The 42,679-nt window shown below is 63.7% G+C and carries 42 protein-coding genes and 1 pseudogene (1 of these 43 running past the window's edge); 32 read left to right on the top strand and 11 right to left on the bottom strand.

Annotated elements, in window-relative coordinates; genetic code table 11:
- Positions 1-313, top strand: partial view of a hypothetical protein gene (locus tag OXH60_00850; GenBank protein ID MDE0710667.1) — the 3' portion only. Its footprint begins 305 nt before the window's first position; the window shows 313 of its 618 coding nt (coding positions 306-618); its start codon lies off the left edge, out of view; the stop codon is at positions 311-313.
- 180 nt (positions 314-493) lie between these two features.
- Here the strand turns inward: OXH60_00850 and pdxH are convergent, their stop codons facing one another.
- Positions 494-1,105 carry a pyridoxamine 5'-phosphate oxidase gene (gene pdxH, locus OXH60_00855; GenBank protein MDE0710668.1) on the bottom strand — a complete coding sequence of 204 codons (612 nt, stop codon included), beginning with the start codon at positions 1,103-1,105 and terminating at the stop codon, positions 494-496.
- Between the two features lie 401 nt (positions 1,106-1,506).
- On the opposite strand from pdxH, the gene OXH60_00860 reads away from it, so the two are divergent.
- The 3 genes from OXH60_00860 to purB all read left to right on the top strand — a co-directional run bounded on the left by OXH60_00860 (position 1,507) and on the right by purB (position 6,465).
- Positions 1,507-3,219 carry an acetolactate synthase large subunit gene (locus OXH60_00860; protein ID MDE0710669.1) on the top strand — a complete coding sequence of 571 codons (1,713 nt, stop codon included), beginning with the start codon at positions 1,507-1,509 and terminating at the stop codon, positions 3,217-3,219.
- 161 nt (positions 3,220-3,380) lie between these two features.
- Positions 3,381-4,952: a gamma-glutamyltransferase gene (locus OXH60_00865; GenBank protein MDE0710670.1), complete on the top strand. Its 1,572-nt coding sequence runs from the start codon at positions 3,381-3,383 to the stop codon at positions 4,950-4,952.
- Positions 4,953-5,154: 202 nt separating this feature from the next.
- Positions 5,155-6,465, top strand: a complete 1,311-nt coding sequence (gene purB, locus OXH60_00870) for an adenylosuccinate lyase (protein ID MDE0710671.1) — start codon at positions 5,155-5,157, stop codon at positions 6,463-6,465.
- Here the strand turns inward: purB and OXH60_00875 are convergent.
- Both OXH60_00875 and OXH60_00880 read right to left on the bottom strand, forming a co-directional pair.
- Positions 6,452-6,772: a DUF1476 domain-containing protein gene (locus tag OXH60_00875; protein ID MDE0710672.1), complete on the bottom strand. Its 321-nt coding sequence runs from the start codon at positions 6,770-6,772 to the stop codon at positions 6,452-6,454. The two genes, purB and OXH60_00875, sit on opposite strands and share 14 nt — an antisense overlap.
- Positions 6,773-7,062: 290 nt before the next feature.
- Complete coding sequence (locus OXH60_00880) at positions 7,063-7,482, bottom strand: cupin domain-containing protein (protein MDE0710673.1); 420 nt, start codon at positions 7,480-7,482, stop codon at positions 7,063-7,065.
- Positions 7,483-7,675: 193 nt separating this feature from the next.
- Between OXH60_00880 and OXH60_00885 the strand changes: the two genes are divergently transcribed.
- Both OXH60_00885 and OXH60_00890 read left to right on the top strand, forming a co-directional pair.
- Positions 7,676-8,446 carry an NRDE family protein gene (locus OXH60_00885; protein MDE0710674.1) on the top strand — a complete coding sequence of 257 codons (771 nt, stop codon included), beginning with the start codon at positions 7,676-7,678 and terminating at the stop codon, positions 8,444-8,446.
- An 87-nt stretch (positions 8,447-8,533) separates the two neighbouring features.
- Entirely contained in the window at positions 8,534-9,145 is a 612-nt protein-coding gene (locus OXH60_00890) for a cytochrome c (protein MDE0710675.1), read from the top strand.
- Between the two features lie 57 nt (positions 9,146-9,202).
- On the opposite strand, the gene OXH60_00895 is transcribed toward OXH60_00890, so the two are convergent.
- The 4 genes from OXH60_00895 to OXH60_00910 form a co-directional block, all read right to left on the bottom strand.
- The gene (locus OXH60_00895) at positions 9,203-9,499 is read right to left on the bottom strand and encodes a hypothetical protein (GenBank protein MDE0710676.1); all 297 of its coding nucleotides are present in this window, start codon (positions 9,497-9,499) and stop codon (positions 9,203-9,205) included.
- Positions 9,500-9,584: 85 nt separating this feature from the next.
- On the bottom strand, positions 9,585-10,478 hold the full coding sequence (locus tag OXH60_00900; protein MDE0710677.1) for a haloalkane dehalogenase: 894 nt from the start codon (positions 10,476-10,478) through the stop codon (positions 9,585-9,587).
- 7 nt (positions 10,479-10,485) lie between these two features.
- Positions 10,486-11,283, bottom strand: a complete 798-nt coding sequence (locus OXH60_00905; protein ID MDE0710678.1) for an enoyl-CoA hydratase-related protein — start codon at positions 11,281-11,283, stop codon at positions 10,486-10,488.
- Between the two features lie 58 nt (positions 11,284-11,341).
- Positions 11,342-12,082 (bottom strand): SDR family NAD(P)-dependent oxidoreductase, encoded by a 741-nt coding sequence (locus OXH60_00910; protein ID MDE0710679.1) that lies wholly within the window; start codon positions 12,080-12,082, stop codon positions 11,342-11,344.
- A gap of 91 nt (positions 12,083-12,173) precedes the next feature.
- Between OXH60_00910 and OXH60_00915 the strand changes: the two genes are divergently transcribed.
- From OXH60_00915 to ccmE, 21 genes and pseudogenes are all read left to right on the top strand, one after another.
- Positions 12,174-12,581, top strand: a complete 408-nt coding sequence (locus tag OXH60_00915) for a hypothetical protein (protein ID MDE0710680.1) — start codon at positions 12,174-12,176, stop codon at positions 12,579-12,581.
- A 253-nt stretch (positions 12,582-12,834) separates the two neighbouring features.
- Positions 12,835-13,140: pseudogene (gene rplU / locus OXH60_00920) on the top strand (50S ribosomal protein L21).
- Between the two features lie 129 nt (positions 13,141-13,269).
- Positions 13,270-13,530: a 50S ribosomal protein L27 gene (rpmA, locus tag OXH60_00925; protein ID MDE0710681.1), complete on the top strand. Its 261-nt coding sequence runs from the start codon at positions 13,270-13,272 to the stop codon at positions 13,528-13,530.
- A gap of 267 nt (positions 13,531-13,797) precedes the next feature.
- On the top strand, positions 13,798-14,817 hold the full coding sequence (obgE, locus tag OXH60_00930) for a GTPase ObgE (protein ID MDE0710682.1): 1,020 nt from the start codon (positions 13,798-13,800) through the stop codon (positions 14,815-14,817).
- Positions 14,814-15,947 (top strand): glutamate 5-kinase, encoded by a 1,134-nt coding sequence (gene proB / locus OXH60_00935; protein ID MDE0710683.1) that lies wholly within the window; start codon positions 14,814-14,816, stop codon positions 15,945-15,947. Before obgE ends, proB begins: the two co-directional genes overlap by 4 nt.
- Positions 15,948-15,949: 2 nt before the next feature.
- On the top strand, positions 15,950-17,248 hold the full coding sequence (locus OXH60_00940; GenBank protein MDE0710684.1) for a glutamate-5-semialdehyde dehydrogenase: 1,299 nt from the start codon (positions 15,950-15,952) through the stop codon (positions 17,246-17,248).
- An 89-nt stretch (positions 17,249-17,337) separates the two neighbouring features.
- Positions 17,338-17,868, top strand: a complete 531-nt coding sequence (locus OXH60_00945) for a nicotinic acid mononucleotide adenylyltransferase (GenBank protein MDE0710685.1) — start codon at positions 17,338-17,340, stop codon at positions 17,866-17,868.
- The gene (rsfS, locus tag OXH60_00950) at positions 17,865-18,245 is read left to right on the top strand and encodes a ribosome silencing factor (protein ID MDE0710686.1); all 381 of its coding nucleotides are present in this window, start codon (positions 17,865-17,867) and stop codon (positions 18,243-18,245) included. The genes OXH60_00945 and rsfS overlap by 4 nt, the downstream gene beginning before the upstream one ends.
- 3 nt (positions 18,246-18,248) lie before the next feature.
- Entirely contained in the window at positions 18,249-19,802 is a 1,554-nt protein-coding gene (gpmI, locus tag OXH60_00955; protein MDE0710687.1) for a 2,3-bisphosphoglycerate-independent phosphoglycerate mutase, read from the top strand.
- A gap of 110 nt (positions 19,803-19,912) precedes the next feature.
- Positions 19,913-20,458, top strand: coding sequence for a c-type cytochrome (locus OXH60_00960; GenBank protein ID MDE0710688.1), 546 nt, complete (start codon positions 19,913-19,915; stop codon positions 20,456-20,458).
- Between the two features lie 12 nt (positions 20,459-20,470).
- Positions 20,471-22,303 carry an extracellular solute-binding protein gene (locus OXH60_00965; protein MDE0710689.1) on the top strand — a complete coding sequence of 611 codons (1,833 nt, stop codon included), beginning with the start codon at positions 20,471-20,473 and terminating at the stop codon, positions 22,301-22,303.
- Between the two features lie 6 nt (positions 22,304-22,309).
- Positions 22,310-23,407, top strand: a complete 1,098-nt coding sequence (locus OXH60_00970; GenBank protein ID MDE0710690.1) for a microcin C ABC transporter permease YejB — start codon at positions 22,310-22,312, stop codon at positions 23,405-23,407.
- Entirely contained in the window at positions 23,400-24,458 is a 1,059-nt protein-coding gene (locus OXH60_00975) for an ABC transporter permease (protein MDE0710691.1), read from the top strand. The genes OXH60_00970 and OXH60_00975 overlap by 8 nt, the downstream gene beginning before the upstream one ends.
- 19 nt (positions 24,459-24,477) lie before the next feature.
- Positions 24,478-26,091, top strand: a complete 1,614-nt coding sequence (locus tag OXH60_00980) for an ABC transporter ATP-binding protein (protein ID MDE0710692.1) — start codon at positions 24,478-24,480, stop codon at positions 26,089-26,091.
- The gene (locus OXH60_00985) at positions 26,088-27,035 is read left to right on the top strand and encodes a glyoxylate/hydroxypyruvate reductase A (GenBank protein MDE0710693.1); all 948 of its coding nucleotides are present in this window, start codon (positions 26,088-26,090) and stop codon (positions 27,033-27,035) included. The genes OXH60_00980 and OXH60_00985 overlap by 4 nt, the downstream gene beginning before the upstream one ends.
- 17 nt (positions 27,036-27,052) lie before the next feature.
- Positions 27,053-28,303 carry an AMP-binding protein gene (locus OXH60_00990; GenBank protein MDE0710694.1) on the top strand — a complete coding sequence of 417 codons (1,251 nt, stop codon included), beginning with the start codon at positions 27,053-27,055 and terminating at the stop codon, positions 28,301-28,303.
- On the top strand, positions 28,296-28,913 hold the full coding sequence (ccmA, locus tag OXH60_00995; protein ID MDE0710695.1) for a heme ABC exporter ATP-binding protein CcmA: 618 nt from the start codon (positions 28,296-28,298) through the stop codon (positions 28,911-28,913). Before OXH60_00990 ends, ccmA begins: the two co-directional genes overlap by 8 nt.
- Positions 28,910-29,575: a heme exporter protein CcmB gene (gene ccmB / locus OXH60_01000; protein ID MDE0710696.1), complete on the top strand. Its 666-nt coding sequence runs from the start codon at positions 28,910-28,912 to the stop codon at positions 29,573-29,575. The genes ccmA and ccmB overlap by 4 nt, the downstream gene beginning before the upstream one ends.
- Before the next feature lie 40 nt (positions 29,576-29,615).
- Entirely contained in the window at positions 29,616-30,365 is a 750-nt protein-coding gene (locus OXH60_01005; protein ID MDE0710697.1) for a heme ABC transporter permease, read from the top strand.
- Positions 30,358-30,537, top strand: a complete 180-nt coding sequence (gene ccmD, locus OXH60_01010; protein ID MDE0710698.1) for a heme exporter protein CcmD — start codon at positions 30,358-30,360, stop codon at positions 30,535-30,537. Before OXH60_01005 ends, ccmD begins: the two co-directional genes overlap by 8 nt.
- On the top strand, positions 30,534-30,989 hold the full coding sequence (gene ccmE, locus OXH60_01015; protein ID MDE0710699.1) for a cytochrome c maturation protein CcmE: 456 nt from the start codon (positions 30,534-30,536) through the stop codon (positions 30,987-30,989). Before ccmD ends, ccmE begins: the two co-directional genes overlap by 4 nt.
- Positions 30,990-31,534: 545 nt before the next feature.
- Here the strand turns inward: ccmE and OXH60_01020 are convergent.
- From OXH60_01020 to OXH60_01035, 4 genes are all read right to left on the bottom strand, one after another.
- Positions 31,535-32,449: an ornithine cyclodeaminase family protein gene (locus tag OXH60_01020; GenBank protein MDE0710700.1), complete on the bottom strand. Its 915-nt coding sequence runs from the start codon at positions 32,447-32,449 to the stop codon at positions 31,535-31,537.
- Positions 32,450-32,596: 147 nt separating this feature from the next.
- Entirely contained in the window at positions 32,597-33,052 is a 456-nt protein-coding gene (locus OXH60_01025; protein MDE0710701.1) for a glyoxalase/bleomycin resistance/dioxygenase family protein, read from the bottom strand.
- A 395-nt stretch (positions 33,053-33,447) separates the two neighbouring features.
- Positions 33,448-34,332, bottom strand: coding sequence for a hypothetical protein (locus OXH60_01030; protein MDE0710702.1), 885 nt, complete (start codon positions 34,330-34,332; stop codon positions 33,448-33,450).
- A gap of 196 nt (positions 34,333-34,528) precedes the next feature.
- Positions 34,529-35,548, bottom strand: a complete 1,020-nt coding sequence (locus tag OXH60_01035) for a class I SAM-dependent methyltransferase (protein MDE0710703.1) — start codon at positions 35,546-35,548, stop codon at positions 34,529-34,531.
- 491 nt (positions 35,549-36,039) lie between these two features.
- Here OXH60_01035 and OXH60_01040 point away from each other — a divergent pair, with 491 nt between their 5' ends.
- The 5 genes from OXH60_01040 (at position 36,040) to OXH60_01060 (ending at position 42,585) form a co-directional block, all read left to right on the top strand.
- Entirely contained in the window at positions 36,040-36,909 is an 870-nt protein-coding gene (locus tag OXH60_01040) for a TauD/TfdA family dioxygenase (protein MDE0710704.1), read from the top strand.
- A gap of 210 nt (positions 36,910-37,119) precedes the next feature.
- Positions 37,120-39,057, top strand: a complete 1,938-nt coding sequence (locus OXH60_01045) for a DNA topoisomerase IV subunit B (protein MDE0710705.1) — start codon at positions 37,120-37,122, stop codon at positions 39,055-39,057.
- Complete coding sequence (locus OXH60_01050; GenBank protein ID MDE0710706.1) at positions 39,054-40,649, top strand: DEAD/DEAH box helicase; 1,596 nt, start codon at positions 39,054-39,056, stop codon at positions 40,647-40,649. Before OXH60_01045 ends, OXH60_01050 begins: the two co-directional genes overlap by 4 nt.
- A gap of 6 nt (positions 40,650-40,655) precedes the next feature.
- Positions 40,656-41,990, top strand: a complete 1,335-nt coding sequence (locus tag OXH60_01055) for a dihydroorotase (protein ID MDE0710707.1) — start codon at positions 40,656-40,658, stop codon at positions 41,988-41,990.
- Positions 41,983-42,585, top strand: a complete 603-nt coding sequence (locus OXH60_01060) for a hypothetical protein (protein MDE0710708.1) — start codon at positions 41,983-41,985, stop codon at positions 42,583-42,585. The genes OXH60_01055 and OXH60_01060 overlap by 8 nt, the downstream gene beginning before the upstream one ends.
- Positions 42,586-42,679: the final 94 nt, after the last annotated feature.

Genomic DNA, 42,679 nt, shown 5'->3' on the forward strand with positions numbered 1-42,679 from the left:
ACGCTACCCTAGCGCTTCAAAGTTCTTCTTCCTGCACGAATATGGGCATATCGCTTTGCAGTCGGGCGACGAGCTTCTCGTGGACTGCTGGAGTGCCCATGAGCTCTCCCACACCGTCCGAGGCGAGGAAGTCCTGACCGCCGCACGTCGCTACATCGAGCAATTCAAGCTGTTCATCCCAAAGTACGGGGGAACCGGAGCCGATCGGTCCGAACTTCTCAAAGGCTGCTACGACGAGGGCCTGGCTTGGCTTGAGCGGGCCCGAGCCGAAGGCAGGCGGCCGCCACCACTTGCAGCCGGGAACCGCCAGTGAACGTGCACGCCCCAGTGCCCCACTCATGCTCTGACCGGATGTGCAACCTGCCTATGATCCAAGCGCCGTCCTGACACGACGGAACGGATCACCCGGCACACGTGCGCGGTGCCCCAAGCTCTTCCCGCCACTCGCGCACGTGAGCCCGTTCTTTACCCACCTGCATGCGGCTGTCCCTGCCTAAGGTGCCAACCGTTCGTACCGCCACCCCTTCTTGGCGCGTACGTACCGGAGGCGTTCGTGCAGGCGATCGTCGCGGTGACGCCAAAACTCAATCCGATTGACAGCGATTCGATAGCCCGTCCAATGGGAGGGACGGTCCACCGGCCTGCCTGAGAAGTGCTCCGCGGTTTCTTCGAACTGCCGGCTCAATTCTTCCAGTCCGCCTGCCAGCACGCTCGATTGCGCACTTGCCCACGCGCTGATCTGACTCCCGCGAGGTCGGGACGCAAAATAGCGATCAGCTTCTTCATCGCTCACAAGCACCGCCGCGCCTTCGACCCTTACCTGTCGGCCCAGCACCGGCCAGTGAATGACCAGCGCGGCGTTCGGGTTTCCCTTGAGCTCCTCGCCTTTCCGGCTTTCAGTGTTCGTGTAGAACACCAGGCCATCTGCGTCGATTGCCTTCACCAGCACCATTCGCGCTGCCGGAGCTCCGTTTTTTCCCACGGTGGCAAGGCATGCGGCCGACGGGTCCTGCGTCTCTTCTCTTTCGGCGTCGGCACGCCAGGTTTGCAGCAGCTCAATCGGGTCGTCGACCACTGGCAATGGTGCAATCGGTCTGTCTTCCATGTGTTCCCCGGTACGCCAGTGGGCGCGTAGGTAGCTGCGGCCCGAGAGAACTTCCCCAGGCGGATTTCAAAGTGCGGCCCTACGGTCGGTGGATCAAGCCGTCGATTCCACGGACCGAGGCTGTGAAGGCGCTGGCGGGCCGCCGGTTGCCGACACCGTAGGCGCTAGGGACGCCCCGGTCTGCTCGATCGCCTTCGTTGGCGAGCACACCGGCCCGCGTCGCCTGCCGGATGGCCGCAAGAAGTTCCCCGCGGTGATAACGGTGGCATCAGCCGCAAACAACGTGTCTGGTGTATTTCGCGACATGTGCCCGTCTCTCGCAACCGACGGCTGTTTCGGAAACTAGGCTCCCGCCCGTCTCACCGCTAGAACCATGTACCAACCGGTACAGGAGAATCATCATGGGCAAGGCATCGGATCTGCTGGTCAGCGCGTTGGAAGCCGAAGGTGTCAACACGATCTTCGGAATCCCGGGTGAAGAGAATCTGGACTTCCTGGACTCATTGACCCGATCCACCAAGATCAGACTGGTGCTGACACGCCATGAACAGGCGGCCGGCTTCATGGCGGCCACTTATGGCCGTTTTACCGGTAAGGCCGGGATCTGTCTCTCAACGCTGGGGCCGGGCGCAACGAATTTCACCACTGCCGCTGCGTACGCGACGCTCGGCGGCATGCCCATGATGATGATTACCGGCCAGAAACCGGTGAAGCGCTCGAAGCAAGGCCAGTTCCAGATTCTCGACGTGGTCGAGATGATGAGGCCCATCACGAAGTACGCACATCAAATCGTGTCGGCCGACAACATTCCCACCCGCGTCCGTGAAGCCCTGCGACAGGCGGAGGAGGAAAAGCCTGGCGCCGTCCATCTCGAGCTGCCCGAGGATGTCGCCGGCGAACCCACGCTGGAGCGTCCGGTCGCCGCCTCCTACGTGCGTCGCCCGATCGCGGAAGAGAAAGCGGTGCGGGCGGCCGTGGACCAGATTGCCAACGCTAAGTCTCCGATCATTGTGATCGGTGCCGGAGGGAACCGGAAGCTGACCAGCCGCATGTTGACCGAGATGGTCGAACGGTTTCGCATTCCTTTTGCCACAACGCAGCTCGGAAAGGGGGTCATCGACGAAGCTCATCCTTTGTTCATGGGATGTGCGGCGCTGTCGGCAGGCGACTTCGTGCACCGTGCGATCGAGAGCGCTGACGTGGTGATCAATGTCGGCCACGACGTGATCGAAAAACCTCCGTTCTTCATGCATCGCGGTGATGGGCCCGAGGAACGACCACACCAGTCGGATGTCGACCCGGTTCGCGTGGCCCGAGGCACCGCCGTCATCCATGTGAACTTCCGGTCTGCCGAGGTAGATCCTGTCTATTTCCCGCAAATCGAAGTGGTGGGTGACATCGCTAATTCCGTCTGGCGAATCAGCCGGCTGCTCGAACTTGAAGAGACATCTTGGGATTTCGATCGCATGGGTGCCATCAAGGCTCACCACGATGCCAGCATGGCTGAAGGCGAGGACGACAGCAGGTTCCCAATCTACCCGCAACGCCTGGTGCGAGACGTCCGAAGCGTCATGCCCGATGACGGGATCGTGTGTCTGGACAACGGGGTCTACAAGATCTGGTTCGCCCGCAACTACCGCGCCCGCGGCCCGAACACCGTGCTCCTCGACAATGCCCTAGCGACCATGGGTGCAGGATTACCGTCAGCCATGGCCGCCCACCTCGTCCATCCCGACCGCAAGGTGTTGGCCATCTGTGGTGATGGAGGGTTCATGATGAACTCGCAGGAAATTGAGACTGCGGTTCGCCTGAAAATGGATTTGACCTGTCTGATCCTCAATGACGGTGCCTACGGGATGATCCGTTGGAAACAAGCAAACATGGGCTTCTCGGACTGGGGCCTCGAGTACGGAAATCCTGATTTTCGCGCTTATGCGGAGAGTTACGGAGCCGCCGGACATCGCATCGCGAGCGTCGAGGAACTCGCCCCCCTGCTCGCGGCATGCTTGTCCAGCCAGGGAGTACATTTGATCGATTGCCCTGTCGATTACTCTGAGAATGACCAGATCCTGAACCACCACATTCAGGAGCAGAGTGCGGCCATCGGGACATGATCACCGGGGCGATCGCCGACTCTCCGGATATCCGGATTGCGGGCATTCGTGCCCGCGTCTTTCCGCGGTGAATCGGGGCCACAAAACATCCATCTCCGGATCTCGACGGTTTCGAAGCCCGGCCGGGCCGAGACCCAATTTCAGCTTGAGAGGAAGTTCCGATGAATGCCACGGCGCGGCCGCCAGTCCCGTTTGAGAACTGGACCATCACCAAACCCGCCAGGCGCGGCCGCAAGGGAGTCGTGGTCGCACAGGAAGCCGAAGCTGCGGGGATCGGCGCGGACATGTTCGAAAGCGGCGGAAACGCAGTCGATGCGGCCATCGCAACCGCGCTCGCGCTGTCCGTCACTGAGCCGTGGATGAGTGGGCTGGGTGGTGGCGGCTTCATGGTTGCCTACATCGCTTCAGAGCACGCCGTGAAGGTCATCGACTTCGGCATGGTCGCCCCCGGCCAGCTCGATCCGTCCGACTACCCGCTGACCGGTTCCCAGGGGGCCGAGATGTTCGGATGGCCGCAGGTAGAGGACGACGCCAACATTCACGGCCCCAAATCGATCGCAGTCCCGGGCGCTGTCGCGGGCTACGGGCTGGCGGCTGCGACTTTCGGGCGCAAGTCATGGTCTGATCTCGTTGACCCCGCCGTCGAACTCGCGGATCGGGGCCACCGCGTGACATGGTGGACCACCCTTCAGGTTGCTGCGGAGGCCAGTTTGCTGGCCCGGTATCCGGCTTCCGGAACCGTCTGGCTGCCCGGCGGATTTCCGCCGTCGATGCTCCCGGAGACGACGACGTCAGTTCTCTCGATGCAGGCCCTGGCGCAATCATTGCGGGTGCTGGCCGACGAGGGCCCGCGGAGCCTCTATGAAGGAACGCTCGCCCGGTCGGTGGCAGCCGACGTGAAAGCAGCGGGCGGGTACCTGTCAGAGGCAGACCTTGCGGCGTATGCCGCCCGACTCACGGAGCCGCTCCAGCTGGCACGCGGGGAAGCGGTCTATCATCTACCTCGAGGACTGACCGCCGGGCCGACGTTTGCGCAGGCCCTGTCGCAACTTCCGGCGTTCGATTCGCGCGAGCCGGACGCCGTTACCTACCGCGCCTACGCCAAAGCGCTGGTCGATGCCTATCGAGGCAGACTCGAAAGCCTGGGGCATGCCGGTGACGACGGTAGCCAGAGCTGCACAACCCATGTCTCCGCAGCCGACGCCGACGGCAACCTCGTCATGCTGACCACTACCCTGCTATCTCCCTTCGGATCGCGAATGGTGCTGCCGGGCAGCGGAATCCTGATGAACAACGGTATCAACTGGTTCGACCCGCGGCCGGGCAGGCCCAATTCGCTTGCTCCCGGCAAGCGTCCGCTTTCCAACATGTGCCCGATGGTGGCGACGCGAAATGGGGTGCCGTGGTTTGGATTTGGCGCTTCAGGCGGACGCAAGATCATGCCGGCAGTGTTTCAGCTCGCATCCTTCACGAACGATTTCGGCATGGACCTGGAAACCGCCCTTGCCCATCCAAGGCTCGACGCCAGCAACATCGACACGCTGGTTCATGATGAGCGCCTCGACACCGCCGTGGCCGCGGCGATCAATGCCGTCGCCCCATCGACTCCCTGGGGCCCAACCTCGTTTCCTTCCATGTACGCCAATCCTTCCGGCGTGGCGATCACGGTCGACGGGGAGTGTCTCGGCGCCGTGCATCCGTATTCACCGGTCAGCGGTGTGGCGGCGGCATAGGTTTCACGCACGCCGCCAACAAGAAACGTGCACCTCGACCCGCATTCACTCCATTCACCCGACCAGGTCCCGTTAGACTGGCGTTCGCGCGGGCCGCGCTTCCGGTAATCCGCGTGTATAAGTCCGGCCACACCCTCAGCGCCTGCGAGGCTGATCCCGCGCTCGTGAGTGCCGCAACCTTCATTCTTCGAGACGCCTTGCGATGATTCCCCGCTATGCCCGCGCCGAGATGACCCGCCTCTGGGAGCCGGAAACAAAGTTTTCGATCTGGCTCGAGATCGAGGCCCTAGCCTGCGAAAAGCAGGAACAGCTGGGCACCATCCCTCACGGTGTGGCCGAGAAGTTGCGACAGCGTGGACGCATCGATATCCCGCGCATCGACGCCATTGAGCAGGAGGTTCGCCATGACGTCGTTGCGTTCCTGACCAGCTTGGCCGAACAGGTTGGAGAAGAATCGCGCTTCGTGCATCACGGCATGACGTCGTCGGACGTTCTCGATACGTGCTTTGCCGTGCAGCTGACCCGAGCGGCCGATTTTCTGTTGAAGGATCTGGACGAACTCCTGATCGCCCTTCGCGCTCGAGCGCACGAGGCCAAGGACATGGTCTGCATCGGCCGCTCACACGGTATCCACGCCGAGCCGACCACCATGGGCCTCAAGTTCGCGCAGGCCTATGCGGAATTCGATCGGAACCGGGATCGGCTCCGATCGGCCCGGGAAGCTGTCGCGACATGCAAGATGTCTGGTGCCGTCGGTACTTATGCCTCGATCTCCCCGGAAGTCGAGGCACATGTCGCCAATCAGCTGGGGCTCGTACCCGAACCCGTTTCGACACAAGTCGTGCCGCGCGACCGACATGCCATGTACTTCGCAACGCTTGCCGTGATCGCGAGTTCGGTTGAGCGGGTTGCGACTGAGATCCGGCATTTGCAGCGGACCGAGGTGCGGGAAGTGGAGGAGGCGTTTTCCGAGAAGCAGAAAGGGAGCTCGGCAATGCCGCACAAACGAAACCCCGTGCTCTCAGAAAACCTGACCGGATTGGCCCGCCTCGTCCGCTCGATGGCGTTTCCCGCACTGGAGAACGTAGCCTTGTGGCACGAACGCGATATCTCGCATTCCTCGGTCGAGCGCATGATCGCCCCTGACGCCACGATCACGCTTGATTTCGCCCTGACCCGCTTAACAGATGTTATCAGGAACTTGGTGCTGTATCCGGAAAACATGCGAGCAAATCTCGGCCAGCTTGGCGGCCTGCATGCAAGCCAAGCGGTCCTGCTTGCGCTTGCCGAAGCAGGAGCCGCGCGAGAGGTCGCCTATCGCATTGTCCAGCGCAATGCGATGCGGGCATGGAGCAAGGAAGGAAGTTTCAGGGATCTGCTCAGCGGCGATCCCGAAGTGACCGCCTATCTCGCGCCAGAAGCATTGGCCGCAGCCTTTGACGATGCCCGACACGTGCGCAATGTCGACATCGTGTTCGAACGTGTATTCGGAGCCACCATCATTCCGACATGATCTCGGATTTCGCCTGATCCAGCAGGCGGTCCATCTCGGCGCGAATTTCACCCTCACTCTTGTGCATGCCAGCAGCTTCAAAATCGGCCTGCAGCTTCCGAACCACGTCAGCGTCGCCAGGCTCATCGAAATCGGCCTCTACCACTTCCTGCGCATAGCTCGCTCGCTCCGCTTCGGGGCGCCCCATGACCTCGGCAGCCCAAATTCCGAGCAGCTTGTTTCGCCGCGCGACCGCCCGAAACTGCAGCTGCTGGTCATGCGCGTACTTCTTCTCGGCCTCGTCCTTCCGATCATCGAACGTGGTCATGATTGCCCCCTCCCGCCAGGATTCTGAGGTGTAATCTCGGCATCCTTCGTTCCTGAAGTACTCGTAGCAATATTATGTAATACAAAACTAATTCCCTTCTCCCGCCACCGCAATGAACGTGCGACTGAGCTCATCAGCACGGCTGACTGTACGGCGCAATGGTCACGATGTCATCGCACCGCGGACGCCGCCCAAGCACCGCGATGGTTACGCTGCAAAGCCGGCACCGCGCCTGAAACACTGTGCTCCTGAGATGGCCGCTCCCGGTTCGCTGCGGGAGGGCTGCAGTGCTACCGCCCGGGCGAAGACGCCGTCGATGGTGGATCGCAAGCAACCGTTTCCATCTTCGCCGGAAGCGACAGCTCCAAGATCTTCAGGTCATCCGATGTGCCGATCTCGTTGTGCCGCATCCCGCCTGGGATGAACAGTGATTCGCCTTCCTCGAGCCGGATCGTATCTCCCGTTTCAAACTCGAGCTCCACCCATCCCTTCAGCGAGTAGATGAACTGACCTTCGCAATCGTGGTAGTGCCAGCCGGTTGGCTCCGTCATGCCACGAATTGCTGTCATGGTCTGGGCCCGCAGCTTCCCGAGACTGGCTTCCGTCACCCCCAAGTCCTGGTAGGTGAAGAAATCGCGCCGGCCCTCCACGCTCGGAGCAGTTTCCGGGGTAGCGTGCGCCAGCTTCTGGACTTGTCGGACATTAGACATCGGCATCTCCTTCAAGATGTCCGAAGTGTAACGGCCGATCGCGCCGTTGCCCAGAAAGATGGACGCAGGTTTCCGGGTTTCGCAGTGAGTTTGTCCGCAACGGTTCCCCGATCCGGCATCGCCGGACCGGCCGCGTGATCCTCGCGACTGCATTGGATACGATTCCGGGGAATCCCGTCCAGGTTTGGCCACGATGTGCACGCTTGCCCTGCTCTTGCGCCCTAATCACCGCTGGCCCGTGATCATCGGGGCTAATCGCGATGAACTCGCCTCGCGGGCATGGAAGCCTCCGGGCCGCCATTGGCCGGCCCGGCCTGCCGTACTCGGCGGCGTCGATCTGGAGAGGAACGGGACCTGGCTCGCCGTGAACGACGCCAACGTCATGGCGATGCTCCTCAATCGCCCCGTCCCGGACCCGCTCACACCCGGGTTTCGAACGCGCGGCGACCTGCCCTTGCTGGCGCTCGATCATGATTCGGCGATCGATGCGGCGTCGGCCGTCATGCAGCTGGACGCAGGGCAATGGAAACCGTTCAACCTCGTTATCGCAGACCGGAATACCGCCATTTGGATCCGGGCCCAAGGCACCTTGACCCAACATCAGTTTCCAACCGGTCTCTCGCTGCTCGCCAACGGTGAACTGAACGCAATGTCGCACGCGCGAATCGGCACTTACCACCCGTTATTCGAGCGCACTGCGGCGCCGGATCCGGACAGGGATCGCTGGCATGAATGGGCCCAGCTGCTTGGACGGACTCCGGTTCCCGGTGGCGCGCCCGATGCGGGCATGGTGATCCCCGTTGATCACCGAGGGTTCGGGACGGTTTCCAGCACCATGCTCGCGATTCCGGCCGATCCCGGCGCCCGCCCCGCCTGGAAATTCGCGCCCGGACCGCCCGATCAAAGCGAGTTCACCTCTGTCGCGACCGGGGGCTCCGGCCCGGGGCGCCGGGCGCCGCGTTGACTCGACCTCCCGATCGGCACATCTTCCCAGCTTGAGTCCGGCCAGAAGCCGACGAGCTTGTGGCAAACCTGTTCAGGGAACCATTCGATGCGTTACCTATGTCTCTTTGCGCTCGCGCTGGTACTTGCCACAACGGTCCCGGAAACTGCGACGGCCCAAACCGCCGCGTCTGGAAGCGAAACCATCGATCTTCGCCGCGAGAGCATGGCGGCGATGTGGCAGCGCCTTGATCGGCTGTCCGCACTGATCACGGAATCTCGGGCCGATGTCAGTGCGACCGGGGAACAGATCATCGTTCAGCCGGAACAGATGTCGCCCACGGAAGTCTACGCATTGGTCCACGGGACTGAGCCTTCCACCGATGCTCGCGATATCTCAGACCTCCTGGATCATGTGCGGACTCTCTGGCCGTCCAGCACCAACCGCGGGTGGCACGGGGCAACCCGGGCGGAACCGGTCATCTGGGTACTACCCGGAGTCTTTCAGCGGTACTTCGACGACACGATCAACGCTTCCGTCTCGCTGGTCGAGGCCCTGTCCAGTGATGACGGTCCCGCCGCACAGCGCTCCGTTTGTGAGCTAAGCCGCACATGCGGCCGCTGCCACTCGATCTTCCGGCGGGTTACCCACGGCGATCTCAAGGTGGAAGGCAACGGATGGACCGGCAATTACGCCGCCTGCCGAGGGGTCACGTTCTGATTGACGCCGCCGGGCAGCGACGACCGCAGACGGCCGTCGCCGAGTCCAGACGGTCCCTTAGTGGGCGCCGGTAGCCAACGAGGTTCGACAGCCGGCGAGTGCATCGCGCAGGCGCGATTCGTCGCCGGCGGCGGCGTAAGCACGCGCCGCCCGCCTGCCCTTTTCGATCTCGGGATCCACGAGGCTCGCATCGAGCTGCAGTTCGCCGATCCGTGTGCGCAACGCGGACATCAGCGCCACCGCAGCCCCTGAGTCGCTGGCCTCCGATGCGACTTCGGACACGCCCGCACACCAGGCAAGGTGTGCCGCATGTGCAGCAGTTTCCACCGCAGTCGCCAAACCCGGGGCGGTCATGAGAACCGTCCCCAGCACGGCACCGGCCAAGTGACGATACCCGCCGTTTGGCCCGGCTCCGCGCGGCTGCCGAATTTCCGGCAGCCTACGGGAGCTTGTCAAACCAGTCCTGAAGCGCATGGCCGATCTCATGGGGAGAATCCTCCTGGATGAAATGGCTGCCCTTGACCGTCACTTCCGTCTGGTTCCTCCAGGTACGGCAGAACTCGCGTTGGGGTCCCACCAAGATGGCGCCGGGTTCTGCATTCACGAAGAGCTTCGGGAAATCCGTCTTCGGCAGCCAGTCTGCGTACTCCTCGACGATTGCGCAGACATCGGCGGGTGTGCCGCCGACCGGAATCTCGCGCGGCCAGGTGAGCGTCGGACGGCGTGACTCGCCTGGCTGGACGAAGGGACGGCGGTAAACCGCCATTTCCGCGTCGGACATCTTTCGCAGCACGGAACCGGGCAACACACGCTCGACAAACAGGTTGCGGTCCAGAATGAGCTCCTCCCCCTTCGGCGAGCGGAAGCCCTGAAAGATTCCCCGCGAAGCTTCGGGCCACTCGTCCCAGTCCACGGTACGGACGATCGCCTCCATGTAGGCGATACCGCGAACGGCCCCGGGATACCGGGCCGCCCAGTGGAAGCCGAGTGCCGAGCCCCAGTCATGCACCACGAGCGTGAGGCGACCACCGATACCCAACGCCTCGATGAAGCCGTCCACGTACTTACGGTGATCCCGAAATCGGTAGGTGCCCGGCCCGGTCTCTGGCAGCGGATCCGAATCCCCCATCCCGACTAGGTCCGGCGCCAGGCACCGTGCCCGATCTGACAGGTGCGGGACGATGTTTCTCCAAAGGTAGGCAGACGTGGGGTTCCCGTGCAGGAACAGGACCGGATCACCGCTTCCTTCGTCGACGTACGCCAGTTCCAGATCCGCAACCTTGATGCGCTTCTTGGGCAGTTCCTTGCTGGCAATCTCGTTCACAGCAGCCATGGATCCGTCAGCCTCCGACAAACGCGGGCGCTCGCTTTTCGGCAAACGCCGAAACGCCCTCAATGCCGTCAGGACTCTGGACCGCCCGGGAAATTTCGCGCGATTCCGCATCCATCTGACTTTCAAGTGTCCCGCCGGCCGAAGCCAGCAAGAGACGCTTGACTGCCCCGTACGCCTCGGTGGGACCGGTCGCCAGATGCTCGACCTCCCGAGCCACCTCTGCATCGAGCCGGGCGTCATCGCAGACACGGTCGATCATGTTCATCGCCAATGCCTCTTCAGCCGTAAAGCGACGATTCGTCAACATGAGCTCGCGCGCCCGTCGAAGCCCCACGAGCCGAGGCAGGAAGTACGTCGAGCTCCCGTCGGGAGACAATCCGGCAGCGGTATAGGCCAGGGAGAACTTCACTGAGCGGGCTGCGAACACCAGGTCGCAACTCATCGCCAGCGACAGTCCGCCGCCCGCGGCAGTTCCCTGAATCTTGCATACGACCGGTGCTGCCATGCGGTTGAAGTGGGAAATTGCGCCATGGAGATAGGTGGTCATTCGGAGAATTTCCGTTCCTAGCTCAGAGCGCTGCTCACGGAAACTGACGAAATGCTTGAGGTCACCGCCGGCGCAGAACATGGGCCCCCGAGCCTCCAGCAGCAGCACCCTGACCTGCGGATCGCCCGCCGCCGCCACGGCCGCGTCGTACAACTCCTTCGTGGTATCGAGATCCAGAGCGTTTGCCTCGTCAGGCCGGTTCAGCATGATGTGGCCAACCGCACCCTCTCTCTCGTACAAGACTTTACGGTCTCCCATATTCCTGATTCCTCTTGTGAATGAACATGAAGCGACAGCGGGGTGGATGCGCACCAACCTACCAAGGCTCGGCCCAGGGTCGCAGGTCGAACTCGAAACTCCACGCGCTCCGGGGCTGCTTATGCACTGACCAGTAAACCTCCGCAATGTCCTCCGGGTCCAGCACATTGGGCTTCAATGGACGGGTCTCGAGCAGGTCCTGGCGGTGCTCGCGAATGAATGCCGTGTCGATGGGCCCATCGATCACTGGATGCGCCACGTGGATTCCCTGCGGACCAAGTTCCCGCGCCATGGACTGCGCCAGCGCCCGCAATGCAAATTTGGCACCGGCAAATGCCGCAAAGCCGCTGCCGCCGCGTAGCGAAGCGGTCGCTCCAGTGAAGAAAATGCTTCCCGACCGGCGAGGCACCATGTGACGCGCGGCTTCGCGACCTGTCAGAAACCCTGCGTACGCGGCCAGTTCCCAGATCTTTCGGTAGACGCGGCCGGTTGTCTCGACGATCGGGTATTGGACATTGGGCCCAATATTGAACACCACCACCGAGAGCGGTCCGATGTCGCGCTCGACATCTGCGAACAACGTGACCACCTGATCCTCGATTCGAGGGTCGAGCGCGAACGGATGAACGGCCAGGTCCTCCGAGCGCATCCGCTCCACCAGACCAGTCAGCCGAACCAGCTTCCGCCGAGTCACGACGGCCGTGTAGCCGCCGCGTGCAAAGCGGGTTGCCACCGCGCCGCCGGTGGCGTCGCCGGCACCTACCACCAGAATCACTTCCCGAGCATCAGCTCGAATCATCAATCTGTCTCCAGGCCACAACGTGCAAAGCCGCCTGGCAAGGGTGCCCGTGAAACCCCCTCGTCCGCAACGGTTTATGCTCCTCGGGAAAATGGCCAATCTGATCCACCCGCGAACCCGCCGGCGGGGCATTGGCGGGCTCCTGGCGGTCATGTTCGCCGGCCTGACTCCTGAAGCCGGCACCGCGGAGACATGGCCGGTGGAACCGGTGGAGGTGACTCCGCCGCTTTGCAACCGATTTCAGCACAACGGCATGCTTGCATGCACCAACATCGTGGAAGTCGTGGTACGAATTCCCGATGCCGCCAGCGATCCCGGCTTGGTGAGTTGCGTGCTGTATTCGGAAGAACAGCAGGTGCTCGGCACCGGAGAAGCGATTCTGCGCCCGCCAGAAGGCAGGCTCTGGGTCGTGCTGCGTGCACGAGCCCGGTTCGGCGTTACCACACTGCATGCCCGGACAGTCTGTACAATCCGGCCTCCCTATTGGGTCCGCGAATGAAGCAGCCGATCTGGACAGGCTGATTCGGCGACACCTTCACCATTCGGAGGACCGCGAGCGAGGCCGGCCGTGAGTGAGGTCACGCCGAGCGTGGGTCGGCCTTCTGCCGACCGGTGCAGATGCCGCCCTCAGCGCTGGTTTGACGTCCAGAACAAATGGTGGATACTGCGATCCGTCCAGTGAATCGCCGGCTATGGCTCAGGCTGATTTCGCTGATTGCTCCGTTCAGTCTCGATGGTTTGGATTGCTGGCCATGCACGCGGTCATTCGTACAGGCGGAAAACAGTACAGAGTTGCCCCGGGGGACGTGGTCACCGTGGACCGCCTCGTGGACGATGCCGGTGCAACGGTCACGTTCGATGAAGTTCTGATGGTGTCAGACGGCGAACGCTCGATAGTTGGTACTCCGCTGCTGGAAAACGCCAGTGTTACCGGAACCGTGGCGGAGCAGATGCGCTCACCGCGGGTGATCGTGTTCAAAAAGAAGCGCCGCAAGCACCACCGCAAGCGCAATGGACATCGGCAGCGCTTGACGGTCGTCCGCATCACCGATATCAACGTGAACGTGCAAAAGCACGGGGAACCGGCCAAGCCGGAAGGCGATTCCGCCGCTGCAACCGCGTCCGAGGACGTCGCACCCGCGGCCGGCGATGCGTCCGTCGATAATTCAGAGTAGGGAGCGCGCAGCATGGCCCATAAGAAAGCAGGCGGATCCTCACGCAACGGCCGGGATTCTGCCGGACGCAGGCTCGGAGTGAAGAAGTACGGTGGCGAACGCGTCCGTGCAGGGAACATCATCGTTCGCCAGCGCGGAACTAGGTTCCACCCTGGTGCCGGTGTCGGCATCGGCAAGGACCACACGCTATTCGCCCTGTCCGACGGACAGGTCGTGTTTCGCACAAAGAGCGGCGGTCGATCGTACGTCTCGGTCGACGCCGGCACCGCCTGAGGCACACTCGCCCGACATTGCGGTCGGCGCTGCTGAGCCGCGTCGCACCATCTTCGATTCCGGTGTTGCAACGCGCGATTGCGCCCCCGACCTCCCCGTCAGTAATGCCAGGGCGCCCGGGTTTCGGGAGCCTGTCAGCTTGCACATCGACGCTCGCTGCCTGACACTTGCCCAAGTTTCCTTCGCCTACACCCTCCGAGCGGTACATCTGGAACATGTCCAGCATGGATCTGCCTGCCATCAACGGGATGGAGGGGTTCGACCGCCATGAGCCGTTTCCTTGATCAGGCGAAGATCTTTGTTCGTTCCGGCGACGGCGGCAACGGATGCGTGAGTTTTCGGCGCGAGAAGTACGTCGAGTACGGGGGTCCCGATGGCGGCGACGGCGGCCGTGGTGGCAGCATCGAAGCCGAGGCCGTCGGATCTGCCAACACGCTCATCGACTTCCGATATCGCCAGCACTACCGCGCCCAGCGAGGCATCGATGGCGCGGGTCGGAAGCGTACCGGCGCGAATGCCCCGAACCTCCTGCTCAAGGTGCCCGTCGGCACCGAGATTCTCACCGATACCGGCGAGCGCCTGGTCGACCTCACGCGAGCCGGAGAGCGGCACGTCCTGATCGAGGGAGGTGCCGGAGGGCGCGGGAACACTCGCTTCAGGACGTCGAGCAATCGAGCGCCCCGAATTGCCACCAAGGGCGGCCCGGGGCGCGAAATGTGGCTCCGTCTTCGTTTGAAACTGCTGGCCGATGCAGGGCTTGTCGGTCTCCCCAACGCCGGCAAGTCCACGTTTTTGGGCTCGGTGTCCCGCGCCCATCCACGCGTCGGCGCCCACCCTTTCACCACCCTGACTCCGACCCTGGGCGTGGTCCGCCATGATCTTGACCGCGAGTTCGTACTGGCGGACATCCCGGGCTTGATCGAGGGCGCACATCACGGAGCAGGACTCGGGGATCGATTTCTCGGGCATGTCGAACGCTGCGCGGTCCTGCTCCATTTGGTCGATGCGGCGGGGAATGATGCCGGGTCTGCGTATCGGACGATCCGTCATGAGCTAGACCAGTACGGCGCCGGGCTGGCCGAGAAACCCGAAGTCGTGGCCCTCAGCAAGACGGATGCTGTCGAGCAAGAGGACCTCGACCGACAGTGTGCGAGCCTGGCCGAGGCGGCTGGCCGCCCGGTGCTCAGGCTGTCTGCGCTGTCGCGGCAAGGCGTCGACGAAGCTGTGGCCGTGCTCGCCACGCACGTGAGCGACGTGCGCTCCGCACGGGCCGGAGGCAGCACGTGAGTGCCGTCTCGCCCCTGGAGGGGGCGCAGCGCGTCGTCATCAAGGTCGGCTCGGTTCTCGTAGCTGACACCGCGACAGGGGCGATCCAAGAGACCTGGCTCAACGCGCTGGCCCGCGATGCGGCGATCCTTCGCGAGCGGGGACGGCAGGTGCTGATCGTGTCGTCAGGGGCCGCCGCTGCAGGCCGGGCGTTTCTCCCGCCGGACGTGCACCTCCGACGCATCGATGAACGGCAGGCCGCCAGCGCGGTTGGTCAGATCGCCCTACTGAATGCCTGGCGCAACGCGTTCCAGTCCTGCGGCTTCACCGTGGCGCAGGTTCTCATCGGTCATGACGATCTGGAGGAACGCCGGAATTCCCTGAATGCTCGGGCGACACTCGAGATGTTGTTGCGGCTCGGCATCGTTCCCGTGATCAACGAAAACGATACCGTCGCAACCCGTGAACTCCGTTACGGCGACAACGATCGCCTGGGTGCCCGCATCGCCCAATTGGTGAGTGCGCACGCGCTGGTGATGCTGTCCAGTACAGACGGGCTGTACACTGCCGATCCAGAACTTGACCAAAACGCGAGACATATCCCCGAAGTTTCTGCGATTACATCCGAAATCGAATCGATGGCAGGCGAAAGTACGACGGACAGCGGCTCCGGTGGAATGGTCACTAAACTGCAGGCGGCCCGCATTGTCACGGCGGCCGGCTGCTCGATGGCTATTGCCGATGGCCGCGAGCCCGGGGCTCTCGGGGCGCTCCTGAACGGCGCCCGCGCCACCTGGTTCCTCGCCACCGGATCACCGCGCTCCGCCCGCAAGCGCTGGATTGCCAGTCAGTTGGATGCAGCCGGCATCGTGACGATCGACCCCGGTGCGGCGGCGGCGCTCAGAAGTGGCCGCAGTCTCCTGCCGGCAGGGGTGACTCAAGTGACCGGCCAGTTCGAGAAGGGGGAGCTGATCCTGATCAAGGATGCTGCCGGCAATCTTCTAGGCCGTGGCCTGGCATCGTACCCGGCGGCGGATGCGGCGCGGATCATCGGTCATCGGAGCGATGAGATCGAGCCGATTCTCGGTTATCGTTGGCGGGACGAACTCGTCCATCGAGACGACCTTGTATTGGGCCCGGAGGCCTCCTGAGCATGAATCGAGAGGTTGCACCGGTTCGCGCAGCGCCCGTCGGGGAGGACACCGTACGCACGATGATGGCCGAGCTGGCCGCAGCGGCCCGTGCTGCTGCCGGAGCCCTGGCCCGTACCTCGACCGAGGCCAAGAACGATGCCCTCAGGGCAGCCGCGGGTGCCATCCGCCAACGCCGGGAGCACATCCTGGCTGCAAACGCCCGGGATGTTGAAGAAGCGTCCGGGCTCACGGACGCCTTGGTCGACCGGCTCCGCCTCGACGACGACCGGGTCGAAGGGATCGCGGCCAGCTTGGAGCAGGTGGCGGCCCTGCCGGATCCGGTGGGGAGCGAGGCAGCTCGCTGGTTCAACGAAGCGAACGGACTGGATATCGCGCGCGTGCGCGTGCCGCTCGGCGTAATCGGCATCATCTATGAATCGCGTCCGAACGTGACCGCTGACGCGGGAGCACTCTGTCTGAAGTCGGGGAACGCCGTCATCCTGCGGGGCGGATCGGAGAGCTTCCATTCCAGCAGCGCGCTTGTGGAGGCGCTTGGCGTGGGTCTGCGAACCGGCGGGATCGACCCGGCCGCCGTCCAGATGGTGCCGACGACGGATCGGGCAGCTGCCGGCCTTCTCATTACCGAATCGCAATGGATCGACGTGGTGGTGCCGCGGGGCGGACCCTCGTTGATCGAGCGGGTGCAGCGCGAGAGCCGCGTGCCCGTCCTCGCCCACCTGGAAGGTCTGTGCCACACCTACATTGATCGCGCGGCAGATCCTGTGATGGCTGCGGAAATCGTTCACAACGGCAAGATGCGGCGCACATCGGTGTGCGGAGCGACCGAAACGGTGCTATGCCACCGTGACGCTTCCAGTGGGACGCTCGCTCAGGTTGTCGGCCGACTGTTGGACAGTGGCTGCGAAGTACGCGGGGACACGGAAGTCCAGCGGTTGGATTCCCGCGTTGTGCCGGCCGTCGCTACCGACTGGGATACCGAATACCTGGACGCCATCGTCTCGGTCCGCGTGGTCGACGATCTCGAGGCGGCGATCGAGCACATCCACCGCCACGGCTCCGACCATACCGACGCGATCGTCACCGCCGACCGGAGAGCGGCCGAGCGCTTCCTGCAGGAAGTGGACAGTGCAATTGTCCTTCACAACGCCTCGACTCAGTTCGCCGACGGTGGTGAGTTCGGCATGGGGGCCGAGATTGGCATTTCGACGGGCCGGCTCCATGCCCGTGGCCCGGTGGGATTGGAACAGCTCACCACCTTCAAGTACGTGGTCCGAGGGCAAGGCGGAGTGCGTCCCTGAACAGGAGCGTCTCACTCGCCCGGAGGCGTGGCCAACGCATTGGGCTCCTCGGCGGTTCCTTCAACCCGGCGCACGCCGGCCATCGCTGGATCAGCACGCAGGCCCTTGCCCGATTGGCGCTCGACGAGGTGTGGTGGCTGGTTTCCCCTCAGAACCCGCACAAGAAGTCTGAAGGCATGCAGCCCTTCACCGAACGCGTGAAGGCCGCCCGAGAAGTCGCCGACCACCCGCGGATTCTCGTCAGCGATCTCGAAGACAGGCTGGGTACCATCCGCACCCATGCCACGCTGGCCCGGTTGCGCAGGCGCCTTCCTGGCGCCCGCTTGGTATGGCTCATGGGAGGGGATCTTCCTGCTTCGATTCACCTTTGGGAGCACTGGCGCCGCATCTTTCGGACGACGGGCATTGCAGTGCTTGCGCGCCCGCCATATGCTCGTCCTGCTTTGACGAGCATGGCGTTCAGACGATATCGAATGGCTCGGGTGCGGTCCGCGTTGAGCGTCACGCTGGCCTCGCGACGCCCTCCCGCATGGACATACCTGGAGGGACGCAGACATCCCGCCTCCGGTACGGCGCTCCGGGCGCAACGCCGATCTTCCGTGCCGCCCGATCATCCATGAATCAACCGGCACCCTCACCTGCTTCGCAACCGGGAAGCATTGAGCTGCAAGATCTCATCACCGAGACGCTTCGGGACGGTTCGGCCGAAGACATCGTGAGCATCGATCTGACCGGCAAGTCGTCCATCGCCGATTGCATGATCATTGCAAGTGGTCGTTCCACCCGTCATGTTGGGGCCCTTGCCGAACGGCTGTCGCTGGCCCTGAAACACTCCGGGGCACCCCGCCTGGCAATCGAAGGCGAGCGCCAGGCTGACTGGGTACTGGTCGACGTGGGCGACGTGATCGTCCACCTTTTCCGCGAGGAAACGAGACTGTTTTACAACCTGGAGAAGATGTGGAGCGCGCTACCCGCCGACACCGGAACCGGCGCCTGATCCTTGTTTCCTGACGCTGGCCAGAGGCCGGCCCCGCTGGTTCTCTGCATTCTGGATGGGTGGGGGCATCGAACCGCTCTGGTGGGCAATGCCATCCGGCAGGCCCACACCCCCGTGCTCGACCACCTGACTGCGCAGGGGCGAAGCGGGTTGCTCCACGCTTCCGGACCGGCGGTCGGCCTCCCCCCGGGGCAGATGGGGAACTCGGAAGTCGGCCACATGTCGATCGGTGCTGGCCGGACGATCCCGCAGGATTTGCCAAGAATCGATGCGGCGCTCGCGGACGGGACGCTGGCCAGTCATCCACTGCTCACCAGTCTGATCGACGCGACCCTCCAGTCAGGAGGCGCATGCCATGTTCTGGGTCTGCTCTCCCCAGGCGGTGTGCACTCTCATCAGACCCATATCGCCGCCCTGTGCGGGATCATCGCGGGACGCGGCGTACCCGTCCATCTGCATGCATTTCTCGACGGCCGCGACGTGCCGCCCCACAGTGCCCCTGAACATCTCCGGAGATTCCGACAGTCGGTCCGGGGGGTCCCCGCGACCGCCATCGCCACTGTCGCCGGCCGTTACTGGGCGATGGACCGGGACCATCGCTGGGACCGGACAGAACGTGCCTGGCAGGCCATTGCCCGCGGGATCGGGCACTCCCATCCCGCAGCTGAGGCCGCGCTTGACGCGGCCGCCAAAGGACAGATCGGCGATGAATTCGTCGAGCCGGTGGTCATCGAGGGGTACGACGGCATTCGGAACGGCGATTCGCTGCTGCTGGCGAATTTCCGTGCCGACCGGGTCCGGCAACTCATGGCAGCCCTGATCGATCCCAAGTTTGACGCCTTCCCGGTTGAGCGTTTCCGGTACGCTTCGGGCGTTACCCTGACGCCGTGTTCCAGTCATCTGGAACGGCTTGCCCAACCGCTGTTTCCGGCCATGACCCCCGAAGACACGCTGGGCGAAACCGTCGCACGGGCTGGTCTGCGCCAGCTCCGCATTGCCGAGACGGAGAAGTACGCGCACGTCACGTATTTCCTCAACGGCGGACGGGAAGAGCCGTTCGAACGCGAGGCGCGGATCCTCATCGACTCGCCGAAGGTAGCCACCTACGACACGAAGCCCGAGATGTCTGCCGCTCAGGTCACGACGCAGCTCGTTCAAGCGATCGAAGACCGCCGCTTCGACATCGCCGTGGTGAACTACGCGAATGCCGACATGGTGGGACATACGGGCGACCTCGTGGCAGCCGTCGCCGCGGTCGAAGCGGTGGACGAGCAGCTTGGGCGCGTCGCGACGGCGCTAGCTGGTGCCGCCGGCAGACTCCTGCTGACAGCAGATCACGGGAATGCCGAGCAGATGGGCACGCCGTCGTCCCCGCAGACGTCCCACACCACCAATCCCGTGCCGGTGCTGCTGCACGGCGGCGCCGGTCCGGGCCCGAGGCTGGCGGATGGCACCCTGGCCGACCTCGCGCCCACCGCGCTACGTTTGCTCGGGATCGACATTCCGTCCTCGATGCGGGGCACTCCGCTGGTTGACCTGCGGGTCACCTCCGGCTAATTCCGGCACGCGGCTCTGCGCAGCCGTCGACCCGCGAGGCACGGCTATGGGTCCAGCCGATGACCTGAGGACCGCCTCTTCACCCCTATCTTCCGCTTCGGAGGGCCTTCGTGTCTCTATTTGAACTCAACAAGATTGCCGGGGCGCTGCTTGCTGCGTGTCTCACCGCCGGGGTCGCCGTCACCATCAGCAATCTTGTCTACCCGGAGCCACACGTACCCGAGGTTCTCCTTGCCGTGCCCGCGTCGGAAGATAGCCCGGCCCCATCCGCCGATGCGCCGGCGACACCGCAAGTTGTCCCAATCGCCGCCCGGCTGGCAGCCGCCGATCCCGCCAAGGGCGAACGCGAGGCCAGGAAGTGCTCAGCCTGTCACACCTTTGGCTCCGGGGAGCCCCACCGGGTCGGTCCCAACCTGTACGGCCTGGTCAACCGGCCGATGGCCGCAAGCGAGGACTTCTTGTACTCCTTGGGCATGGCCGCCCAGGAAGGCTCGTGGAGCTACGATGACCTCGACGCGTTCCTCGCGGGCCCCCAGGCGTACGTACCCGGCACCAGCATGGCCTTTGCCGGTGTCCGGGACCCCGACGCGCGCGCCGCTATCATCGCGTGGCTACGGCTCCAAGCCGACACGCCGGCCCCGCTCCCGACCCCTTGATGATCCCCGTCCATGCGCTCCACCCTGCCCCGCCTGTGCCTCGGCGCACTGACCTGCCTGCTTCTCGGGTCGTTCGCCGCCCGGGCCGACGACACCGTCACCACGCACGCGCTGTCCCTCTTCGGTGAACCCAAGTACGACGCCGCATTCACGCATTTCGAGTACGCCAACCCGGACGCCCCCAAGGGCGGAACCGTCCGACTGTCAGCAGATCGGACATTCGACACGCTCAATCCCTTCACCCTAAAGGGAATCACCGGCGCCGGCGCCGCGCTGATCTACGACAGCCTTACCTACGGAACCGAGGATGAGCCTTTCACCCAGTACGGCTTGCTGGCCGAAGCCATCACGGTCGGACCTGACAACGGCTGGGTCGAGTACACGCTGCGGGAAAAGGCCCGCTGGCACGACGGCGTGCCGATCACGCCGGCCGACGTGGTGTGGACGTTCAACACCCTGATGACCGACGGACATCCGTTCTACGCCAAGTACTACGAGGACGTGACCAACGTCGAAGCCACCGGCCCGCGAAAGGTAAGGTTCACGTTTTCTCCCGGGGTCAACCGGGAACTCGCCCTGATCGTCGGCGAATTTGATGTCCTCCCGAGACACTACTGGGAGGAACGCGACTTCGCCGCGACCACGCTCGACCCCCCGCTGGGCAGCGGGCCGTACCGGTTTGCCGCGGTCGATCCGGGGCGGTCGATCGAGTACGAGCGCGTACCGGATTATTGGGGGAAGGAATTGCCGGTGAACGTGGGCCGCCACAATTTCGATCGCATCCGGTACGACTACTATCGCGACGCCAACGTCATGATCGAGGCCCTGAAAGCGGGCGAGTACGATTTCCGGGCCGAGAACATCGCCAAGGAATGGGCGACCGCCTACGACACCGACGCGGTCAGGGAAGGCCTGCTGATCCGGCGTACCGTCGACCACGAGCTGCCGACCGGCATGCAGGGCTACGTGTTCAACGTTCGGCGAAAAGTGTTTCAGAATCCGGTGATTCGACGGGCCCTCGCCTTCGCTTTCGATTTCGAGTGGACGAACCAGACGCTCTTCTACGGACAGTACGACAGGACGGAAAGCTACTTCTCGAATTCCGAACTGGCGTCACGCGGCATGCCCTCCCCGGCCGAGACCGCCCTCCTCGAACCCCATCGCGCCGCGCTCCCGGCCGAGGTGTTCGGGCCTGCCTACCGCGCACCCTCGACGGACGGATCGGGCAACAACCGTGCGAACCTCCGAATCGCGCAGCAATTGCTGCGCGAAGCCGGATACCGGGTGGAAGGACAGACCCTCGTGGATCCCGACGGCGAGTCTGTCGAGTTCGAGATTCTCCTGGGCTCGCCGGCGTTCGAACGCATCACCTCGCCGTTCGTCAACAACCTCGAGCGCCTGGGCATCCGCGCTTCCATCCGAATCGTCGACCGGGCCCAGTACGAGAACCGGCTGCGGGAATTCGACTACGACATGATGGTGATGGCGAGGGGCCAGTCGTTCTCGCCCGGCAATGAGCAGCGGGACTTCTGGACGTCGGCCGCGGCCGACACGTCCGGGAGCGGCAACTACCCGGGCATCGCCGATCCGATCGTCGACCAGCTCGTGGAGGCCATCATCCGGGCGCCGGACCGTGACGCCCAGATTGCGGCGACCCGGGCCATGGACCGTGTCCTCCTGCACAACCACTACGTGGTCCCCCACTGGCACATCTCGAAATTCCGACTGGTGTACTGGGACCGCTTCGGGATCCCCGAAATCACGCCCCGCTACGGCCTGGGTTTTCCCTCCACCTGGTGGTACGACCCCGGCCGCGCGTCACGAGACGGCATGCCCGCTGACTAGCCGCCGATGATCACCTACCTCATTCGGCGTTTGGTGCTCATGGTCCCAACGCTGTTCGGGATTATGGTGGTCAACTTCGTGATCATTCAGTTCGCGCCGGGCGGCCCGGTCGAGAGCATGATCGCCCAGATTCAGGGCATCGGTGGGGACGCCACGGAACGGTTTGCCGGGGGCGGCCGTGAACAGCTGGATCCGACGGCGGCCAGCCGCGACACGGCGACCCCCTACCGCGGCGCGCAGGGACTCGACCCGGAACTGATCGCGCGAATCGAGCGCATGTACGGCTTTGACAAGCCGGCCCATGTGCGGTTCTTCGACATGATGGGCCGGTATCTCGTCTTCGACTTCGGCGAGAGCTTCTTCAGCGACCGCAGGGTTGTCGACCTGGTGCTCGACAAGCTGCCCGTATCGATTTCACTAGGTCTCTGGACCACGCTCCTTGTCTACCTCATCTCCATCCCGCTCGGCGTGGCCAAGGCAGTCCGCGACGGTTCCCCGTTCGATGTGTGGACCAGCGGGGTCGTGGTGGTCGGCAACGCGATTCCCGGTTTCCTGTTTGCCATTCTGCTGATCATCCTGTTCGCCGGCGGCCGGTACTTCGACTGGTTCCCGCTCCAGGGAATCACCTCTCCCGACTGGCGGGAACTGGGATGGGGGGCGCGGATCGCCGACTACCTGTGGCACATGGTCCTACCGGTTCTGTCGATGGTCATCGGCGGTTTCGCCGGCCTGGTCATGCTCACCAAGAATTCCTTCCTCGACCAGATCAACCAGCAGTACGTTCTTACCGCCCGCGCCAAGGGGCTCCACCAGCGACGCGTGCTCTACGGCCACGTCTTCCGGAACGCGATGCTGATTGTGATCGCCGGCTTTCCCGCCGCCTTCATCGGGATCCTGTTTACCGGAGCGCTGCTGACCGAGGTGATCTTCTCGCTGGATGGCCTTGGCCTGCTGGGATTCGAGGCGGCGATCAACCGCGACTACCCGGTGATGTTCGCCACCCTGTACTTCTTCACGCTGCTCGGCCTCATCATGAATATCATCGGCGACTTCACGATGACGGTGGTCGATCCGCGGATCGACTTCGAGCACCGCAATGTCTGAAACGGCCGTCATCGGTTCGGCGCCCGGTTCCGGGCGCGGGCTGGCCGGCCGCCGCTGGGCCAACTTCCGGCGGAATCGCCGCGGCTACGTCTCCATATGGATCATGGCCGTGCTGCTGCTGGCCACCCTCCCGGCCGAATTCATCGCCAACGACCGACCCCTGCTGGTGCACTTCCAGGACAACTACTACGTCCCGGTCCTGAAAGACTATCCGGAGACCGCGTTCGGCGGCGATTTCGCAACCACGGCGGACTACCGCGACCCGTACGTGCGCGATCTCATCCGCGCGGACGGCTGGACGATCTGGCCTCTCATCCCGTTCAGCTATCGGACCGTTGCTCTCGATCTCGGGCAGCCCGCCCCCTCGCCGCCATCGCCGGACAACTGGCTCGGCACCGACGATCAGGCCCGTGACGTCCTCGCACGCCTGATCTACGGCCTTCGCATTTCGATTCTGTTCGGCGTTGTCCTTACGGCGTTGTCCTCTTCCATCGGGATCGCCGCCGGTCTGGTGCAGGGGTATTTCGGCGGCCTGACCGACCTGCTTGGCCAGCGACTGATCGAGATCTGGAGCGGCCTCCCGGTGCTGTACCTCCTGATCATCCTGGCCAGCATCGTCACGCCCACCTTCTGGCTGCTCCTCTTCCTGCTGCTCCTTTTCAGCTGGATGGGATTGGTCGGCGTTGTCCGCGCGGAGGTCCTGCGCGCCCGCAACTTCGAGTACGTGAAGGCGGCAAGGGCACTCGGAATGAGCAATGCCCGCATCATGACTCGGCACGTACTGCCTAACGCGATGGTCTCCACGCTGACATTCCTGCCGTTCACGCTGGCGGGTTCTGTGACCATCCTGACGTCGCTGGACTTCCTCGGGTTCGGTCTGCCGCCGGGGTCGCCGTCGATCGGCGAACTCCTGAATCAGGGCAAGAACAATCTCCAGGCGCCATGGCTCGGTTTCACTGGATTTCTCGCGCTGGCGGTGCTCCTGTCGCTGCTGGTCTTCATCGGCGAGGCGGTCCGGGATGCCTTCGACCCGAGGAAGGTATTCCGGTGATGCCGGGAACGGCAGGCTGATGCTCCGTATCCAGGATCTTGCCGTCCGGTTCACGACCGAAGACGGACCGGTGGACGCGGTCCACGACGTGAGCCTGTCTCTGGCCCCGGGCGAAACGCTGGCGCTCGTCGGCGAATCCGGTTCCGGGAAGTCCGTCACGGCCCTGTCGGTGCTCGGGCTCCTGCCGTACCCGCGCGCCAGCCATCCGCGCGGATCGATCCGCCTGGAGGATGCGGAACTGCTGGGCGCTCCGGAAGAAACGCTGCGCCGCATCCGCGGCAACGACATCTCGATGATCTTCCAGGAACCGATGACCTCGCTCAATCCGCTCCACACGATCGTGCGGCAGGTGTCGGAACCTCTCATGCTGCACCAGCGGCTGTCGCGCGAAGCCGCCCGGGAGCAGGCTCGGAGGCTCCTCGAGCGAGTGGGCCTCGGGCAGGCCGACGCCCGACTGGACGCCTACCCGCACCAGCTTTCCGGTGGACAGCGCCAGCGCGTCATGATCGCGTGCGCCCTGGCCAACCGGCCGAAATTCCTGATCGCCGACGAACCGACGAGCGCCCTCGACGTGACGGTGCAGGAAGAGATTCTCGCTCTCATCGCGGAACTGCAGCGCGAGACCGGCATGGGCCTCCTGCTGATCACCCATGATCTCACGATCGTCCGCTCCGTCGCCCGCCGAACCGCCGTGATGCAGGCCGGGCGCATCGTTGAAACAGGGATAACCGACGATATCTTCCACCGGCCGCAGCACGCCTACACGCAAAGCCTGCTTGCCAACCAACCGGGTGTCCGGCCCACGCCGTCGGCGGATGGCGCCACTTCGGAGCCGCTGCTGGAAGTGCGCGAACTGCGGGTCCACTACCCCATCCGCAAGGGCATCCTGCGCCGCACCGTCGGGCACGTGAAAGCCGTCGACGGGATCGACCTGTCGCTGACGCCGGGCCGCACCCTGGGGGTGGTCGGTGAATCCGGTTGCGGCAAGACAACGCTCGGCCAGGCAGTCCTCCGACTGATTTCCAGCGAAGGCTCGATCCGATTCGATGGGAAGGCAATCGATGACCTTGGATGGGCTGAGCTACGGCCCCTTCGCTCGCGCATGCAGTTCGTGTTCCAGGACCCGTACGGCTCCCTCTCACCGCGCCTCTCCGTGTTCGGCATCGTGGCCGAGGGATTGTTCCTCAACCGAATCGTGGAGACGGCCGACGAGGCACGCCAACGGGTCGTCTCGGCGTTGGGCGAAGTCGGCCTGCCTGCCGACGTGATGGACCGGTATCCGCACGAATTCTCCGGCGGGCAACGCCAGCGCATCTCGATCGCGCGGGCGCTCGCCCTCACGCCACGGGTGCTGGTGCTGGACGAGCCCACCTCGGCGCTCGATCTTTCGGTTCAGGCCCAGATCGTAAGCCTCCTCAACGCGCTCCAAGCACGCCATCGCCTCGCGTATCTCTTCATCAGTCACGACCTGCGGGTGGTGCGCGCGATGGCGGACGAACTCCTCGTCATGCGCGCGGGAGTCGCGATTGAGCGGGGGCCTGCCGAACACGTGTTTCGCCATCCCGCCACGCAGTACACGCGACAGCTGCTGCGGGCGGCCCAGCTCGCGCCCGCCGAGGAAACCGCCACATGACCGAGCCGATCCGCGTCGCCTATTTCAGTATCGACGACCCGGTAGAACCCTGGCGGGACCTCTGCCGCACCCTCACCCCGCCCGTCCAGCTGCAGGCGTGGCCGGATGAGATCGTCGATCCTGCCGGCATCGAGGCCGCATTTGTGTGGCACGCGCCGGCCGGCATGTGGGCGGACCTGCCAAACCTTCGGTTTGTCCAAACGATTGGCACCGGGGTAGATCACCTGCTCGCGCATCCCCCGCCCCCCTCGGTCCTGCTGGCCCGCACCGTCGATCCGACGCTGACGGAACAAATGGTCGAGTACGCCCTGCTCGCCGTGCTTGCCTGCCACCGCAGCTTGCCCATCCACCTGCACCACCAGAGACAACGCGTCTGGGGTATTCCGCCCTACGCCGATACGACGACAACACCGGTGGGTGTCATGGGAACCGGTGAGATCGGCAGTGCCATCCTCAGACGGTTGACATCGCTGCAGTTCCCGCTCCGAGCCTGGTCACGCACCGGCCGGCTGGACATCGAGGGCGTGACCGCATTTGCCGGTCTCGACGGGCTCGCACCGTTTCTGGCGGACACCCGCATTCTGTTGTCGACCCTGCCGGCGACCGAAGAAACACGCGGATTGCTCAACGCTGACCGCTTGCGTCAACTTCCTGCAGGCGCTCACGTCATCAATCTCGGCCGCGGCAGCGCCGTGGTGGAACGTGATCTCCAAGCCTGCCTTGCTTCCGGACACCTGGGCTCCTGCTTTCTGGACGTGTTCGAGGAAGAACCCCTGCCCTCCGACAGCCCGCTCTGGCGGCATCCCGGCGTCATCGTCACGCCGCACGCGGCAGGGGTGAACTTCGCGACCCCCTACGCCGCCCGGCTGCTGGCCGATAATCTCCAGCGGGTCCGGGACGGACAGCCACCGTTGCACGGCATTTCGCCGGAGCGCGGCTACTAACCTCGGAAAGACGCAGCATGACGCCATCCACGACAAGCGACCCGTACTACGACAACCTTGAGACGCGTCCTCCCGACGTCCGTGAACGTGCGCAGTTTCAGGCCCTGCAGGCAGTCCTCCACAAGGCCATTGCCAGCGCCCCGGCTTGGTCCGAGCGTCTGGCGGGCATCGACCCTGACGGCGTGAACGATCGCGAGGCGCTCGCGTCCCTGCCCGTGCTGCGCAAGTCCGACCTGCCCCCGCTGCAGGAAGCGGCGGCGCCGTTCGGCGGCCTCGCCACCCGAGCGGCCGGCACCTTTCGACACGTCTTCGCCTCGCCCGGGCCGATCTACGAGCCCGGCCATACGGGGGATTTCTGGCGGATGGCCCGCGTAATGCACGCTGCCGGTTTCCGGCCGGGAGATCTCGTCTACAACACGTTCTCGTACCATTTCACGCCGGCTGGCTTCATGATGGAGCAAGGCGCGCACGCCATCGGCTGCGCCGTGTTCCCCGCGGGCATCGGCAACACCGACCTGCAGGTCGAGACCATCGCGTCGCTCCGGCCGAACCGGTACGCGGGAACACCGTCCTTCCTCGGCATTCTGCTGAAGGAGGGCGACAGCCGCGGCCTCGATCTCTCGTCGATCGAAAGTGGGATCGTTGGCGGCGAGGCGCTGACGGCCAGTCTTCGGGAACAATTCGATGCACGCGGTATCCGCGTGCTCCAGGGCTACGGCACCGCCGACGTCGGTCAGATCGCGTACGAAACGACACCCGGCGCCGGATTGGTGCTCGACGAAGACGTGATCGTTGAACTTGTCGAGCCCGGCGGCACCGAGCCGGTTCCCCACGGAGAAATCGGAGAGGTGGTAGTCACCTTGCTCAACCCCGACTACCCGATGATTCGTTTCGGGACGGGCGATCTCTCGAAGTTTCTCGACAGCCCCAGCCCGTGCGGCCGCACCGCGCCCCGCATTGCTGGCTGGCTGGGGCGCGCCGACCAGACGACCAAGGTCCGGGGCATGTTCGTGCATCCGGGGCAGGTGCAGGAAATCGCCAGGCGCCATCCCGAAGTCGGGCGCCTGCGTCTGATGATCGGCCGGGAGGACGATCGGGATACCGCTGTCCTTCAGGTTTCGCCACGCGCCGGGCAGTCGGCCCCGACGGACCAGATTTCGGAAACCGCGCGGGCCGTGCTTCGCGTCCGGGCCGACGTCAAGGTCGTGCCTGAGGACACCCTGCCGGACGATGGTCGACACATCGAAGACATCCGCGCGCATGACTGACCCAGCCGGGGTGTCACTCGACGCCCTAGCGGTCAGCGACCTGTCCTGCGTACGTGGCGAAAGAGAACTCTTCTCCGGCGTGTCGTTCGTGGTTCCAAGCGGGTGCGTCCTGCTCGTGACGGGCCCGAACGGCTCCGGCAAATCTTCGCTGCTCCGCATTCTGGCAGGCCTGCTGGACGCCGCGGACGGGAGTTACCGGCCGCCGGAACGCGGTGCCTTTACGCGTTCCGTGGGGTACCTGGGCCACGCCAACTCGGTGAAGATTCGGCTGACGGTGCGGGAGAATCTGTGGTTCTGGGCGCGACTGGCGCGCGCAGAGCCGACGGTAGAGCCGATTCTGCAGCGCGTCGGCCTCGGCCGTTTCATGGACATGCCGGCAGGCTGGCTCTCCGCCGGACAGCTGCGCCGTCTTGCCCTGTCACAGCTCATGATCGCGGACTCGCGTCTTTGGCTCCTTGACGAACCGGCCGCCAACCTGGACTCGGGTGGCGAAGCCGTGCTTCAGAAGGAACTCGCGCGCCACCGTTCCGCGGGCGGATGCGCCGTTGTGACATCTCCGACCGACATTGAGATGACGGACGTCCAACGATTTGAACTGGCCGGCCCATGACGTTCGTTCGTGCCGTCGTGGAACGAGACCTGAGGCTCTACATGCGCGGAGTCGTCGACCTCATCGGGGTATGGATGTTCTTTGGAATCGCCATCGCCATGCTGCCGCTCAGCATTGGCCCCGACCCTGACATTCTGAGCCGCATTGCCCCCGGCGCTGCCTGGGCCATCGCGCTGCTCGCTTCCATGTTGTCGCTGGAGCGCGTCTTTGCGCCGGATCAACTGGACGGCTCGCTGGACCTCCTGCTGCTACATGCCCCCAGCCCCCATGTATTGGTGCTCGCCAAAAGCTTCGCCCACTGGCTGGTCACCGGCCTGCCCTTCGTGGTCCTGGCGCCAGTGGCGGCCATCGCTCTCGGGATGGAAATGCGTGGCGTCCTGCCACTTGCCGGTGCCCTTCTAATCGGGACCCCGGCATTGTCGCTTATCGGAACATTGGGGGCAGCGCTGACCGCGCCGCTACGGCGTGGTGGAATCCTTGCTGCGCTGATCGTTCTGCCCCAAACCATTCCCGTGCTAATTTTCGGAACCGCTGCCGTGAGTGAAACCCTCATGGGACGTGACTCCGGGGCGTACTTCTCCGTGCTGGGAGCCTTTACGCTTGCCGCGCTGGCTCTTGCGCCGTATGCAGGCAACGCCGCCCTGCGGGCAGTACGCAACTAGAGCCCTCCCGCCGCCGCATGCCGTTATCTGGACCGACTTGATGGCCAAGGCCTTGCACCGATTGGCCAACCCGGCCCGCTTCCTCAGGATTGCCTCCCCGCTCCTGCCCTGGATCGCTGCCGGGGCGGCGGTATGCACGGCTGCCGGGCTCTGGTTTGGATTGGTCGATTCCCCGCCCGACTATCAACAGGGCGATGCCGCGCGGATCATGTACGTGCATGTGCCCGCCGCCTGGAACGCGCTCGCCGGATATACCGGGCTGGCCATTGCCAGCGCCGTTGCCCTGATCTGGCGGCACCCCCTTGCCCTGGTGGCGGCTCGCTGCATCGCACCGATCGGTGCCTGCTTCACGGTGATCGCCATCGCCACGGGTTCCATATGGGGCCATCCCATGTGGGGTACCTGGTGGGTTTGGGATGCGCGGTTGACCTCGGTTGTCGTTTTGTTGTTCCTGTACTTGGGCTATATCGCGCTGCTTCATGCGTTCGACGAACAGGAAACCGGGGAACGGGCGGCCACGGTGCTCGCGCTGATCGGTGCCGTTAACTTGCCGGTCATCAAGTTCTCCGTGGATTGGTGGAACACCCTTCATCAACCGGCCAGCATCCTGCGTTTCGGCGGACCTTCGATTGACCCGGCGATGCTGCTGCCGCTGATGCTGATGGCCGGAGGATTCACGCTGCTGTTCGCTTACCTGGTCATCATTCGGATGCAGACCGAGCTCGCCCGACGTCGTGTGATGGCGCTACGGCGGGCTGCGCTGGCCGTGTCCCAGCCTGGCGATGCCTGAGTTGAGCGCGTTCCTGGCGATGGGCGGCTACGGCGCCTACGTCTGGTCCGCGTACACGATTACCGGTCTGATCCTGGCACTCCTGGTTGCGGCGAGCCTGCGGGCGCGTCGATCGATGCGGGCGAGCCTCGACGAGGCCGAGCAGGCCTCGCCCCGGAGGCGCACGCGTTGACCCGCAAGCATCAGCGTCTCCTCGGCCTCCTCTCGGCTGGCGTGGTCCTGGGAGTCGCGGCAACCCTCGTATTCCAGGCGCTCGATGACACGCTCGTCTTCTTCTACAGCCCGACCCAGGCCGCCGAACGCCAGTTCCGTCCCGGAGAGGCCATCCGGCTCGGCGGCCTGGTCAAGGCCGAGAGCGTGCAGCATTCGGACGATAGCCTGAAGGTCTGGTTCGTAGTGACCGACGGCGCCAACGACGTCACGGTCGCGTACGACGGGATCCTGCCGGACCTGTTCCGTGACGAGCAGGGCGTCGTCGCCGAGGGCAGCTTTCTGCCGGACGGCACCTTTGCCGCGACCGAAGTGCTTGCCCGGCATGACGAAAACTACATGCCCAAGGAAGTCGCCGAGGCACTCCGGGAGCAGGGGATGTTCGTGGGCGAAGACGGCGAGAAGAGCTACTGAGCATCCGTCACGCGTCGGACCCGCGCCCCAACGTTCCTGCCGTCGCCGCGGTGTGCGTGTCAGCGGATCCATCCCTCTCCGCGACAGCCGAGTTTTGACAGCTGGCAGAAGCTCCGCAGAAGCGGTAGGCAACTAGCGGACAGGCCTGTGTTGCGGCTGACCACAGTTGCGGTCATGGATCGTTCCGTCATTCCGATATCGTCATCAGACGTAGGTGCGGCGAAGTCTCGTACGACAGCGCTCGTTTGACCGCACCTGATGAGCCGACAAAGCAGAGTCTGAGCCATCAAGGCCGGATTGCGGCCGGCATGGCCGGGTCCCCGCCACAGAATCACGCGACCAATCGCTGCGATCATTCCGTGCAGTCGAGTCCCCATGCATCTTCCACGGCCCGCGTGTGGCCGTTTCGGGCTGAACGACGGAGGATGCCGGACACTCGCGCCAGTTCCCGTCGTTGGAGGCGTGGGAGAACGCCTTTCCGGAAGCGAGGTCTTGAGAAGGGCCTGCGACCAGCGAGCCCCCACAACCGAAGAAACAGACCGCTTCTATCGCATCAGGTCGTATGCAAGCTTGGCGGCAGCAGCGTCCATGACCGCCACTCCGACCGAATCGTAGATGACGGTAGCGCCTGACGGCACCTGCTGCACGCCGAGATACACCTCTCCGACCTCGGCAAAGATCTCGCAGCCGGACCCTCGAACGTTGCCGGACTGATCCAACGCAGCTTCACGCGATTCCACAACAACGGTGTGCCGCATGGCCGCGTCGTCGAGTTCACGGCCGTCGCGGGTATTCCACCCGACAGCGGCTACGAAAGCGCCTGACTTCAGCCAGTCTCCCATCAAGATGGGCTCCTTGGCCGACGTGGTACAGGCCACGATGTCGGCTCCCCGCACCGCACGCTCAGCATCGTCCACGAAAACGGCCCCAACGGCGTTTGCGGCAGCCCGTCCGGAAGTTTCATTCCGCGCCCAGAGCCGAAGCTCTCCACAGGGGCGGACGTGGGTCAGCGCCCGGGCATGGGCACGGGCCTGAACGCCGCTCCCCATGATCGTCACCACTGCAGACGTCGGAACCGACAACGCACGGGCTGCTGCGGCTGATGCTGCTGCAGTCCGCATCTCGGTAATCAGCCGTCCATCAAGTGCCGCAACGGGTGCTCCGTTGTCCCCGTCGAACAGGAGGATGACCGCCTGATGGGTCGGAAATTCCGTGCCGGCATTGGCGTGGTAAAACGTCACGACCTTTACCGCGATCACACTCCCGGCGGCGGGCATTGTGCCGAGAAAGGCATCGTGTCCCGGAACCGGCACCATTTGGCGGAGCGGCTGCGCCACCTGCCCAGACGACAGCGCGCACATCGCCTTCTCGATCTCATCGATAAGGGGCTTCCATTCCAGCACGCGCGCGACCGCGGACTCATTGAAGAACGGTAATTCCTCCAGACCTCGATGGGTCATTTCGTTTTCCTTCGCGGTCGGCCATCGCTAGCGTGAGGGTGCACGGCGGGGCTATCCGAACGGCCCGGCAGGCCCATTTGCCTGAGATACGGCGCGCCGCTTATCGGAGCCCCTAACGCTGCCGCCAACGGCACATCGCGTGGCAACCTATTCCGCTTCGACAGAGGGTGTCACGTCGCAGCAACCGTCTTTCGTGTCATTCGAAGGAGCATGGAGCGGATTGGTATCGGCACCGTACCAAGCAATGTCGTCGTGCGTATGGAACACTTCCCACCGCACTCCCACGGGGTCCAACGACCAAGTCTTGTCTGACTTGTTGTAACAGCATTCTGCCGACGATTGCTCGATCAGCGGCGCCTCTGCCCGGGCCAATTGCTTCGTCACCCCTTCCAGTTCCGCTTCGTCACCGACCTGAATTCCGAGGTGGTCTACGCCTTCCTTGCATCCTCGCGAATCCAGGACGAAGTTCACGCGCGGGTCTTCGAGCATCCACTTCGCGTAACCGGGCTTCCTGACAGTCGGTTCCGCATCAAACAACTTCGTGTAGAACTCGACCGAATGCTCGAGGTTCGTAACCCCGACGGATACGTGAAGGCGTTTCATGGCTTAACCTTTCCAGTTCACGGACTCGCAAAGATTGCCCTTGTTGCTGAGCAACATCATGTGGTGCCCACAGCCGTTGCTGTCAATCGCCAAACTTGCGGTCGCCCCAAGCCCCTACCTGATCATGACTTAGCGGGATAGCGCCGCAGCGGTAGGTGGCCGACGGGGATAGACGACCATGCCCCGCGGATCATCATACCTGCGACTCCGGGCTACAAGCGCTCTGGCAATGGCCACAAACAAGCGTCAGGAGACGACCGCTCGACTCGTGGACGCCATTAACGGGAATAACGCGGTGCTCCCAGGAGTGCAGAGATGCTTGCCGGGAGTTTCCATCCTGATATGTCGAAAACCAACCGCCATTCATCGACCGCCAGGAAGAAATGACGCGTGGGTCACAGAGGGACTTTGAAACCGATTGAAATCGCCCAATAGCGCGGACCCGGCACAGATACGCCATAGGAGACAGGCGCGCCGCCCGGCTCGACCGTGGATTCGTGCCCGCGCAATGGTTGCCAAGCGTGGCCATCATCGAGGAAATCGTCCAGCGCCCGCCCGTAACGCAGTTTCCCGGTCACAATCCGGCCACTCTCCAGATCGTAATCCACCCCCAGGATCAACTGATATCCCACTAGCCAGTCCGACACGCTAGCGGCAGCACGGGACTCCTTGTTCGCTGCTTCGGGATGTCGAGGCGGATCCAGCGCCAGCAGGGCAGCTACACCGCGCCGAATCGAGATGGCCGAATAGTGGATCTCTACTCTCGACGTCCCCACTCCAACGCCAACAAACGGCCTCAACGCCATCTCGCCAAGACTTGAAAAATCGTAGTAAAGGTTGGCGAAGAGGCTATGGGTGTGGAACTCTCCTATTTCCTCTTCACGAACGGAGAACTCTTTCTGCTTGGGATCACCGGGAACCACCAAGTCTACCTTGTCCCCATCGCGACGATGATGGACGTACTCGACCTCGAAGCGGTATGGCCCGGAACTGGAATACCCGACCTGGATGCCAGCCAGTAGACCGCCACTCAGTTCGAATTCGTTCGCGTTTGACGGCAGTTCTCTCGGCTGACATTGATCGGCAGGTAACGGCAGCCGCAATCCATCGATGACCACGGGTTCGAACCATTGGTCGCAATTTGTCGGAATGCCATGATGGGTTCGTGTGGACCGTAGCGTGGTTGCCGCAGAGATACCGATGTCAATGCCAGCGTAAGACCCCGGGCGCCGATCATCACCCACCGCCGAAGGCACCATGGCAAAGGCTGACAACAGCACACCCAGTCCGAAAGGGAATATCGCAAGACCACCGTGTCGCAAAGCTCTGCATTGCCAAGGAGCCCTTCTGCCGATCGAAGTTCCTGCGATTTCCGTGACGGGCAAGATCACCAAGTCCTGCCTCCCTTCTCTTGTTGGCATCACTATACCGGCCGTATCGTCCCACTGATTACCCTTGGACCGTCCCGGTCGACCGCTACTTCGGCCGGCGGGCGTGGATCAGCCGGGTCATTCCCGGAACCATCTCCTCGTCATGGGGCATAGTGAATCCGATTTCGGCCATCCGACCCTTCAGCCAGCCAGGCGTGACCGAGCGCGCATCCGGCGTAAAGGCCATGTGCTGCAATTGCCATAGCGCCGCCATCGGCGGGCCGGTGCGATCATCCTCCACCATGAAGTCGTGGACGATGAAATGGCCGCCCGGAGCAAGGCAGTCGTAGGCCTGCTGCACCAGCCGGGGCAGTTCGCTCCCGGGGACGCCGCTGAACAGGTACGACATCAGGATGGCGTCCTGCTCCGTCGGCCACTCGGTCTTCAGCGCATTGGCGGGGATGTAGCGCACCCGGTCCACCATCCCGGCCTCGGAAATGAATCGCCAGCCGATCTCGGCGACATTCGGGAAGTCGATGATGGTCGAGACCAGATCGGGAAAAGTCTCCAGCAGTTGGATGGTCATGCTGCCCGTGCCACCACCGACATCCAGCAGATTGTGGCAGTCCGTAAGGTCAATCAGCCGGGCCAGCGTGCGGCCGGGCCCGAGTGAGCCGGCATGCTGCGCCTCACTGTAGAGGGTGGCCTGTTCCGGGTCCGACATCCAGTGCTGGTAGCTGTCCACCGCCTCTGGGTCGAGCGACCCATCGAGCACTTCGTTCAATTGCGTGAGAAACGGATACATCTGCCTGTCGATCTGGTAGCGCAGGTAATCGCCGAAATCGTGCCGAGCCCCACGCACTAGGAAGTCCGTCGCGCCCGGCGCGTTGAAATAGCTGTCGGCCTCGCGGTCCACGAGGCCGATCGCGGTCAGGGCCGTCATTAGCGTCGTGATCCGGTTCATTGGGACGCTTGTCCTCTTGGCGAGTGCCCGCGCCGTCTTCGGGCCGTCGGCGAGCTGGCTGAAGACATCGACATGCAGGGCCGCAAAGAGCGCCTTGGAAGCCATGAAGCCAAAAGCCAGCCGCGATACATCCTCGGCCGTTTCGGCCAATCGTTCCGCCATCAGAAAGAACCCCGCAAAGCCAGATAACTGCTAAGCTCAATAACTTGGCACGGGACAGGCCGGTTTTCAATCGCGGAAAATTTTTGATTTGGATTACACGGCCGATCTTCTCTTCATTTACACATTTATCTTTTGAGCGCCGCAGTTGCAAATCTCATATCGCCGCTATTGTTAAAGTAAGCGATCGTCATTCCAACACGTCGTATTCTAGGCGGCTTACGCAGTGGCAGCATGTATGCTCGAAATAAAGGTAAACAACCGTTCTATGACCGAATGCGGTTGTCCGGTAAAGACTGAGGAAATGCAGTGAACGCCGCTAAGTTGTTTCGTGGAAACACACGGGAGCCATCATCGGTTGTTTGCGGTCGACCTTTCCGGCTCGATCGCAGTCGCATCGAATCATTTCATTAAGGATTCTGGTATATCTATAGTCACGAAACACGTTTGCAGCGGCAAATTCACCGCCTTCCCGCGCTGCATCAAGAGGAATTATGAGCAACATCAGCGTGGAATCACTGCACCCTGAATTCGGTGCGCAGATTTCTGGAATGGACATGCATGTTCCATTGTCCAGAGACCGCATTGACGAAGTTCATGGCCTCGTTGACCGCTATTCGTTCCTTTGTTTTCCGGATCAGTCATTTGACGATGCCCGCCAGCTCGCGCTGACTTGCAGCCTGGGAGAGCCGGAAGAAAATCACGTCATATTTGGCCAGCAGGGAGTAATCAACTTCTTCGGGACGATCGGCAACGTCCAGGAAGACGGAAGTCAACTAGGTAACCGCCACAAGCGAGTTGTATTTTCCACCGGCAACAACATGTGGCACACGGATTCCTCGTTTCGCCGAGTTCCTTCCTACGTCTCCATCATGTGCGTGTACGAGGTCCCCGAGCAGGGAGGCCAGACCCAATTCGTAAGTTCCCGGGCTGCCTACGAACGACTTCCGGACGCTCTCAAGAGCGAGATCGACCCGCTCATCGTCATTCACGATTATGTGTTCTCCCGAAGCAAGGTCAGCCCAGACGCGGTGACTCCGTCCCACGCGAAATCCTTGCCACCAGTCAGGCAGAAGCTGGTGCGGACCAATCCGCGAACCGGCGCCAAGAACTACTACGTCGGCTCCCACGCCAAGGTCGTCGAAGGCTGGGGCCAGCAGGGCAGCCGTCGCTTGCTGGATGACCTGCTGGACCGTGCAGTCGGACAGGAACACGTGTACACCCACGATTGGCGACCCGGCCAGCTGGTTATCTGGGACAATCGAACGCTGCTGCACCGCGGAACCGGATACGACGCCGACCGCTATCGCCGGTACATGCGTCAAACGCGCGTGCGCGGCGTCTCGACGCTGGAAGAAGCATGAGCACCACTGCGGATCTACCCGTGACACCAGCGGGCGTTTCCGGCTAGTGAGACGCTTGAGTGCCGACTCTCGTTACACCTCAGCACCTTCGGCAGGCCTGACCCGCCGCGGATACGCAAGGCCGGTCCAGTTCACTCCCGGAAGACGCACGGACGCGCCAGCAGAGACGCTTTGCTCCGCCCACACGACGATGCAGCGGAACCCCGCTCAGTGAAGAATTCCGGCTACACCGCCTCCAACATCGAGATACTCAAGGGATTGGAGGCTGTCCGGAAGAATCCGGGGATGTACGTCGGCGGCACCGGCGAGACCGCCATGCATCATCTCGCCGCCGAGATCCTCGACAATGCAATCGACGAAGCGTTGGCAGGCCACGCAAGCCAGATCAGTGTTGCGCTTGAGACCGGCAACATCCTGACAATCAGCGACGACGGGCGGGGCATTCCGGTGGAACCCCACCCGGAAATGCCGGAGATGTCCGGGGTTGAAGTTGCAAGCACGCTCCTGCACGCCGGCGGCAAATTCGGTGAAACGGCGTACCGGACGTCCGGGGGCCTGCACGGGGTGGGACTCTCGGTTGTCAACGCCCTGTCCTCGGAACTGACCGTTGAGGTCGCCCGTGATAACGCTCGCTGGAGTCAGTCCTACCGCCGCGGGATTCCCATGGGGCCGCTGGAGCCAGTGGGGAAAGCGGGCCGCCGCACGGGCACCAAGGTCCGTTTCACTCCGGACGGGGAGATCTTTGAAGAAGGAACGGCGTTACGGCCCTCCCTGCTCTTCGCCATGGCCCGCGACAAGGCGAGACTGGTATCGACGATCACAATCATGTGGCGATGCGACCCGATTCTGATCGACACAGAAACTGACGTTCCGACGTCCACGATGCTCCACTTTCCTGGCGGGTTGCGCGACTTCGTCGAGGAGAGCATCCGGGACGTGCCGACCATCACCGTTGAATCCTTTGCCGGCAGCACGGAACTGCCGGGGGGCGGGCGCATCGAGTGGGCGGCCGTCTGGCCGGAGCACGGTGACGGGGCTTTGCAGAGCTGGTGCAACACGATTCCGACCCCCCTGGGCGGCACCCACGAAGCGGGGCTGCGCGCGGCGCTCACGCGCGGCGCGCGCTCTTACGGGGATCTGGTCAAGCACAAACGTGCCGGCGACATCACGGCTGAGGATGTCTGCGGTGCCGCCCGAATGGCTCTTTCCGTGTTCGTCAGTGCGCCCCAGTTTCAGGGGCAGACCAAGGAGAAACTGACCACCACTTCGACACGCCAGCACGTCGAAAGCGCCGTCAGGAATGCCTTCGAGCACTGGCTCGCGAATGACCCGAAGACCTCGAACGCGCTCCTGGAGCACTGTGTCCAGCGGCTGGAAGAGCGGTTGCGACGAAAGCTGGACAAGCAAACCCCGCGCGCGACCCCGGCACGACGCCTGCGTCTCCCCGGGAAGTTGGCCGATTGCACTCGCACGTCCGCCGAAGGCACCGAGATCTTCATCGTGGAGGGTGATTCGGCCGGCGGTTCCGCCAAGCAGGCGCGCTCGCGGGAGACGCAGGCGGTACTGGCGTTGCGAGGGAAGATCCTCAATGTCGCGAGCGCCAGCGCGGACAAACTCCGCAACAACCAGGAACTCAACAATCTCGTCCAGGCCCTGGGATGCGGAACAGGCGACACCTGCGAACTTGGACAACTCCGCTACGACCGCGTTATCATCATGACCGATGCGGACGTGGACGGCGCTCATATCGCGTCTCTTCTTCTCACGTTCTTTTTCTCCGAGATGCGCCCGCTTGTGGAAGACGGTCGCCTGTATCTGGCCCAGCCGCCGCTTTACCGAATCGCGCAGGCAGGCAATACGCGGTATGCACGTGACGATGACCACCGAGATGAATTGCTCAGGGATATTTTTGATGGGTCGAAGAAAGTCGACATCAGCAGATTCAAGGGCCTTGGTGAAATGCCCGCGGCCCAGTTGCGCAGCACCACCATGGATCCGGAAATGCGCACGCTGATACGAGTAGATCTTCCCAGGGACCAGCACGAAACCGCTGGCGTCCTGGTCAAAGAAGTCATGGGACGAAACCCGGAAAAGCGACTCGCCTTTATCCGCGCCCGGGCTCCGGAAGCCGTGGGCCTCGACCTTTGAGTAACCGTCCGAGCACGATCACCTCGTTCGGTCAATTCCGGCTATCGGAGCCGGTCCAGCGGGCGATTCGGGATGCCCGGTTTACGACGCCGACGCCGGTCCAGCAGGCGGCTATCCCGTTGGCAATCGAACGACGCGACATCCTGGCTACCGCGCAGACGGGGACGGGAAAAACTGCCGCGTTCACGCTCCCGATGATCGACCGGCTTGCCGGAGGGCGGGCCCGGGCGCGGATGCCCCGCGCGTTGATTCTCGAGCCCGTCAGAGAGCTTGCGCTCCAGGTTCAGGAACAGGTGAACCTGTTTTCCGCGCATGTGAATCTGTCGTCCGAGCTCTTCATCGGCGGCGTCAACATCGGCCCCCAGATCCGTCGGGCGGCGCAACCGGTCGACGTCATGATCGCCACACCGGGTCGCCTGCTCGACTTGTTCGACCGTGGCGCATTGCTGCTGATCGGCGTGGAGATCCTGGTAATCGACGAGGCGGATCGCATGCTCGACATGGGGTTCATTCCCGACATCGAGAGCATCGTCGCCAAGCTGCCGGTACGTCGGCAGACCATGATGCTGTCTGCGACCATGCCGCCGGAGATCGGACGGATCGCCAAGCGTTTCCTGCAGCGGCCGGCGCGGGTTTCCGTGGCCCCCCCGGCCGCGACCACGGAGTTGGTGGAGCAGTCCGTCATTCATTGCCGCGCCGGCGACAAGGACCGAATCCTGCGAACGTTATTGGGCAATCCAACCATCGAGTCGGCGCTCGTGTTCTGCAACCGCAAACGGACAGTCGACGAGTTGGTACGGACGCTGCGACGTGACCGGGTCCAGGTCGAACCCCTGCACGGAGACATGGCCCAGCCGGTCCGCCTTAAGACCATGGAGGCGTTTCGGGGCGGCGAGATCCGCGTTCTGGTCGCCACCGACGTGGCGGGACGCGGACTGGACGTGCGCGGGATCAGCCACGTGCTCAACTACGATGTGCCGACGCAGCCGGAGGACTACGTGCACCATATCGGTCGCACCGGGCGTGCCGGCACTCCTGGAACGTCCATCACCCTTGCAGCGTCCGCGGAACGCGAGCACCTCGAGGCCATCGAGAAGCTGATCAACCTGAAGATTCGTGTGCAACGGCCCGACGAGGGTGCCGCACCCGCCGTTTCGTCGCCTGCCGAGCACAAACCCGAGGCTAAACCCGACACGGCCAGGCGTACCAAGAGGAACACCTCACCGGATCACGCGCCTGGCTCAGACGGCTCCAGCCATCCACTTGCGCACATCCTCGCTCCCGCCGCCCCTCGCCACAGGACGCCGCCGGTCCGGCAGCACCGCAACGGCATCGCGGCGGCTCCGAAGCGCACACCCTCCTGGAGCGAAACCGTCGGGAAGGCACGGCGCCGGCATCAGGACGCCGACACGGAACCGGCCAAGCGAGGCCCGTCGAGGAAGAGCTATCGCCGGAGCCAATCCACACCGAACCCGAACGCGGGTACCGACAACCGCCCCGCCGCCGCACGAACTTCCCGGGGGTCGAAGTTCTTCAGGGACTCAGAGCACGTGCCGGCGTTCCTTCGATCCACCACGGCCCCGACCGACTAGCCGGGCATGCCGCGCGCTCCCGAGATGGTCCTGACCGGGGGGACGGTCGTCACCCGGGACGGCATCCACCGCGCTGACATCGCCATTCGCGACGGGACGATCGCCGGCATCGGACGAGAGGCTCGCGGCGGACAGAAGCTCGACATCACCGGCCTCACGGTGCTGCCGGGCGTCATCGATAGCCAAGTCCACTTCCGGGAGCCCGGGCACGAACAGAAGGAAAATCTCGAATCCGGCACCCGGGCAGCCCTGCTTGGTGGCGTCTGCAGCGTATTCGAGATGCCGAACACCGCGCCGCCGACGACCACCGCGGAAGCGCTCGACGACAAATTCCGGCGCGCTCGCGGACGGGCATGGGTCGATCATGCCTTTTTCATCGGAGCCAGTCCCGACAACATCGAGGAGCTTGCCGAACTCGAACGCCTGCCCGGGTGTACCGGCGTAAAGATCTTCATGGGCAGCTCGACCGGAACCCTGCTGGTGCCGGATGACAAGTCACTTGCCCGCGTCCTGGCATCGGGAACACGCCGATGTGCCATCCACGCCGAAGATGAAGATCGCCTGAATGAGCGCAAGGCGCTCATCACGGACGGTGCAAGCGTCGAGATACATCCGGAAGTCCGGGATCCGGTCTCCGCACTCAGGGCGACCCGCCGAATTCTGGAATTGGCGCGGGCCGCAGGCAGGCCCGTCCACGTCCTGCATATCTCGACAGCGGACGAACTCCCGCTGCTGGCCGCAGCCAAGGACATTGCGACGGCAGAAACCACGCCCAACCACCTGACCCTGACGGCTCCGCAGTGCTACCGGGAACTCGGCGCCCTGGCCCAGATGAATCCACCCGTCCGGGATCAGGCCCATCAAGATGCATTGTGGGAGCAAGGGATTCGCGGCGGCGTCATTGATGTGATCGGCTCCGACCACGCCCCGCACACGCTCGAGGAAAAGGCTCTGCCCTACCCCCAAAGCCCTTCCGGCATGCCGGGAACCCAGACGCTGCTGCCGGTCATGCTGGACCACGTGCATCGCGGGCGGCTGACCCTCGAGCGACTCGCCGAACTGGCTTCCTGGATGCCGGCCCGCATCTACGGGGCAAGCAGGAAAGGCGCGCTGGCCGTCGGCTACGACGCTGACCTCACCATCGTCGACCTCAACGCCACACGCACGATCCGTAACGACTGGATCGCCTCGCCGGCGGGCTGGACCCCGTTCGACGGAAAGACCGTCCACGGCTGGCCGATCATGACGATGATCCGGGGCCGCGTGGCGATGCGGGAGGATGAAGTGCTGGGATCGCCCATGGGCCAACCGGTGACCTTCGAGACCGACACGGATGACTAGCTTCCGCTGGTTTCTCGCGACCGCCGCGGTCGCGCTGATCCCGATTGGCGGCGCCGCCGACATGTCGAACCTTCCGAGCGACCTGGCCCAGCGATCGCTCATCCTGGACATGGACTCCGGAGAACTCGGCCTTTACCGAATCGAGCCTCGCAACCCGGGGCCGTTTCACGCGTTCACCCGCCTCGATGTGGCGATGCTCGAGAACTCGGTCTCTGATCCGCACCAATGGGTACTTGACCGCGTCTCCGCAGAGACCGGGGCGTTCGCCGAAGCAGCGCTTCTCCTGTTCGACCCCGACAACCCGTATGCGGGCGCCCGGATCAATGACATCGACCCCTCTCCCGAATCCGTGCACGCGACGCTGGAACTGGTTGCCGAGCGCCCCCAACACTTTTGCGAAGGCCCCACCGAGTCGTACAATGATTCAGGATTAACGATTGAGGTTGACTGCGCATTTTGGCTGGGCGGAACGAGCAGCCATCTGCTCGTGCGGCTGCAGCAAGCCGGTTCGACCTGGTACGTGGTCGTGGCCCGGGCACAAAATCCCCGTCGCTACCGCCAGCTCTTCGCGATCGCGGACTCGCTTCACTTCTAGGAGACCCTTGATCAATGACCGCCACCGCTACCGCCGCTTCGGTGACCGTTCCGTCCGCTCCCAAGCCCGCGTTCGATTGGGCTGATCCCCTGCT

It is taken from the genome of Rhodospirillales bacterium, from assembly GCA_028824295.1.
Classification (GTDB): domain Bacteria; phylum Pseudomonadota; class Alphaproteobacteria; order TMED109; family TMED109; genus VXPW01.

Excerpts from the sequence above, each read along its gene's own strand:
- rsfS (MDE0710686.1), top strand. The coding sequence starts at position 17,865 with ATGAATCAACCGGCACCCTCACCTGCTTCGCAACCGGGAAGCATTGAG.
- OXH60_01040 (MDE0710704.1), top strand. The coding sequence starts at position 36,040 with ATGAGCAACATCAGCGTGGAATCACTGCACCCTGAATTCGGTGCGCAG.
- pdxH (MDE0710668.1), bottom strand. The coding sequence starts at position 1,105 with ATGGAAGACAGACCGATTGCACCATTGCCAGTGGTCGACGACCCGATT.
- rpmA (MDE0710681.1), top strand. The coding sequence starts at position 13,270 with ATGGCCCATAAGAAAGCAGGCGGATCCTCACGCAACGGCCGGGATTCT.
- OXH60_00905 (MDE0710678.1), bottom strand. The coding sequence starts at position 11,283 with ATGGGAGACCGTAAAGTCTTGTACGAGAGAGAGGGTGCGGTTGGCCAC.
- OXH60_00985 (MDE0710693.1), top strand. The coding sequence starts at position 26,088 with ATGACCGAGCCGATCCGCGTCGCCTATTTCAGTATCGACGACCCGGTA.
- OXH60_00980 (MDE0710692.1), top strand. The coding sequence starts at position 24,478 with ATGCTCCGTATCCAGGATCTTGCCGTCCGGTTCACGACCGAAGACGGA.
- ccmB (MDE0710696.1), top strand. The coding sequence starts at position 28,910 with ATGACGTTCGTTCGTGCCGTCGTGGAACGAGACCTGAGGCTCTACATG.
- OXH60_00915 (MDE0710680.1), top strand. The coding sequence starts at position 12,174 with ATGGCCAATCTGATCCACCCGCGAACCCGCCGGCGGGGCATTGGCGGG.
- OXH60_00990 (MDE0710694.1), top strand. The coding sequence starts at position 27,053 with ATGACGCCATCCACGACAAGCGACCCGTACTACGACAACCTTGAGACG.
- OXH60_00965 (MDE0710689.1), top strand. The coding sequence starts at position 20,471 with ATGCGCTCCACCCTGCCCCGCCTGTGCCTCGGCGCACTGACCTGCCTG.
- OXH60_00900 (MDE0710677.1), bottom strand. The coding sequence starts at position 10,478 with ATGGCTGCTGTGAACGAGATTGCCAGCAAGGAACTGCCCAAGAAGCGC.
- OXH60_00970 (MDE0710690.1), top strand. The coding sequence starts at position 22,310 with ATGATCACCTACCTCATTCGGCGTTTGGTGCTCATGGTCCCAACGCTG.
- OXH60_00860 (MDE0710669.1), top strand. The coding sequence starts at position 1,507 with ATGGGCAAGGCATCGGATCTGCTGGTCAGCGCGTTGGAAGCCGAAGGT.
- OXH60_01035 (MDE0710703.1), bottom strand. The coding sequence starts at position 35,548 with ATGGCGGAACGATTGGCCGAAACGGCCGAGGATGTATCGCGGCTGGCT.
- OXH60_00885 (MDE0710674.1), top strand. The coding sequence starts at position 7,676 with ATGTGCACGCTTGCCCTGCTCTTGCGCCCTAATCACCGCTGGCCCGTG.
- OXH60_00880 (MDE0710673.1), bottom strand. The coding sequence starts at position 7,482 with ATGTCTAATGTCCGACAAGTCCAGAAGCTGGCGCACGCTACCCCGGAA.
- purB (MDE0710671.1), top strand. The coding sequence starts at position 5,155 with ATGATTCCCCGCTATGCCCGCGCCGAGATGACCCGCCTCTGGGAGCCG.
- OXH60_01060 (MDE0710708.1), top strand. The coding sequence starts at position 41,983 with ATGACTAGCTTCCGCTGGTTTCTCGCGACCGCCGCGGTCGCGCTGATC.
- OXH60_00940 (MDE0710684.1), top strand. The coding sequence starts at position 15,950 with ATGAATCGAGAGGTTGCACCGGTTCGCGCAGCGCCCGTCGGGGAGGAC.
- ccmD (MDE0710698.1), top strand. The coding sequence starts at position 30,358 with ATGCCTGAGTTGAGCGCGTTCCTGGCGATGGGCGGCTACGGCGCCTAC.
- ccmA (MDE0710695.1), top strand. The coding sequence starts at position 28,296 with ATGACTGACCCAGCCGGGGTGTCACTCGACGCCCTAGCGGTCAGCGAC.
- OXH60_00975 (MDE0710691.1), top strand. The coding sequence starts at position 23,400 with ATGTCTGAAACGGCCGTCATCGGTTCGGCGCCCGGTTCCGGGCGCGGG.
- OXH60_01005 (MDE0710697.1), top strand. The coding sequence starts at position 29,616 with ATGGCCAAGGCCTTGCACCGATTGGCCAACCCGGCCCGCTTCCTCAGG.
- OXH60_01025 (MDE0710701.1), bottom strand. The coding sequence starts at position 33,052 with ATGAAACGCCTTCACGTATCCGTCGGGGTTACGAACCTCGAGCATTCG.
- OXH60_00865 (MDE0710670.1), top strand. The coding sequence starts at position 3,381 with ATGAATGCCACGGCGCGGCCGCCAGTCCCGTTTGAGAACTGGACCATC.
- OXH60_01020 (MDE0710700.1), bottom strand. The coding sequence starts at position 32,449 with ATGACCCATCGAGGTCTGGAGGAATTACCGTTCTTCAATGAGTCCGCG.
- OXH60_00890 (MDE0710675.1), top strand. The coding sequence starts at position 8,534 with ATGCGTTACCTATGTCTCTTTGCGCTCGCGCTGGTACTTGCCACAACG.
- OXH60_00895 (MDE0710676.1), bottom strand. The coding sequence starts at position 9,499 with ATGACCGCCCCGGGTTTGGCGACTGCGGTGGAAACTGCTGCACATGCG.
- obgE (MDE0710682.1), top strand. The coding sequence starts at position 13,798 with ATGAGCCGTTTCCTTGATCAGGCGAAGATCTTTGTTCGTTCCGGCGAC.
- OXH60_00875 (MDE0710672.1), bottom strand. The coding sequence starts at position 6,772 with ATGACCACGTTCGATGATCGGAAGGACGAGGCCGAGAAGAAGTACGCG.
- OXH60_00910 (MDE0710679.1), bottom strand. The coding sequence starts at position 12,082 with ATGATTCGAGCTGATGCTCGGGAAGTGATTCTGGTGGTAGGTGCCGGC.
- OXH60_01055 (MDE0710707.1), top strand. The coding sequence starts at position 40,656 with ATGCCGCGCGCTCCCGAGATGGTCCTGACCGGGGGGACGGTCGTCACC.